The organism is Fructilactobacillus florum 8D (genome assembly GCF_000512295.1).
Classification (GTDB): Bacteria; Bacillota; Bacilli; order Lactobacillales; family Lactobacillaceae; genus Fructilactobacillus; species Fructilactobacillus florum.
The window spans coordinates 57,672-98,412 of record NZ_ALXG01000038.1; the positions used below are offsets into that span (position 1 = coordinate 57,672).

Genomic DNA, 40,741 nt, shown 5'->3' on the forward strand with positions numbered 1-40,741 from the left:
GGCGGTATCATCGGAATGGCCGGAGTTGATCGGGATCCGAAAACTAATAAAGTTACTGAAAATGATATTGGAAATATCAACACGGCGATTACGATGGGTTCCGTTGTGAAGGGGGCAACCGTGTACGGTGCGCTACGTTCAAATGTTATTACCCCAACCAGTAGCACGCTAACGGATATGCCCATTAAAAATGGTGGAACGATTAAAACATCGTGGTTTAACAAAAATGGGAATGCCAACATGCCAGTCGATGCTTCGACAGCATTGGAAGTTTCTTCCAACTCGTACATGATGCAGCTAGCGATGAAAGAAGCTAAATTTAACTATGTTCCAGGAGCCCCATTGAACATGAGTCCTGATAGTTTTAATATTCAGCGTGGTTTCTTCAATCAATTCGGACTAGGCGTCAAAACTGGAATTGATTTACCAGGCGAATCAGCTGGAATTGAGGGACCCGGTGGGTTTGCGAATATCGGGAAGGCGCTTGATGAATCATTTGGGAATTACGATGGATATACCACGTTGCAGCTAGCGCAGTACATGTCAACCATTGCAAATGGTGGTTATCGAATGAAGCCACATATTGTCCAAAATGTGCGAGCTACGAATCCTAAAAATGGGGAATTGGGTGCCGTTAAGAATACGATTATGCCCCAAACGCTCAATCAAGTACCGATGACGCCCGCGGAGAGCAACGTGATTACTCGTGGTTTTTATCAGGTTGTTCATGGAAATAATAAGTATAAAACGGGGGGCGCATTGGCAGATATTTCTCCAGAAGTTTCTGCAAAGACGGGAACAGCACAAACTTTCTATAATGGGCAGCAAACGGTTACTTTAAGCCTAGCATCTTATGCACCATCAACTAATCCGCAGGTTGTGATTGCAATTGCCATGCCAAATTTGCCTACTGACGCAGAGAGCAACAACACTAACTTGGCAAAAGATATTTACAAAGCTTACTGGAGTGATGTTCAAAATGCTCCTGGTAAATAGTGTCAAGCAAAATTGCTTAACATTAATGAAGATCGGCAGTGGTAATTAAATGGAGGTCGTGCTATACTAAAACGTGTTATTATTAACTGAAATTTTTAAAAGGATTTGGAGGTAATTAACATGCGGATTCACATCACAATGGAGTGTACTGAATGCCACGAACGCAATTACTTAACTTCTAAAAATCGTCGTAACAATCCCGATCGTTTAGAATTAGAAAAATATTGTCCTCGTGAGCGAAAAGTAACATTGCATCGAGAAACAAAATAAGCTTTCGGCTCTTAGACCGAGAGCTTTTTTGTTAGAAGGAAAGCTTATGAAAACAGTAATTCGCACCCAGGTACTAGCTCAATTGCATGAGAATCCGTTTTCAGCACAGGGGCAACGGAACTTGCTGCAAAAGGTATTGGATTCACCACAATGGCAACGGGCACAAACAATTGGAATAACACTTAGTTTTGGGGTTGAAATCCCGACTCAGTCACTAATTACAGCTGGCCAAGGATCGGGGAAACGGATGGTGATTCCTAAGACTGGACCTCAGCGGCAAATGGAGTTTGTGGTCTTATCATCGCAAACAGGATGGCAGCGAACAAAATTTGGAGTTTTAGAACCAGTTGGTGGAACCGTGATTTCTAAGTCACAAATTGATTTGATGGTGGTTCCAGGACTTGCTTTTTGTTTGGCAACGGGGCAGCGAATTGGTTATGGTGGCGGTTATTTTGATAGGTACTTGCGGGATTATCGGCAAAACACCATCGCCTTGGCCCGTCCCTTTCAGGTCTTTCCAACGCAAGAATGGCGTTCCAATCGATTTGACATCCCGGTGCACCAAATTTTCACCAGTGAGGAGTGACGACGATGCATGATTTGTTTTCGGACTGGCGGCAACAGCCATACATAAATATTACTTTGATCTTAATCATGTTTGTTATGTTTGGCCTGCTCACACTTAGCGGTGGTTCTGACAGTGCTGCGGTTTTATTACGATATGGTGCTCAGTCAAACCCACTGATTCAAGCTGGACAGTGGTGGCGGTTGGTAACCCCCATTTTTTTGCACATTGGACTTCAACATCTCTTACTTAATTGTTTGACTTTGTTCTATGTTGGCAATCTACTTGAAAAAACGGTGGGTCATTTTCGCTATCTTGTGTTGTTTTTAGGAAGTGGAATTGGTGGTAATTTGTTTAGTTTTGCTGCTGGAAATGTGATTTCAGCAGGAAGCAGTACCGCTATTTTTGGGTTACTTGGTGTATTTTTAATGCTTTCACTAGTAGTGCGAGGCAACCTTTTGATTACTGAAACCGGAATTACGTTTGCCGTATTTGTTGGGCTTAATCTACTGACCGATTTCTTTGTTCCGCAAATTGACATTTGGGGGCATCTTGGTGGTTTATTGACAGGATTTTGTTTAGCATTTGTCGTGGGGGTTCCCTCCCTAGTTAAACTAGCTAAAAAAACTAGATTTTTTTATGCAAACGTTTTATTTATTGGTATAATAGTCTTGTGCTACATTGGAATGGCTTGAAATAAAAGGGTATGTCCAAGATTTGGGATGTAATTTTTATGAAAACGTTGTATGATGTGCAACAACTTTTAAAAAAATTTGGAATTTATGTTTATGTAGGAAAACGAATTTGGGACATTGAAGTGATGGCATTGGAACTTGATCATCTGCACGAAGCGCGGGTGATTACCGATCAAGACTTTATGCAAGCTAAACTAGTTTTAAACCATGAACATCGAATTGAGGTCCAAAAAACTAACGAATAAACTGGAGGCTTTTAACATGTCCAAGAAACTAATCGGAATCGATCTAGGCGGGACCACGACTAAGATGGCGTTTCTCGATGAGAATGGCGAAGTTTTAGATAAATGGCGGATTTTAACGGACATTAGTGACGAAGGAAGTCATATTATGCCGAATGTAATTGCTTCGATTCGAAAGCATATCGAAGACGCTGGTCGAACACCAGATGACTTCATCGGCATTGGTATGGGAACTCCTGGAGCAGTTGATCGGAATAACGGCTCGGTTTCTGAGGCGTTCAACCTTAATTGGCGGACATCCCAACCAATTCGCCAAGAAATTCAAGATGAATTAGGTTTGCCGTTTGCAGTTGATAATGATGCTAATGTGGCTGCATTAGGTGAATATTGGAAGGGTGCCGGTAGTGCCGAAGAAGATGTGGTCTTTGTGACCCTAGGAACTGGTGTCGGGGGCGGCGTCATTGCCAACGGTAAACTGTTGCACGGTGTTAATGGTGGAGCTGGAGAAGTTGGACATATTGCAGTTCAACCTGATGGATATCAATGTACTTGTGGCAAACGAGGTTGTTTGGAAACGTATGCCTCGGCAACGGGCGTGGTTCGGCTAGCTGCTGATATGGCACAGTCCTTTCATGGAACGTCACGATTAGCTGAGTTGGAGCAGACCGATGAAAAGATTACTTCTAAACTAGTCTTTTATTTAGCCGATAATGGTGATATTTTAGCTAATCAGGTTGTCGATCGGGTTTGTTTTTACCTTGGTCTAGCACTTTCTTCAATCGGAAATACTTTGAATCCAGCTAGTATCATTATTGGTGGGGGAGTTTCTAGTGCTGGGAACACCTTATTACAACCGACTACTAAATACTTTCAAGACAATGCTTTCCCATCAATTAGAAATTCAACTAAGTTACGGTTAGCTGAATTAGGGAATGATGCTGGGGTAATTGGAGCCGCTTCCATGGCACTTCAATTCCGTTAAAAATAAATGGAGTGATTAATTTGATTATTGCAGCCGGTTTCTTATCATCATTGACCACCACCTTAGTAGTTATTGTGATTATTATGGCAGGCTGGTCTGGGTATCGTTATTTACAAAAGTTTTTGTTACAGCGGTATGTTAACTTTTTGTCGGAAGCAGACTTTCAAAAGGGAATTCGTACGGCCCAAGTAATTGATTTGCGAGAATCCAAGAGCTTTGCGGCAGGTCATATCCTTGGTGCACGAAACATTCCTTATGCTAGTTTTCGGACAGTCTATCACGAATTGCGTCCAGACTTACCTGTTTTTTTGTATGATCAAACAAAGACATTGAGCATCCGGGCTGCCAAGTTATTGCATAAGCAGGGTTACCAACAGATTAGTATTTTGAACGAAGGCTATCAACGGTGGGATGGCAAGATTAAAAAAGATTAATAAAAAAGAACTCTTCAGAGTTCTTTTTTATTAATCTTAACCTAAGTGAGAAGAACCGGCTTTTCGCTGAACTTTTTTTCGATTTTCTTCTTCTTTTTGGGATTGTTCTTCAATTGGTTTGACAACTCGTTTTTTAAAAGAAAATAATGCTCCAGCTGTTAAACCAACTACAGTTGCTACACCGGCAGCAAAACCTTTACCAAATTTATTCATGATAATTCCCCCTTCTGGATTCATCATCTATTATGCAATAGTTTTAAGCAGATATCCAGTTCAAAATTTCAGGCAGGAGTGATGTTTAATGACAATTAAAGTCCTAGCCATAGTAGGACCAACTGCAGTCGGAAAAAGCGATCTCGCAGTTCATTTAGCACAAAAATATCAGGGCGAAATTATTTCGGGAGATTCGATGCAGGTCTATCGCCATCTTGATGTAGGAACTGCTAAAATCCCCCCTTCGAAACGGCAGGGAGTCCCTCATCATCTTATTGATATCATTAACGTTGATCAGCAATATTCCGTTACACAATTTGTAACGGCAGCGCGTCGACTCATTACCGAGATCCATGAACGTCACCGGTTACCAATTATCGCTGGCGGGACAGGCTATTATTTGCAAGCCCTTTTGGATGGGTTAGCATTTGGTGGCGAGCAGAGCACTGATCGCCGTGTCCAGCAACAGCTGTTAGAACGGAGTCAAACCCAAGGACTACAGTCGCTATGGGATGAACTTTATCAAATTGATCCGCTGACAGCGCAAAAAATCGCACCAACCAACCAACGTCGGCTTTTTCGTGCTTTAGAAATTTGGAATACCACCCACAAACGTCCGAGTGAACAGGTAAATCATGGATCTGCTTACGATGCAGGTTTAGTTGGGCTAACTGGTGATCGGTCGAAATTGTATCAACGAATTAATCAGCGAGTTGAGGTGATGATGCAGCAGGGACTCTTAGCAGAAAATCAGTGGCTTCAGGAACAAGGGGGCAGTAGCCTACCTGCTAGTCACGGAATTGGGTATCATGAATTTGAAGCATATTTTAAGCGGCAACAATCTTTACCAGCAACGGTAGAGCAGATTAAAAAAGATACGAGGCACTATGCTAAACGTCAACTGACTTGGTACCGTAATAAAATGAATGTTCACTGGTTTCAACTTTATGAAAAACCGGAACAATTAGCAAAAATTGAATCTTTGATTACAGATTGGAGTTTTTGACGTGGAGTTTGAAAAATTACAGACCGCTATTATCAATTACTATCGCACGGTTGATACAAAACAACAACGAGCTTGGGGCACGGGACAACATCTTGCAGCGGCACTTTTTGATTTAGATCTTAACTTGGCCGATTTTGCCAAGACGAAGCGTCTAGGGGGTGGTAGCGCAAATTCTGGACGCACTGCCAAGCAGGCGTACCTGGAAGCACTGAAAACTTTTGTGTTGTTAGCAACGTTGTTGCACTGGAACCAACAAATACAGCTGTCGTCAACCGGGCTTGCTAAGATCCAGCAACTTCCAGTTGATGATAATCCCAAACAGATTACTTTATATTTAGCAATCAAAAATATGTTGTTAAAAGCCTACTATCAGCACGATCAAGATTGCTTTCAGCATGCTTGGCAATTGTTTTTGAAATGGGGCTTAGTTGATGATGGGTATCAACCAGAGGCCTTGGTTGCTGAATTATTAGCACAGGTAACTGAAAAAACGGCACAGATGGTAAATCATGAAGGGGAATAACCTCACATAAATTATTGACTTCTAGCGTAGAAATTAATATAATCAAGCTTGTTAATTTTTAATTTGTCGCAGTAGCCCAGTTGGATAGAGCAACGGTCTTCTAAACCGTGGGTCGAGCGTTCGAATCGCTCCTGCGACATCGTCAAAATAAAAAGAACTTGTTACCAAGTTCTTTTTATTTTGACGATGTGTCAGTTGTTTGTTATACTATGAGACGTTGTACTTGTGGACTTCCACAGCTACAACCGCTCAGGATGAGTTTTAAGTTCCAAGTGACACTTATTTCTGGCGAGTCTAAGCAGATTTTATTCCAAGGAGGTGCATTTGTATGTACGCAATTATTGTTACAGGTGGTAAACAGTATAAAGTTGCCGAAGGCGATTCGATTTTTGTTGAAAAATTAGAGGCACAAGCTGGTGATCAGGTTGTGTTTGATCAAGTCGTATTTGTTGGTGGTGATCATGCTCAAGTAGGAACTCCAGTTGTTTCCGGAGCTACGGTTGAGGCTACGGTTGAAAAACAGGGCAAAGACAAAAAGATTACGATTTTCCGCTACAAACCTAAAAAGGGAGCTCAGTCCAAAAAAGGACATCGGCAACCATATACTAAACTTAAGATTGAAAAGATTAACGCCTAACCGGCATGATTAAAGCCCAGATTAAAAAAACCAAGTACGGTTTGAGTGGCTTTGTGATTACTGGTCATGCTGATGCCGCTGCTTACGGGCAAGATATTGTTTGTGCAGCCGTTTCAGCGCTGACGATTACTACGGCTAACAGTTTGAGTCAAATTGCTGGATTGCATCCACAAATTGACCAAAATGAAACCCAAGGTGGTTATCTGGCCGTTCAATTATCAGCGGTTGAACAAAAGAATCAGCGAGGTCAGATTCTATTACAGAATTTACAACTTGGTTTAGCTGAAATTGCTAATGAATATCAAGACTATGTTACATTACAATCATAAATATGGAGGTGTATTCCTAATGTTAAAAATGGATCTACAATTCTTCTCTCACCATAAAACTGGTGGTTCCTCATCCAACGGACGTGATTCTGCTGGTCGGCGACTAGGAACTAAGGCAGCTGACGGATCTGCGGTAACGACTGGTTCGATTATTTATCGGCAACGCGGGACGCATATTTACCCCGGTAAAAATGTAAAACGCGGTTCAGATGATACTTTATTCGCATTAGTGGACGGCATTGTTCGTTTCGAACGTATGGGTAGAGACAAACGGCAGGTTTCTGTTTATCCAGAAGCTGAAACTGCTACTAAGTAAATAAGTTTAAATTGGACCTGCTGGCTAGTAGGTCCTTTTTACTTGTCAGTGGCAGGCTTGCCTTTTTACCGGGTAACTTGCTATGATATAGATAATTTAGGAGGCTTGACGATGGCTACGATTTCAACTGCAAAATTTAAGACAGGACTTACCATTGGTTTTGAAAATGCGATTTGGAAAATTATTGATTTTCAACATGTAAAACCCGGCAAGGGGGGCGCCTTTGTTAGAACTAAGCTTAAGAACTTGCGAACCGGTGCCGTTCAAGAAAAAACCTTCCGTTCAGGTGCTAAAGTCGACAAAGCCGAAATTGATACAAGTACAATGCAGTATTTGTATGATGATGGAAATGGATTAGTATTTATGAACGTGGAGACTTACGATCAAATTACAATTCCACGTGAGGCAGCTGAGGGAGCAATGAAATACTTGCAACCCAACATGGAAGTTCAGATCATGCAATATGAGGGTGAAACTATTGGAATTGATGTTCCAAAGACCGTCACTCTGGAGGTTGCTGAAACGGAGCCTGGAATTAAGGGTGATACGGCTTCTGGTGGCTCGAAGCCAGCCACAATGACGACCGGTCTCACTTTGCAAGTACCATTTTTTGTTAACCAGGGTGACAAGTTAGTGATTAATTCAACTGATGGAACGTATATTTCTCGGGGCAAATAAGCAGATTCCTCAAGATTCAGATGGGAGGTTACAATCATGGCAGCAGATGAACAATTTATGAAGTTAACAACGAAAGAAAATGACCTCGGTCAGATCGAGGTAGCACCTCAGGTTATTGAAGTGATTGCTGGCATTGCGGCTAACCATGTTGAGGGAGTTAATCGGATGCAAGGGACCTTTTCTGCTAGTGTGAAGGGGATTTTTGGTCGAAAAGAACGTAGTCAAGGAATTACATTGCGGTTTGACGAAGACCAGAATTTAAATGTTGATGTTTTCGTTTACTTGGATTATGGCGTTTCGGTTCCAAAGATTGCATTAAAAATCCAAGATCAAGTTCGCCAACAGCTCTTGTTTATGACTGATTTGCAGGTGGCGACTGTCAACGTACATGTAGAAGGAATTGTTCCAGAGAAAACACCGAAAGTGGATCTGGATCAATTATTTACAATTGATGGTGGTGACCGTGAAAATTAATCGTCATCAGATTCGTGAGCGAGCTTTTCAAACCTTATTTGCTCAGGAGAGCAACCCGGAACTTGATGCACAGGAGTTTTATCAACAGTTGGCAGCTGATGATAACCAAGCGATCGTGCCCCCGTATTTTCAGGAATTAGTTAAGGGGGTCCATGAACATCAGCCAGAGTTACGTCAGCAATTGCAGGAATATCTAGCTAGTGGCTGGCAGTTAGATCGGATTAGTCGTCCAGCTCTTGTCATCTTAGAGCTGGCTTTGTTTGAAATTAAATTTGTAACTGATTTACCCCCTAAGGTGGCCATTAATGAGGCGCTTGAGCTTGCCAAAAAATATAGTGATGAGCAAACGGTAAACTTTGTTAATGCCGTCTTGGATCGTAGCATTAAATAGAACCTTTCTAAGGTTCTTTTTTTGTTCTCCTATCCGCGTAATTTGATAGTATGCTAAACTAAAAATATTAGAAAAGGAGGGTGGAATTGAATGGTGGAAAGGATAGATGGACGGGTAGTAGCCCAATTGATTAATCAAGCAACCAAGCAACGGGTGGAACACCTAGCACAACAAGGACGGACCCCTGGATTAGCTGTTTTGATCGTTGGTGAAAATCCTGCCAGTGAACGATACGTTCGTATGAAAGAACGTCAGGCGCAACGGCTGGGAATCCATTCGGAATTATATCGGTTTTCTGCGACCACAACTGAAGCTGCAATAATTAAGCAAATTAACCAATTAAATGAAAATCAGAAGATTAATGCTATTTTGGTGCAGGCACCGCTGCCAGGTGAGTTGCGATTTGACCGAATAATTGCGACCATTGCTCCTCGTAAGGATGTTGATGGTTTTCATCCAGTTAACGTTGGAAAGTTATTTTTAAATCTACCGGGAAACTATCCAGTCGCTTGTACCCCCTTAGGGATTATGACCTTGCTAAATCATTACCGAATTCCATTGGCGGGAAAACAAGTGGTGGTGATTGGTCGAAGTGCAATCGTTGGCAAACCATTGCTAGCGCTTTTACTGAATGCCAATGCGAGCGTTTCAATTCTTCACCAACAAACGATTAACCTACGCACTTACACTAAGAATGCTGATGTCGTAATTGTAGCCACCGGTCACTCAGGCACCGTAACAACTGCAGACTTTAAGCAGGGAGCTTGTGTCGTTGATGTGGGTCAAAACTTAGATCAAGATCAGCATTTGATTGGTGATGTTGCTTATGATGATGAACTGTCACAAGTGGGATTTTTAACGCCGGTTCCCGGTGGCGTTGGACCCATGACGATTGCAATGTTGATGCAACAGACCGTCGCAATGTGTGAGTGGGAGGAATAGGATGGCACACGAGTATCTAACGGTGAGTGCTTTAAATCAATACATTAAACAAAAGTTTGAACAGGATCCATATCTCCATCGGGTTTACCTAATTGGAGAAATCTCTAATTGGCGAAAACGCCCTGGGCATCAATACTTTAGTTTGAAAGATAGTCAGGCAGTCATTAGTGCGGTCATGTGGAAAGGCGCTTTTAGCAAAATAAAATTTCAACCCGAAGAAGGCATGAAGGTTTTAGTCACTGGACGAGTATCGACCTTTGAACGAAGTGGTCAGTACCAAATTTATCTAGACTCCATGGAACCAGATGGGGTTGGAAATCTTTATGCAGCCTATGTACAATTAAAGCGCAAGTTAGAGCAAGCGGGATTATTTGCACAATCTCATAAGCAACCATTACCAGCTTATCCAAAACGCATTGCGGTGGTTACCTCAGAAAGTGGGGCCGTGATTCGTGATATTATCGATGCCGTTCGCAAGCGTGATCCGTTGATTCAAGTGGTGTTATTTCCAGCAGCTGTGCAAGGAGATCAGGCCGCAGCAACTATCGCTAAACAAATTGAACGGGTGAATCAAGCTGGTACTTTTGATACGTTGATTATTGGTCGGGGTGGGGGCTCGATCGAAGATTTATGGCCTTTCAATGAGGAAGTGGTAGCCCAAGCAATTTTTGCAAGCCGGGTTCCAGTGATTTCTTCTGTTGGGCACCAAACGGATAATACAATTGCTGATTTAGTTGCGGATGTGCGCGCTTCAACCCCAACTCAGGCAGGAGTATTGGCTTCACCAGTCTTGTTGGATGTGTTAGCCCAAATTAGAACCAAGCGACAACAGCTTGATAATTTGATTAATAGTGTAGTGCAACTCCACCAGCAACGGTTGGAACAAGTTAAAAAATCTTATGTGCTACAGCATCCCGAGCGGTTGTATGAAGGGTATGTTCAGCAACGGGATTTGTTGTTGGAAAAGCTATCACAAAGTTTTCAAACTGATTTTTCCAAACGAGTGGATTCGTTAAATCAGTTAGTAAATAACCTAAGGTCGGTTTCCCCCGAACCGGCGTGTCAGATGCAAGCCGAGCACCTAGATAATTTACAGCAGAATCTCACTCAAGGAATTATTCGACAGGTAGAACGCTCTGAGGTGAGATTAAATAACCAGCAACGAGCACTGCATCACCTGAGTCCGCTTAAAGTGATGCAACGTGGCTATAGTCTGGTTCGTGATCAACAACAACGATTGGTTAAATCAGTGAAGCAGTTAGAGCCCGGAGCTCCTTTGCAAATTAACTTTAGTGATGGAACTGTTTCGGCAGTTGTAAAGGAAATTAATTCAAAAAAGGTGGATTAGTATGGTAGCAGAAGAAGCTTCATTTGAAGCAAACATGCAAAATTTGGAAAAGATCGTTGAAGAATTGCAAACTGGTGATATTCCGCTGGAAAAAGCATTGACGGAATATCAAAAGGGCGTTGAGTTAAGTAATAAACTTGAAAAAACCCTAACCAATGCGAAACAAACTTTGGCAAAAATGGAAACAAGTTCTGGTGAAGAAGTTCCCTTTAAGCGTGATCGGGGATATGACCAGGCAGCCGATAATAGCAACGGTCACGATGACCAGACCGATGATGAGGCGGATCCGTTCTAATGACAACTTCAGGAACAAATCTACACCAGTTTGAACAAACATATCGGCCAAAAATTGAACAGGCTTTGCAAGCCGAACTAACTAATAACGCTGCTAATCAACGGCTGGAAGCTGCGATGCGCTATTCTGTTTTTGCCGGCGGGAAACGGCTACGTCCGCTATTAACGTTGGCAGTTATCGCAGCTTATCAGCATCCAATTACCGAGGAGGTCGTGCAGGCGGCAAGTGCCGTTGAATTATTACACACCTATTCGCTAATTCATGATGATCTGCCTGAAATGGACGATAGTGATATGCGACGTGGGCGACTTGCCAACCATAAGCAATTTGACCAAGCAACTGCCGTTTTGGCGGGCGACGGTCTTTTAACCCTGTCGTTTGGTTGGTTAGCATCACTATCATTGAAACCCAAGTTGGCCATTGCCTTGGTGCGTCAGCTAGCTCTTGCGGCTGGACCACTCGGGATGGTAGCGGGACAGGTAACCGATGTGACAGCAACTCAGCCACTAAATGCGGATGAACTGGCTCAACTGGATCGACAAAAAACGGGAGAGTTGTTTCATTATTGTGTGATAGCGGGTGCGCTCCTAGTTGGGGTTAGTAAAACTGAGCACCAGGCTCTAGCAATTTTCGCTGAGCAATTTGGTCTGGCTTTTCAGATTTATGATGATATTAAAGATAGTGAAAACGGTGACGAAGATGCCGGTAAAAATACTTACATGAATCGGTTGGGAAGTAGCCAAGCCGTTGCAAGCCTAAAACAAGCCATCACTGCTGGACAGACGGCCTTAGCATCGCTTAAGGATTGTCCTCACCCAGAATTACTGCAAGCATTCTTCTCATATTTTAAAATATAGGTAAAAATTAATGGCAAATGAAAAAGAACGAGTTGATCTGCTGGCCGTCCAGCAAGGGTTGTTTCCTAGCAGGGAACAAGCTAAACGGGCAATCATGGCCGGCGAGGTGTTGGGAAAAAATGAAGAACGCTTGGATAAGCCCGGCGTTAAGATTTCCAGAGATATTTCTTTACATTTGAAGGGAACGGCACTGCCCTATGTTAGTCGCGGTGGTCTGAAACTAGCTAAGGCTTTTCAGGTTTTTCCACTTTCGGTTAAGAATCAGGTGGTTTTGGATATCGGATCTTCAACGGGCGGCTTTACGGATGTCATGCTTCAACAAGGAGCGATTAAAAGCTATGCACTTGATGTTGGAACTAATCAGTTGGTCTGGAAACTGCGGACGGATCCTCGTGTGATTGTTATGGAGAACACTAATTTTCGCTATAGCAAGCGGGCTGATTTTACGGAAGGGGTACCTAGTTTTGCCTCAATCGATGTGTCCTTTATTTCACTAGAGTTAATTTTTCCACCCCTTAAGCAGATTTTGCAACCTCATGGTGAAGTGGTCGCCCTAGTTAAGCCACAGTTTGAGGCTGGGAAAAGTAAGGTTGGAAAACGCGGAATTGTAAAAGATCCGGCGACACATCAAGCCGTGTTGGAACATGTGATGGAACTGGCAGTGGCTGCTGGCTTTACAGTTTTGGATTTAGATTTCTCACCAGTTACAGGTGGTCATGGGAATATTGAATTTTTATTACATCTACAATCAAGTTCACAACCAGAAAATCGTAGCCAGCATACAATTAAAGCGGTGCAACAACGGGCTTATCAGACGCTTCGAACAGTTGGCTCATCTTTTTGAGGGGGTGATGATTTGTTACAGGAAATTTCAATTACTGATTTCGCAATTATCGAAAAATTACACGTTGATTTCAGCACTGGGATGACGGTTTTAACGGGGGAAACGGGAGCCGGAAAATCCATTATCATCGATGCGGTGGGACTCTTAGCCGGTGGTCGTGGATCACAACATTTTATTCGAACCGGAGCCAACAAAGCCATCCTACAGGGACTTTTTCAGGTTGATTCAGCGGGCTTAACTGCACAAAAACTTGATCAGTTTGGGATCAATCACGATGATGACAGTGTGATTTTACAGCGGGAATTATATCGAAATGGTCGCAATATTTGTCGTATTAATGGGATGCTGGTTAATACCAATACGTTAAAACAGGTTGGGGAAACTTTAGTTGATATTTATGGACAAAATGAACACCAAGCCTTGATGCACAGCGAACAGCACTTGCCTTTGTTAGATGAATATCTAGGCTCACAGCTGAAGCCACTGTTAACAAAGTACCAGCAACAATACCAGCAGTATCTTAAGTTACGACGCCAGCAGCAGCACAAGCAGGCGAATGAAAAAGAGTGGGCTCAGCGCTTAGACATGCTCAAATATCAAGCCCACGAAATTGAACAGGCAGATTTACATGAACACGAGGAAACCGAGTTACTAGCTGAACGAGAGCGGTTGACTAACTTTCAAACAATCAACGAGAATCTTAGCCAAGGGCTCGCTGATTTGGAAGGCGATGATAATTTTGCTCCGTTAGATATGATTGGAAATGCTGTTAGTGCCGTTAGTAACATTGAAACGCTGGATCCAGCTTTCAAAAAGATTTCTGAAAATATTCAGGGAGCCTATTATATGTTACAAGATGCGGAGAGCGAGCTTTCGAATCAGTTAGATTCTCTAGAATACGATCCGGAACGTCTAAATGTGGTTGAAGCCCGTCTAAACATTATTTTTGAATTGAAACATAAATATGGGGACTCCGTTCAACAGATTTTGGATTATCACACTAAAATAACTGGTGAGTTGGCTGATATGCAATCTAGTGCGAGTTCTGATCAAGATCTCGAGCAGTTGGTAGCAAAAAAACGCCAGGATTTAGTTAACCAAGCACAGCAATTGACTAAGTTGCGGGCCCAAGGAGCACGGCAATTAGAAGCAGCTGTGCACCATCAATTAAGGGATCTGTATATGGAAAAAACAGAATTCTCGGTGGTACAACACTCGCTTGCTCAAGGACAATTAAATGAGCGAGGTGCGGACCAAATTGAATTTTATTTACGGACTAATCCTGGTGAAGCAAAGTTACCTCTAAATAAGATTGCATCCGGGGGCGAGCTATCTCGTATCATGCTGGCTTTAAAAACCATTTTCTCTAAAATTCAGGGTGTGACTTCAATTATTTTTGATGAAGTTGATACGGGGGTTTCTGGGCGAGTTGCTCAAGCGATTGCGGATAAAATTCACCGCATTAGCCAGCAATCACAGGCTCTCTGTATCACCCATTTACCTCAAGTGGCAGCGATGGCGGATCATCAATATTACATTGCTAAGCACGTTGATCACCATAATCGCACAGAAACAACGATTCAGGGATTGACGGGTCAAGAGCGGGTGCAGGAGTTGGCTCGGATGTTGGCGGGAACAACGGTTACCAAGCTTACCCTCGAGCACGCCCAAGAATTACTAAATTTAGCTGATCAAGCCAAAAAAGCACTTTAATTTGAGTTGCAGCCGTTTTTAAAAAGCGGGATAATAAGCATTAATTAGCAAAAATAAAGGAGCAAGCTATTGGCAAAACGAGGGATGTTGATCGTACTTTCTGGTCCATCGGGCGTGGGAAAGGGAACCGTTCGTAAGGCTTTATTTGAAGATCCACAGGTTGATTTTAATTATTCAATCTCCATGACCACTAGAACGCCTCGTTCTGGAGAACAAAATGGAGTCGATTATTATTTTGTTAGTAAGCAAGCGTTTGAAGAGCACATTAAAAATGGGGAAATGTTAGAGTATGCGAAGTACGTTGACAATTACTATGGCACCCCATTAAAATATGTGAACCAGCAGTTAGATGCGGGGCATGATGTTTTCTTGGAAATTGAAGTCAATGGGGCTTTACAGGTCCGAGCAAACTGTCCTGACGGAGTCTATATCTTTTTAACTCCTCCAGATATTAAGGAATTGCGGAGTCGATTGCTGCACCGGGGAACCGATGACCTGACGGTTATTAATAAGCGGATTCAAACTGCTTCAAAGGAAATCCGAATGATGCAAAATTATGATTATGCGGTTGTTAATGATAAAATTAGTAATGCAGTTGCAGAAATTAAAAACATCGTTAAAAGTGAACGTTTAAAAGTTAATCGGGTTATGCCTGATTATTTAACTAGTTTAGGAGATGAGATTTAATGCTATATCCATCGATTGATGAATTATTAAAAATTGTTGATTCCCGTTACTCCCTGGTGATGTTGGCTAGTAAGCGAGCAGAAGAGTTAGATCAGGGAGCAGCTCCATTGCTGGCTCAGTACAAAAACAGTAAATCAGTCGGCAAAGCTTTAGAAGAAATTGCAGCAGGAGTACTCAAAATTGAGGCTAACTTGCGTTAACATTTAAGAAATTGATGGTCAGTACGCAGCTTTTGACTGTGTAATGGCCTTTTTTAATATTATGCAGATTGATACGTTATAATTAAGCAGGTTAAGAGGGGGAAATGTGAATGCACGGGAAAAAAATTGTGTTATACGTTACTGGCAGTGTCGCCAGTTACAAAGCAATTAGTTTACTACGCCGTTTGCAAGCAGCAGGAGCAACGGTGCGGGTAGTGCTGACCCCCTTTGCAGAACGCTTTGTTACCAAAGAACTATTTCAAGCAGTGGCGCCGGCCGCTGTCTATGACGATGATGACTACTTTCGGGCTACTTCAGGGATTGAACATGTTGAGTTAGCCCAATGGGCTGATTTAGCGGTAGTAGTACCTGCTTCTGCTGATTTTATCGCTAAAGCAGCGCATGGTATTGCTGATAATTTTGCACTGACGACGTGGTTAGCAACGACCGGATTAAAACTCATGGTACCAGCGATGAATGATGTGATGTGGCAGAATGCAGCGACCCAAGCCAATGTAGCAACATTGAAAAATCAGCAGGTTGATATGGTTGGCCCCGTAACAGGGATGTTGGCAGAGGGCTATGCCGCGCCAGGTCGCATGAGTGACCAAAAGGCAATCATGACTGTAATCGCAGCCAAACTTGTCGAAACGAAGCAACTAACCGATTGGAAAAAATTAAACTTAGTAGTTACAGCTGGAGCAACTCGGGAGCCCTTAGATCCAATTCGGTTTATTTCAAACCGATCCTCTGGAAAGATGGGATTTGCAGTAGCCGCTGCGGCACGTGAACGTGGGGCGCAGGTGACGCTGATTGCCGCGAATACGCAGTTAGCTGCCCCCGCAGGAGTTAAGGTGGTTCCTGTAACGACGACGGAGCAATTAGCTACAGCGGTGCAGCAACATTTTGCAACTGCTAATTTATTGGTGATGGCGGCAGCAGTTAGCGACTTTAAACCTCTGCAACCAGCCACAAAGAAAATCAAACGACGGCAGCATGATCAATTAGCAGTAACGCTAGTTCACACACCGGATATTTTAGAACAAGTAGCACGCAAAAAACGACCTGATCAATTGGTTTGCGGATTTGCAGCTGAAACCGACGATGTGATTGCTGCCGGTCGGCGTGAATTACAACAAAAACATTTAGATTTGATTGCTATAAATGACGTATCAAATCCAGAGATCGGTTTTGATAGTGATAAAAATCAGGTCACGATCCTGACAGCGGCTGGTCTAGAAGTAACGACCCCGATTGAGTCAAAATTGCAAGTAGCCCAAAAATTACTAGAAGTCGCCGTTAAATTATTTGACGATTAATCACAAGGAGGTTGCTGATGAAGGTTGCTGAGGTGATTGTAGATGTTCCAACCCTACAAACTAATACGCCATATTCATACTTGTTGCCAGCTGATTTGTGTGACCATGCAGCCCCAGGAATGCGGGTGGTAGTACCATTTGGAAAGGGAGACCGGCTGGTAGAGGGGTTTATTATCAAGGTTGAAGTGACCAGCACGGCTCAACCTGCTTTGAAAATGGTCAGTGGCTACTTAGACGAAGAACCGGTGTTGACGCCAGAATTATTAAAACTAGCTAACTGGATGGCAAAAACGACCTTTTCATTTCAAATTAGCTGCCTTTTAACGATGCTCCCCAATGTAATGAAAGCCAAATATCAGACCATTGCGACAGCTAATCAGGTGTTAACTGATGAAAAACTGCGGTCGAAATTACCACTGCAAGTTCCAGTCGAACTAACTAAAGTGGATTTTTCGCCAGCAGAACGGAGAAAAATTCAAAAATTACGACAACAAGGTGCACTTACGATTAAGTATCATGTTCATAACCAGGCCCGTGCCAAACTCATTACGGTTTTGGAAAACCAAATTACTGATTTTACAACAGTAGCATCGCAGTTGCGAGCTAACGCTACGGAACAGCAAAAGCTGTTAGCTTACTTGAAACAACATCAACAAACAAGGTTTGTGCAGCAAAACTTGGTACAAACAGCTGGATTATCTCGGAGTGCGGTGCAAAGCTTTGTTAAACGGGGCTGGTTAAAAAAAATGATGGTTGAGCAGCGTCGGGCTCCTGAACTTCAGCAATACGTCCGAGATGCGGCTAAAAAGTTGACGAGTGATCAGCAACGAGCAGTGACCGCAATTCAAGCAGCGATTACAGCTGAAGTAAGTCGTCCGTTTTTACTAGAAGGGGTAACTGGTTCTGGAAAAACAGAAGTATATTTGCAGACCATCCAACGAGCGCTGGAGTTAGGAAAACAGGCCTTGATGCTAGTTCCAGAGATTGCATTAACACCACAGATGGTGCGGCGCGTCAAACAGCGGTTTGGGACGCAGGTCGCAATTATTCATAGCGGATTAGCTAATGGTGAAAAGTACGATGAATGGCGAAGGATCCGTAATGGAGCAGCACAGGTAGTTGTGGGAGCCCGTTCCGCTGTTTTTGCCCCCTTACAACGACTAGGGATTATTATTTTAGATGAAGAACATGATGCTAGCTATAAACAAGAAGATAATCCTCGCTACCAAACTCGCTCGGTAGCTTTTTGGCGGGCACGGTATCATCATTGTCCCGTAGTTTTAGGTAGTGCAACCCCGTCGTTAGAATCACGAGCACGCGCTGAAAAGGGGCGCTACCAATTATTACGGTTGCCAACTAGAATTAATCAACAAAAATTACCACAGACTCAGGTTGTTGATATGACGAAACAAGCAGCAGCTCCAACTGAGTTGTTTTCAGAACCGTTGCTAACAGCCATTAAAGAAAAGCTTGCCAGCCACGAGCAAATTGTGTTGTTATTGAATCGACGGGGATTTTCGTCGTTCATGCTGTGTCGGGATTGTGGGTATGTTTTGCAATGTCCCAACTGCGATATTTCGCTAACCATGCACTTAGACACTAAAACCATGAAGTGTCATTACTGTGGATATGAAACTCAGATTCCTAAGACTTGTCCGAACTGCCATAGTCACCAGATTCGTTATTTTGGAACCGGGACTGAAAAAGCAGTTCAGCAGTTAGCAACACTTGTCCCTCAAGCACGAATAGCTCGGATGGATGTCGATACGACTAAAAAGAAGGGTTCCTTGGCGGAAATCCTACGAAAATTTGGTCAGCAGCAAACAGACATTTTATTAGGCACGCAGATGATTGCTAAGGGATTGGATTTTCCCAACGTGACGTTAGTGGGAGTTTTAAATGCTGATACAGGATTAGAGTTACCTGATTTTCGAGCGAGTGAGCGGACGTTTGAGTTGCTGACCCAGGTCGCTGGACGAGCTGGACGAGCCGAAAAACCGGGACAAGTTATTATTCAAACCTATAATCCAGATCACTATGCGATTCGGTATGCACAACAACATGACTATGAGAGTTTTTTTCGTCACGAAATGCGATTACGACATTTGTCTGGTTATCCGCCCTATTACTTCACAGTTAAATTGACAGTTAACGCACCTCAGGCTCGGGAAGCCGCTCAATTAGCATTTCAACTCCAAGAAGAATTGCAAGCACAGCTTGCTAAAACCACTATCTTACTAGGACCGACCCCTCGTCCAATTGCTCGAATTAACAAGCGGTATTACTATCAGTTAATTATTAAATACAAACAGGATCCCAAGTTGCATGCTAGTTTGGAACACATCCAGCAACATGCGCAACAAATTAGTCGTACTGGTGTTCAGATTGCAATTGATCCGGATCCAATTAGTTTTATGTAGGAGGTAACATGGCGAAACGAATTGTTTTTATGGGAACCCCAAGCTTTAGTGTTCCAATTTTACAGGCGCTGGCCGACCAGTATCAGATCTTGGGGGTAGTAACGCAACCAGATCGACCCGTTGGAAGAAAAAGACAACTAGCTGCTTCTCCAGTTAAACAGGCAGCAGAAAAGCTTGGGTTGCCGGTTTTACAACCAGAAAAGTTAACGCAAAGTTCCGCAATGGATCAGATAATTGCTTGGCAGCCAGATTTTATTATCACGGCAGCCTATGGGCAGTTTTTACCAGAAAAATTACTTCAAGCTGCTCGTATCGGAGCCATCAATGTCCACGGCTCTCTGTTGCCAAAATACCGTGGGGGAGCTCCGGTTCAATATGCGTTACTTAATGGTGATGCTGAGACAGGGATTACGATTATGTACATGGTGAAAGCAATGGATGCTGGTGAGATGCTAGCTCAAGCTAGTATCCCGATTACACAAAATGATGATACGGGGACTTTGTTTCAGAAACTAAGTCAGGTCGGGTGCGATTTGTTACTAGCGACGCTTCCCAAATTAATTAATCAGACGATTACTCCAGTTGCTCAAGATGAAAGCCAAGTAGTTCTAGCTCCGACGTTAAAACGAGAAGATGAACAACTTGATTTGACGCAACCAGCGATGGTGGTAGATCGAAAAATTCGGGCTTTACGACCACATCCAGGAGCTTATCTGCTCGTAAAGGGACAACGGTTGAAGATCTGGCAGGCAGTTCCGTTGCAAGAAAAAACCACGGCAACACCAGGAACCATTGTCAGTCGTAGTAAGCATGCGCTTTGTGTAGCTGCGGGGCAGGGAACCATTTTGAGTTTGAAAACAGTACAACCAGCTGGGAAACCACAACAAGATATTAGTGCTTATCTGAATGGGCATCAAGAGTTGGTGTCGGGAGGAGAATTGCTTGACAAATAATCAAAAAAATCCTCGTTTCTTAGCGGTCACGACCCTGGAACGAGTGGTTCAAGGAGCCTATTCAAACGTTCAGGTTGACCATGTTATTAAAGAATCAGAACTTAGTGACAAAGATGTTCGACTATATACGAGAATTGTGTATGGCGTTTTACAACACCAGCTAACACTAGATTATTACATTAATCAACTTGTTGCGCGTCCGAGCGAACTTCCAACCTGGGTTCGGGAGTTGTTGGCAACCGCCCTGTATCAGATGACGTACCTGGATAAAGTTCCGAATCGAGCGATCTTCGACGAGTCGATTAAAATTGCAAAACAACGTGGTCATGATGGGATTCGTCGCTTAGTTACAGGTGTTTTACATCACGTTCAGCGGACCGGGGTGCCGCCAATCAAAGCTACGCAGGACTCAGTTACGTATCTGTCGATAACGGCCAGTGTTCCTGAGTGGATTATTAAACGGCTAGTGGCAGAAGTGGGGATAACTAAAACGAAGCGTATTTTAGCAGTTATCAATCAGCCGGCGCGACAAAGTATCCGCGTTAATTCTAAAGTTAGTTCCATGGAGCAAGTTACAACTGAGCTTGAGAAGAGAGGCTTTCAGGTAGCACCGAGTCGAGTCGCTGATCATGCCCTAGTGGTTAGTAACCAAGCAGCAGTTAAGACCGATTTATTTAGCAGCGGAGCGTATACGATTCAAGATGAGAGTGCGATGTTACCGGTACAAGCACTTGCCGTTAGAACGGATGATAATGTTTTAGATACCTGTGCCGCTCCGGGTGGGAAAACGACCCAGATTGCTGAATCGCTAACAACGGGACGGGTGCTGGCCTTGGACCTGCATGCTAAAAAATTACAAAAAATCAAACAAAATGCCAATCGACTTGGAGTGGATAATCAGGTCGAGGTTGCTACTGCTGACGCACGCCAGTTGTCCTCGTTATTAGGTGACAAAACCTTTCAAAGGATTTTGGTTGATGCACCTTGTTCTGGATTAGGTTTATTACGCCGTAAACCAGAAATAAGATATGCAAAGCACCCTGCCGATGTTACAAAGTTAGCGCAAGTGCAACAACAAATTTTAGCGAGTGCTAGTCAGTTTTTACAACCTGGCGGCATTCTAATCTATAGCACCTGTACAATTTTTAAACAAGAAAATCAGGAAATTATTGCTCAGTTTCTAGAGCAACATCCAAATTTCTATGAGGAACGGGTGCCTACGACTTTTAATTTGCTACCGGATCGTGACCAAGCCGCGCTGAGCATTTATCCGGATGACTTTGGTTCAGATGGATTTTTTGTGGCGCGATTAAGAAGGAAAACTCATGAATGAAGTTAAAACTGGTAAAATTCAGCAATCATTAAGTGGTTTTTATGATGTGTTGGTAGGGGATAAGTTATATCGAACTAGAGCCCGTGGTAATTTTCGCAAGCGTGACGTGAAACCACTCGTTGGGGATCTGGTTGAGTTTAGTTCAAATGGTGAAAAAGACGGCTATATTCGATCGATACTTCCTCGTAGAAATGAATTAGTTCGTCCTCCAATTGCAAATACTGATCAGGCAATTGTCGTGACTTCCATTGTTGAACCAGAATTTTCCGATATTTTATTGGATAAAGAGTTAGTTGCACTTGAAAAAGAACACATTTCACCACTGCTCTTTTTTTCAAAGCTTGATTTGGTAGCTCCTGAAACCCGGGCGCACTTTCTCACTAAAATTAACCAGTATCAGACGCTGATTGGTTATCCAGTTTTTTTAGCTGATGCAGACGATGTTTTAGCGCAGCTGCGGGCGCGATTAACCAAAAAACAAACCGTTGTTTTGGGTCAGACTGGAGCGGGGAAATCAACGCTGCTAAACCAATTGGAGCCCGACCTGCGCTTAGCTACTGGTGAAATATCCCAAGTTTTAGGACGAGGGAAGCATACGACTAGAAAAGTTTCTTTGCAGAAGATTAATCATGGTTTAATCGCTGACACACCCGGATTTTCTTCATTTGATACTTTGAATATTTCTGTCAAAGTACTAAAAAATTATTTTCCAGAGTTTGTAAGAGTTGCGCCCCAATGTAAATATCGAGAGTGCCAGCACATAAATGAGCCACAATGCGCTGTTAAGGCAGGGGTTAAAAATGGTACAATTTTACAGAGTCGGTATAAAAATTACGTACAAGAATACCAAACGTTGCAACAACAAAAACCGGTATATCGCAGGAAGAAAGGGAGTCAGTCATGATTAAAGTAGCCCCATCAATTTTAAGTGCTGATTATATTAATTTACAGCAATCAATTGAAACAGTTGATCAAGCGGGAGCAGAAGTACTGCATATTGACGTGATGGATGGAATGTTTGTTCCAGCGATTTCATATGGTCCCAATTGGGTTAGTGCAATCCGCCCAATTACAAACATGGAACTTGATTGTCATTTAATGATTGAAAATCCCGAACGCTATGTTGAAACTTTTGCAAAAGCTGGAGCGGACTTGATTGGTGTACATGTCGAAGCGACGCCACATATTCATCGGGCGCTCCAATTAATTAAAGCCGCTGGAATTAAAGCCGAAGTTGTACTAAATCCTGGGACGCCGGTCAGTATGATTGAACCAGTCCTCTATTTAGTTGATCAAGTCTTGGTGATGACGGTTAATCCAGGTTTTGGGGGACAAAAATTTTTGCCAGAGATGGTTACCAAAATAGCCGAATTAGATCGTTTGCGAGCTGAAAATGATGCCTACCATTATCAAATTGAGATTGATGGCGGAATTAATGATCAGACGGTTCAGCCTGCCTATGACGCAGGAGCTGACGTTGCTGTTGCTGGTTCATATGTATTCAATGCCAGTAAGCCAGCTGCCAAAATTGCCGCACTTAAATCAGCCACTAACCACTAGGTTTCGAAATGAAAATAGTCAATTTATTAAGTGGGGGGCCTGCAGCTAATTGGCCCACAGATATCGCCAGTCAGTTTCAGCAGGGAGTAGCTGTTGGCATTGATCGGGGCGCCCTGTCGCTACTAAAGATGGGAATCTCGCCTCGTGCCGCCGTTGGTGATTTTGACTCGGTCTCTGCCTCAGAATTTCAACAGTTGCAAAATCAAATCAAAACAATTTTTCGCTCAGAACCAATCAAAGATGAAACTGATACAGAACTGGCTCTTCAGTTTGCAGCTCAAACCTACCAACCGGATCGATTTAGACTTTTTGGCTTTTCTGGAGGGCGGTTGGATCAGCTCCTAACGAATCTTTTGATGGTGTATAAACCAGCAATTCGACCATTAGCAAATCGCTTGGAGTTGATCGACCGCCAAAATTGGGGACGTTTTTATCTGCCGGGCACCCATCAAATTACCAAAGTCCCCGGAATGAAATACCTGGATTTTGTCGCCTTAGAACCATTAGTATTGTCATTGCCAGATGAAAAATATCAGTTGGATAGCTTTTCGGTGAAACATCCGACGTCTTTTTCGTCAAATGAATTTTTAACAAATCAGGCTAGTTTTACTTTTGATCGGGGAATCATGCTGGTATTACAAAGTTGTGATTAAAAAAAGAATGGAACTGCATCATGCAGTTCCATTCTTTTTTAATGTTATTAAGATTAAACTCGTTTGAATTTTCCAGAACGTAAGGTTCTAGCACTCAACCAAACGCGCTTTGGTTTGCCGTCTACTAAGATACGGACTTTTTGCAAATTGGGCTTCCAGCTCCGACGCGATGCGTTTAATGCGTGTGAGCGTCGGTTCCCAAAGTGGGTTCGTTTGCCAGTTAAATGATCTTTAGCCAATGTAATCCCTCCCTTGCTGAAATAAAGCGTATCAAGCTATATTGTAAATTTACCACAGCTCTGCTTGAAATGCAAAGATTGTTTCAAGCAATATTACTTGACAGTTATGGAGTGGGAACTTTTTGGCTTATCGGTTATAATATGTTAAGATTGAGTATCGTAATTATAGGCATAATAAAGGAGTTGCATGTGATGACTGTAAAGATGAACACTCAGTACGGATTGATCAGCATCAATAATGATGTAATTGCAACCGTCGTTGGTGGAGCCGCGACTGATAATTATGGAGTCGTTGGCATGGCCAGCAAAAACCAGTTAAAAGATAATATGAATGAAATTTTGCGACGTGATGCCTATTCGCGTGGCGTTGTTGTACGACAAATTGAAGACCAAATTCAAGTTGATGTTAATATCATTGTCAGTTATGGCACCAAAATTTCTGAAGTTTGTCGTACGGTTCAAGATAAAGTTAAGTACAATTTGGATTCGATGCTGGGCATCACTGTTGATGCAGTTAACGTGATTGTTCAAGGTGTTCGAGTTTTAAACGACTAATGGTGCTTGAATTATAAAGGGAGATTAGATAATAGTGTCAGTAACTAAGATTACTACTAAAGAGTTCGACCAAATGGTTCAAGCGGCAGCGGTCGTGCTAAAAAATAATGCGGAGTTTATTAACTCACTAAATGTTTTTCCAGTGCCAGACGGTGATACTGGAACCAATATGAATTTATCCTTTGCAAGCGGAGCTAAGTACGTCGCTGCTTCCTCTACCACAAAGATTGGTGAACAGGCTCAAGCATTAGCAAAGGGCCTCTTGATGGGTGCTCGTGGCAATTCTGGTGTTATTTTATCTCAGATTTTTCGCGGTTTTTCCAAGGATGTGGCTGACAAGACAACGCTCTCAACCGTTGATTTTGCTGAAGCGATCACGGCAGGCGCCAAAACAGCCTATCAATCAGTGATGAAGCCAACGGAAGGGACGATTTTAACTGTTATTCGATATGCCGCCAATGCGGGACAGCGGACTGCTGAGAAAACTGATAATCTTTCCGAAGTTGCTGATGAAATTGCGAAAGCAGCAGATTTAGCGCTACAGAAAACGCCAGATTTATTACCAGTGCTAAAGCAAGTTGGAGTGGTAGATTCAGGCGGACAGGGTCTGGTATTTGTGCTACAAGCGTTTGCTGATGTGCTTAACCAGCGACAGCCTTCTAATGATGTTCGGGCTAAGTTTAATGTTGAATCTAATAAAATGGATCAACTAGTTAATCAAGACCATCATGAAAGTGCGCAGGGACAACTAAATCCTGCCGACATTGTTTATGGATACTGTACGCAGATGACAGTACGTTTTGGTAAGGGCAAGGCGGCTGATAAAAAATTTGATTATGACATCTTCTATAATTATTTGGCACCGTTAGGGGATTCCTTATTGGTAATTAATGATGATGAAGTGGCAAAGGTTCATGTGCATACTGAACAACCAGGGAAGGTTTTAGCTTGGGGACAGCAGTTTGGTGATCTTGTAAACATTAAGATTGATAACATGAGAGATCAGCAAGCGACGATTATGGAAACGGATGCTACTGATCAGCCAAAGCAACAACCTGAAAAAAGTGAACAACCTCGTGATCTAGCTATAATTGCAATTGTAACTGGTCAAGGAATGGAAAAATTGTTCCGCAGTGTGGGAGTAACCTCCATTATCAGCGGGGGACAAACTATGAATCCTAGCACCGAGGACATTGTTAAAGCTGTTAATCAATCACATGCCAAACAGGCATTGGTATTACCAAACAATAAGAATATTTTTTTGGCAGCCGAACAAGCGGAAAAGTTAACTGATATTCCAATGAAGGTTGTTCATACTAAAACGATTCCACAAGGACTGACAGCCATGTTTTCGCTTAATCCCGAGGCTAGTTTAGTTACTAACCAAAAAAACATGGATAGTTCTTTGGAGATGGTCAAAAGTGGTCAATTGACGGCAGCGGTACGTGATACGCAAATTAATGGTTTTGATATCAAAAAAGGTCAGTACATGGGCATTATTGATGGTGAAATCCAAGTTATCTCTGATGAGCTCGATGTTGCCGCTACTAAAACAGTTAAAAAGATGTTGGATGCTGATAGTGAGAATGTAACCATCATCTACGGGCAAGGGGCTAGCGAACAAGATGCTAAGCAGATTGAAGAATTTGCCCTGAAGCAGGATTCGGAGCTTGAAGTTGAAATCCATCAAGGAGACCAGCCAGTTTATCCGTTGATTGTTGCAGTGGAATAACCAGTCAGCTAGTTTTATTTAAAAAAAGCGGCTAATTCCCTTGAATTAGCCGCTTTTTTAGTGACAGGGGGTGAAGGAATGCAATCAATCGATGATCCAGTTGCAGCTCTCAAGGGCGTAGGACCCAAACGAAGCATGGCTTTGCGCGATTTGGGGATTATGACCGTTTTTGATTTATTAACATACTATCCCTTTCGATATGATGATTTTAAAATTCAAAATCTTCACCAGCTACATGACCAGCAATCCGTTACTTTGAAAGGTACCATTGCGAACTCTCCGACGGTTAATTATTTTGGAAAACGACGAAATCGGTTATTATTTCGTTTGCAAGTTGGAAAAGATATCATTCCGGTTAGTTTTTTTAATCAAGCGTGGTTAAAAAAACAGTTACAGCCAGGCGCTGAGGTATTAGTTTATGGGAAAATTAATACTGCCCGCATGACAATGACGGGGATGAAAATCATTCAACCACAGCAGCAAACAGGTCTTCAAGGGATCTATCCGGTGAATCGACAAATCACCCAAAAACAACTGCGAGATTTGATTCAGACCACATATTCTGAATATCGGAATGTGATTGTGGACTTTGTTCCGACTAAAATTAGGGAAAAGTATCGTTTGGAACCGTTGGCGACGGTCATCAAGTACTTGCATTTTCCAAAAAATGAAATTGAAATCCAAACTGCTCGTAGAACCGCTAAATTTGATGAATTTTTTCTGTTTCAGATGCGACTGCAAACGGCAAAACATCATCGAAAACAAACCCCTAAAGCCCAAATTATGACTGATAAATTAACCCTCCAACCATTTTTAAACCAGCTTCCGTACCAGTTAACAGCTGCGCAACAGCGTGTGGTCTCAGAAATTGTTGCTGACTTACACCGCCCATTTCCAATGAACCGTCTGTTGCAAGGAGATGTAGGAAGTGGCAAGACGATTGTTGCAGCGATTGCGATTTTAGCAACCGTCCTGGCTCATAAACAGGCGGTCTTATTGGCTCCAACTGAGATTTTAGCAGAGCAGCATGCGAATGGCTTGGCGCAATTGTTTGCCAATCAGCCGGTTAGAATAGCATTGTTAACTGGTGATACGGCTAGAACTGCTCGCAATCAGTTATTACCACGAATTAAGAGTGGTGAAATCAATGTCATCGTGGGGACTCACGCGCTCTTTCAACCAACCGTCAAATATCATGAACTTGGCTTAGCGGTAATTGATGAACAGCATCGATTTGGTGTAAACCAGCGTCGCGAGATGCGGGAAAAGGGACCTGCAACTAATGTTTTATCGATGACTGCTACGCCGATTCCACGGACGCTGTCGATTACTGCTTATGGAGAAATGGATATTTCGGTGATTGACGAGCTCCCGGGGGGACGGAAACCCATTAAAACGACTTGGATTCGAAGCAACCAACTGGATTCCATGCTGCGATTTGTTAAAAAGAAACTGCAACAAAATCAGCAAATCTATGTAGTTGTGCCATTGATTGCTGAGTCAGAAGCGGTAGACATGCGAAACGTCCAAGATACATATGAAACCTTTCAGCGGGCGTTTGCAGATGAATATCGCGTAGGACTATTGCACGGACAGCTAAAAGATGCAGAAAAAAATCAGGTGATGGCTGATTTTAAAAATAATCAGCTACAAATTTTGGTGTCAACAACGGTAATTGAAGTTGGAGTGGATGTTTCCAATGCCAGTGTTATGGTGATTTTTGATGCTGATCATTTTGGTTTGGCGCAACTCCATCAGCTTCGAGGACGAGTCGGACGCGGAAGTCAGCAGTCGTATTGCATTCTGATTGCTGACCCTAAAAACAAGGTTGGAACGGAACGTATGAATGTTATTAGTGCGTCAAATGACGGTTTCTTTATTGCACAAAAAGATTTAGAATTAAGGGGTCCTGGGGATCTTTTAGGGAAACAACAATCAGGGTTGCCAACTTTTCAAGTTGGTGATCCGATTGCAGATGTTAAAATTCTGAGTGTCGCCCAAACCGTTGCCGCACAGATTACAGATGATCAACAATGGACGCGCCAACCTGAAAATCAGCATTTAGCTACACGACTTTCAACTTTAAACAACAATACTGCATTTGATTAAGGAGTTTTTTATGATTAGATTGGCTGTTGATGCCATGGGTGGCGATCACGCCCCCGAGGCAATGGTAGCAGGAGCCGAACTGGCTCGCGATCAGCACCAAGACCTAGAAATTTTATTGTTTGGTGACGAACAGCAGTTGCAAGCGCAACTGAAGGATTCAACTCGGATTAAAATCAAACCGACGACAGAGATGATCACCATGGAAGACGAACCGGTTCGAGCTGTAAAGGGCAAACGCGATTCTAGTATCGTGCAAGCAGCGCTGGCAGTGAAAAATGGCGCGGCGGATGCCCTTGTTTCGGCTGGAAGTACTGGAGCACTGATGGTGGTGGGGCTATTAATGATTGGACGAATTAAGGGAATTGATCGTCCTGGTTTAACCGTTACGATGCCAGTGATCGATAATGAAATCGGATTTACGATGATTGATGCTGGTGCAAATGCTGATGCAAAGTTAGATAATATTCGTCAGTATGCAACACTCGGTACCTTTTATGCTGAGAATGTACGCAAAGTAAAACATCCGCGGGTTGGCTTGATTAATAATGGAAGTGAGGCCGACAAGGGTGATATCGCTCATCAAAAAATGCATGACATGTTAGTACAGATGGGTGAAAATGGTGAAATTAATTTCATTGGAAATATTGAATCGCGGTACCTGTTGAATGGGGTGGCTGATGTGGTCGTGACCGATGGCTTTTCTGGAAACGTTGCCTTAAAAGCTACCGAAGGCAGTGCTTTGGCAGTGATTAATATGCTTAAAACAGGTATTAAAACTAGTGGATTACGTGGTAAACTTGGAGCACTCTTGCTAAAACGACCATTGCAAGCAATTGCCAAAAAAATGGACTATACGCGCTATGGCGGTGCCGTCCTGTTAGGATTACAATCACCGGTGATTAAGGGTCACGGTAACAGTACTGCTAAGATGTTTAAAAATTGCTTAGATCATGCTTATGAGATTGCTTCCTCTGGGTATACTGAGGCGGTTAAAGAATATCTACTTAAAAGTGCTGTGACAAAGCAGGCAACAGAAAAATAGGAGGCCAATTATGGACGAAGCACAGGTTTTTCCAAAAGTGGCGAATTTAATTAGTCTAGATTTTAATATTCAAAAAGATCAAGTACAAGGCACCACCAAATTTAGGCAGGATTTGGGAGCCGATTTTGTCGACTTAGCTCGGTTTATCGTTGAAATTGAAGATGAGTTTGGTGACGTAGTTCCAAATGATAGTGCTGAAAAGATTCAAACGGTCCATGATTTAGTGACATTAATTGTTACAAATACTGCTACTAAGCCAAAGAAAAAATAAAGAAAACTCCATCGCAACTGATGGGGTTTTTAATTTAATGCTATACTATGCATTAAATATGCATGAAGGAGAGGTTGCGTTGTGCAAAAGGAATTTGATGATATGTTGGCTCAACAATATGGAATTAAATTTAATGATGAAAAATTATTAGATGAAGCCTTTACCCAAGCTTCATATGTGAATGAACATCCCGATCAGGGACTCAAGTTTTATGAACGATTAGAATTTCTAGGTGATGCAGTTTACCAACTGGTAGTTTCAGATTATATTTTTGAACGGTATCCGGAGATGCCTCAAGGTCGATTGACTCGGTTGCGAGCAGCAATGGTTAACCGGCATAGTTTTAGTCGCTTTGCGCGCGAATGTAATTTTGAAAAATATATTCGATTAGGTAAAGGTGAAGAAAAAGCCGGAGCCAGAAATCGTGACTCACTTTTATGTGATATTTTTGAATCATTTATTGGGGCAGTCTATCTTGATCAAGGTCTCGCCACGGTCCAGCACTTCTGTCAACTAGTAATTTTCCCGAAACTGGATGAAGGCTGGTTTGACGAATTTTTCGACCATAAAACTGAACTACAAGAAGCTATTCAAATTAACGGCCCGGTAGCCATTGACTATCAATTGCTAGATGAGGATGGTCCGGATAATGATCGCCAGTTCAAAGTGGTCGTAGTCATTAATCAGGAATCATTGGGGACAGGTGAGGGACACTCGAAAAAAGCTGCCGAGCAAGCTGCTGCCAAGGCAGCCCTTGATAAATTAGGAATTCAGGATCAAAAATTGCAGTAAGTTGCGGGGAATTTATTTTGAAATTAAAATCAATTCAAATTGCCGGATTTAAGTCCTTTGCGGACCCAACCACCATTAATTTTGAGGCAGGACTGACGGGGGTTGTAGGTCCAAATGGTAGTGGTAAGAGCAATATCATTGAAGCAGTTCGTTGGGCACTAGGCGAACAGTCGGTTAAAAGCATGCGTAGTAATCGGATGAAGGATGTCATTTTTTCTGGTTCAAAAAATCGTCATCCCTTGAATCGAGCTGAGGTCAGCTTGCTGTTTGATAACTCTACTCACTGGTTGCAATCAGATTTTTCCGAAGTAAAAATTACTAGAAAATATTATCGTAGTGGGGAAAGTATTTATTTACTTAATAATCGCGAGTGTTTGCTCCGCGAAATTAACCAACTGCTGTTAGATACTGGTCTGGGAGAGGGCTCTCTTTCAATTATTTCACAGGGAAATGTCGATGCAATTTTAGATGAGAACTTGAATCAGCGCCGGGCGGTAATTGAGACGGCTGCTGGTGTTTATCGATATAAAAAACAAAAACAAGAATCTAAAAATCGACTAGCAGAAACCCAGGCGAACGTGGATCGCATTACAGATATTGTGAATGAGCTACAAAAACAATTGGGTCCTCTTGAAAAGCAACAGGCGACGGCAGCAATATATCTGCAACAACAACACGAGTTGCGAAAACTGCAATATCAGCAATTACAAGTTGCTACTTCGGCGGTAGAACAACAGCAACGACAGTTACAAGCACAGACAAAGATGACCGAGCACCAGCAAAATCAACTTGTTGCTGACGTAAAAAAGCTTCAGCTACAAAAACAAACGCTATCCGAACAAGCCAGCGACCACCAACAGCATTTGGATGATTTACATCAACAACAGTTGGCAGAAACCAAGTTAGTTGAAGAAGCACAAAGTCAGCAACGCTTACGCCACCAACGGCGTCAATTTTTATCAAAACAACAAGCCGAGTTACAAGATGCAGTAGCAACTAGTAAGCAACAGTTGGAGCAGGTTCAAGCAGTGCGACAGCAACAACAGGTACAATCTCAGCAGCAACAGCAGGAGCTAGAGCATTTGAAGGGCAAGGTGACTGCGCAGCAACAACAGCTCCAACCGCAACAGATTAAGCACTTGGAACAAAAATTAGCAGATACTCAGCAAGCTTACATTGTAATCATGCAAACGCTGACCAAGAAGGAAAATGAGTTACAAAGTCTAGATAAAGCAGCACAGCAGGATGCTGCAAACCACAAAGCTCAGACCCAGAAGCTTGCTTTAGTTAAAGAAAAACTGCAGCAGGCGCACAGTAACTATCAGGATAAAGTACAGGCGCACAGTAAACTACGTCAGCAACTACAAACTGAAGAAACTCAGCTTGCAGAACTAGAGACACAACGTGATTCATGGGTACATGAACAACAACGGTTAGAACAACAGCTTCTGGCTAAGCAGCAGGAGTTTCAACAACAGCGGGCTCAGTCACAAAATTTACAATCAATTGTTACTGGTCATAAGAATCTTTATCGAGGAACTAGGAGTCTGTTAGCACATCGGACTCAGCTGCCCGGGGTTTTAGGCATTGTAACTGATTTTCTCAAGGTCCCCAAGCAGTACGTTACAGCAATGGAAACGGCACTTGGAAGTGCCCTGCAGCAAGTAATTGTTGCCGATGTTGCAGCTGCCCAAGCTGCCATTCGGTTTCTAAATCGAGAACATCAAGGACGAGCAACCGTATTACCTAAAAATGCACTGCGAGTTCGTTTATTAGCTCCTACTGTTGCTCGTAAATTACAGAAACAGCCGGGGTTTGTCGGAGTAGCAAGCGATCTAGTCGACATGCCAGCAGATTTAAACCAAGTAAAGCAACATTTACTTGGGAACGTAATTATTGCAACGGACTTGGCCCAAGCCACCAGTATCAGCAAAGCAATTGAACACCGCTATCGCGTGGTTAGTTTGAACGGTGATGTTGTTAATGCGGGGGGCTCAATTACTGGTGGAAAAAATCAGCAAAAAACAACGGGTTTATTGCAGCAACGGGAACAACTCCAGCAATTGCAGCAGCAGACGCAAACATTACAAACGGCAGTTCGCCAAGCTGAAACTGACCTAACAGCATTTCAAACTCGCCAGCAACAATGGCAAGAAACTCGAGAAGCCAAATTCCAAGCGGCTGTCAAATTACGGTCGGAGGTTGAGATTGCCAAAGCTGCCGTGGTTCAGCAGCAACAGTTAGTTCAGCAACAAAAGCGCGACTATCAAGCGGTAAAATTGTTATTACAGAATCAAACAACAACGGACCAGGCAACCAGCCAACGCGCTCAGCTGGTTTTAGAAATCAATGATTTAAAGGAGCAGCAGCTAAAACAGCAGTCCTTGACTAAAGAACAACAGCAGCAGTTGAGTACCAAGCGGACGGCGTTAGCTGAACAACAAGCTCAATTAAATACAACTAAACAACAGCTGATGCTAGCCCAGGAGCGTTTCCGTCAGTTGGAGCACGACCAACAACAACGAACTCAGCAACAACAAGCGCAGCAACAACAGCAACATAATTTACAACGTCGCTTACAGGATTTGACGAAGGAGCTCGAACAAATTAGAGCAACGCCAGATCCCCAAATTGCTAAACTTCAGCAGGTGATTACTGACCTTGGAGTGCAACTTAAGCAGGGAAAAGCTACCATCGAAATGCTACAAGCACAAGAACATGATTTAGAGAAAACGATCGATCAACAACAGCAGCTTCTGTTACAGACCGGGGAACAAAGACAACAACAGACGCAGCAATTGAAAGAAACCAAGCAGCGACTTCAAGCTCTCCACGAACAGCAAACAGAGTTATCGCAGAAAATGGACGAATTGCCAACCAAACAGGTTGATTCAACACAACTGACCACTAAAATTAAGCAATTGAAAACTCGCCTGACGGAGCTTGAACCAGTTAACCTAGGGGCAATCCAAGCTTTTCGTGAAACTAAAAAACGGATGGATTTTATGCAGTCCCAGCTTGATGATTTGTTAGTTGCTCGACAAAAATTACTGTCAGTTATGAATAAGATGGATCAAACCGTTAAGGAAAAATTCAAAGCAACCTTTATTGCGGTGGCACAGGAGTTTAGTCAGGTTTTTCGTGAGATGTTTGGGGGCGGAGAGGCCCGATTAGTATTAGAAAACCCAACTGAAATGTTAACCACTGGCATTGATATTAAGGTTCAACCTCCGGGGAAACGTTTTCGGAGTCTTAATTTATTGTCGGGTGGTGAAAAATCGCTCACAGCACTGGCACTATTATTTGCGATTATCCGAGTTCGAGCTGTACCGTTTGTAATTCTGGACGAGGCAGAATCGGCACTCGATCCAGCTAATGTTGATCGGTTTGCGCGCTATATGAAACAACTTAAAGCCCGCACACAATTTATTGTAATTACTCATCGGAAAGAAACGATGATTTATGCTGACCAGTTGTATGGAGTTACAATGCAGGATTCAGGAGTTTCCAAACTAGTAGCGGTTGATCTGAAGGGTAGTAACTAAATAAGGAGCAATGATAATGGGATTGTTTGATATTTTTAAGAAAAAAAATAGCACGGTCACACAGCAAGAACAGCCAGTTGAAGCTGATTCCAAGAGCCAGGGCACACCAGTATCATCAGAAAGTGAAGCTGACAGTGTCAGTACGACAAAATCAACGAGTACTGAAGTTACAGCTCCTGCAGAATCTGATTCTAAGACCGCAGCTCAATCTAGTGAAAAGCTTAGTTCGGCGACTAGCCAAAGTACTTTCGGATCACAGAGTAGCCAAACTACCAGTCAAAGTACTAGCGAAAGTTCTAGCGTAGTTGAGAGTCAAAGTGAAAGTAAACCGAAAACAACAGAAAAAACCTATGAGCACGGTCTTTCAAAATCGCGGTCTGCTTTTGGTCAACAGCTAAATCGGTTGTTTGCCAGTTTTCGCTCAGTTGATGAGTCATTTTTTGATGACTTAGAAGATACCCTGATTCAAGCAGATGTTGGCGTAAAGATGTCAACTCAAATTAGCGATGAATTACGTGACGCTGTTAAGTTAAACAATCTTAAGCAACCGGCAGCGGTTCAAAACTTTATCGTTGAGAAGCTAATTGAAATGTATGACGATTCTACCGCCAGACAGCAGGAATTAACGTTAAATCCTGATGGTCCAACAGTGATTTTGTTGATTGGGGTGAATGGTGCTGGCAAGACGACGACAATCGGGAAATTGGCAAATCAATATCGCGTAGCTGGTAAAAAAGTACTAGTCGCAGCGGCTGACACCTTTCGAGCGGGAGCAATTGAACAATTGGATGAATGGGCTCGTCGTGACCAAGTTGATATTGTGAAAAAGCCTGAGGGAAGTGATCCAGCTTCTGTGGTGTATGATGCAGTGGAACGGGCTAAACGCGAACACTATGACATTTTGTTTGTTGATACGGCTGGTCGGTTGCAAAACAAGGTTAACCTGATGAACGAATTGGCTAAAATGAATAAGATTATTCAACGTGAGATTCCTACGGCTCCACAAGAAGTTTTACTGGTAATTGATGCCACTATTGGGCAAAATGCATTATCACAGGCCGAACAATTTCAAGGAGTTGCAAAAATTACTGGAATTGTGCTGACTAAGCTTGACGGGACGGCTCGCGGTGGGATTATCTTAGCCATTAAGAGCGAACTAGGAATTCCCGTTAAATACGTTGGGCTTGGAGAAGGAGTTTCAGACCTGCAACCTTTTGATCCCCAGGAATTTGTTGATGGTTTGTTTAAAGGATTATTAAAGGAACCAACCCATGAATAGTGAACAATTTGATGTTAAGTTAGCCAAAGATAATCGGATTAATGCACTATATGAATTTTACGGACCACTATTAACAGCAAAACAAGCTGCCTATGTGAGCCAATATTATGCTGATGATTTGTCGCTTGGAGAAATTTCTGAAAATTTTGCGGTTAGCCGGCAGGCAGTTTATGATAATCTGCGACGAACCGAACAAACGTTAGAAGACTATGAGACTAAAATGCATTTGTATGCTAAATTTCAGGCACGTAGCCAGATTCTAGACCAGTTACAACGGGAAATCGACGTAGATTCAACTGTGAGTTCCCGGGTGATTCCATTGATTAAACAATTAGAAAAAATTGATGAGGAGTAGGAGACAACCATGGCATTCGAAGGATTAAGCGAGCGATTACAAACCGCCTTTAGGAATCTACGCGGCAAGGGTAAAATTAGCGAAGCAGATTTGCGAAGTACGATGCGGGAAGTCCGTCTAGCATTGCTTGATGCTGATGTAAACTTTGCGGTGGTTCGAAAATTTGTAAAACAGGTTGAAGAGCAGGCCAACGGAGAAAATGTTTTAGAGGGATTAAACCCCGGACAACAAATCATTAAAATTGTCGATGAACAATTGACGGAAATGATGGGGGGAGCGACCACTGAATTGACCACGGCACCCAAGATTCCAACCATTGTGATGATGGCTGGATTGCAAGGAGCCGGTAAAACGACCACCGTTGGGAAATTAGCGCGAAAACTAAAACAAGAAAAGCAAGCACGACCATTACTGATTGCAGCCGATGTTTATCGACCCGCTGCCATCGAGCAACTGCAACAAGTGGGAGCGCAAATTGATGTTCCCGTTTTTGCTGAGGGGACGGATGTTGATCCGGTTCAGATTGCTATTGATGGGGTTAAAGCAGCTCAGGCTAATCACAATGACTACGTTTTTATTGATACCGCGGGTCGGTTACAAATTGATGATTCATTGATGGATGAATTGAAAAAGATTAAAGCAGCTGTTCACCCAACGGATACCTTACTGGTCGTTGATGCAATGACTGGACAAAATGCGGTTCAGACAGCAGAAGGTTTTAACGACGCGCTCGATATTACGGGGGTAATTTTAACTAAATTAGATGGTGATACCCGTGGTGGTGCAGCACTTTCAATCAAAGCGGTCACAGGCAAACCAATTTTATATACCGGACAGGGAGAAAAGTTAGCTGATTTGGATGTTTTCCATCCTGACCGAATGGCTTCACGAATTTTAGGAATGGGTGATGTGCTTTCGTTAGTCGAAAAGACGCAGCAGACGATTGACGAAAAGAAAGCCCGCCAGCTAAATGAAAAAATCAAAGAGAATTCTTTTGATTTTGATGACTTTGTCGATCAACTTGAACAGTTGCAGCGCATGGGATCGATTAAAGACCTGATCGGGATGATTCCAGGAATGGCAAATAATCCCGCCTTGAAAAATGTTGACATGGATCCGCATGAGCTTGACAAAATCAAGGCAATTATCTATTCGATGACTAACCAGGAACGTGAGAATCCTGATCTCTTGAACCCGTCTCGGCGTCGTCGAATTGCTCGCGGTTCGGCGCAACCAATTCAAACCGTTAACCGGCTGATCAAGCAGTTCAATGAAATGAAAAAAATGATGAACCAGGTTTCAAATGGAAACATGGGTGGCATGGAACAAATGATGAATGCAACTGGGATGAGTAAGGGGATGGGAAAACTTTCCAATTTAGCGATGAAACGCATGAGTCGAAAAATCAAAAAAAACAAGCGCAAACGAACTAAGAAACGCAAAAAATAACCTGTAAAGAAAAAACCTTTACATTGGGGTAAAAGCCTGTTAAAATTATGAGCGTGAAGAAATTTGATAGGAGGTGGCAAGAATGTCAGTAAAAATTCGTTTAAAACGTATGGGATCAAAGAAAAACCCATTTTATCGAATCGTGGTAGCCGATTCACGGAGTCCTCGTGATGGTCGTTTTATTGAAAATGTTGGGACTTACAACCCACTAAAAGAGACCGAACAGGTTACTTTGAAGGCTGATTCGATTATGGATTGGTTACAAAAGGGTGCGCAACCATCCGATACGGTGCGTAACATTTTATCGAAAGCGGGAATCATGAAACAACTTCATGAGGCTAAACTCGCAAGCAAGAAATAATTAATCATGATAAATTTTGATAATTTAATAATGACAATCGTTAAACCATTGGTTAAATTTCCTGACGAAGTTAACATTCGCCATCGGGAATCACCTGAGTTTCACGAATTTATTCTGTCAACCAATCCTAAGGATGTCGGCCGAGTAATCGGGAAACATGGGCGAGTCGCACAAACGGTACGAGCACTGGTTTATAGTGTTCACGTACAAGATGATAAGCGCGTAAAATTAATCATTAATGATGGTAAATAGCAAAAACTCTCACATAAACCTAGGTTTTAGTGGGAGTTTTTTGAGATAGGTGAACAAATGAAATATCTTGAAATTGGCGAAATCGTAAATACACAGGGTTTACGCGGCGAAGTTCGAGTCCAAGTAATTACGGATTTTGTTGCACAACGGTTTCAAATTGGGGCCGAAGTGACAGCTTTTCCTAAACAGGGCAAACCGGTAGTACTGCAAATTGATGGAATGCGTCGGCATAAGCAGCTTGTAATCCTCCATTTTTCTGGGTATGATTCCATCAATGATGTTGAGTTTTTAAAGCCAGCACTCTTAAAGATCCGTATGGATCAGCAGGCCAACGACGAATTAGAGCCAGGGGCTTATTACTATCATCAAATTATTGGATTACCAGTCTATGATTTAAATAATCGGAAGCTGGGGCAGGTCAAAGAAATTTTGGATCTAGGTCCCAATGATGTCTGGGTTGTAGAACGCCCTGATCAATCAGACTTGCTGTTACCAAAAATTGATCAGGTAATTAAACAGGTCGATTTGGAGCAAAGTCGGATTGTGGTTGATTTATTAGAAGGATTAGAATAATGAAAATCGATATTTTAAGCCTTTTTCCAGAGATGTTAAACGGTCCTCTGCATGATTCCATCTTAGGTAAGGCGCTAGATCGTGATTTACTACGGGTGGCAATCACTAATTTTCGTGATTTCTCGACTAATAAACACCATAATGTTGATGATACGCCTTACGGAGGTGGAGCTGGCATGCTTTTACAACCGCAACCAATTTGTGATGCGGTGGTCAGCACGCAGGAGACAGCTGAGCATGAAGGCTATTCAACCGGCCGGGTAATTTTAACGGATCCTGGTGGAAAACGCTTTGATCAGCAGGCGGCAGCAGAGTTAGCCCAAGAAGACCATTTAACCTTCTTGTGTGGTCATTACGAAGGATACGATGAGCGCATTAAGCAAGTTGTCACTGATGAATATTCAATTGGTGATTATGTTTTAACGGGTGGTGAGTTGCCAACTCTGGTAATGATTGATGCCATCTGTCGATTGTTGCCGGGAGTTTTGGGGAATGAACAGTCGGCGGCTGATGATTCATTTTCACAATCATTGTTGGAGGCACCACAATATACTAGACCAGCAGTTTTCCGTGGGCAGGAGGTTCCAGCAGTATTACGAAGCGGTGATCATCAGAAAATTGCCGCTTGGCGACTTAAAGAATCTATCCGAAAAACCTACTTGAAGCGTCCAGATCTAATCCACGAACAACAGTTGTCTGAACAAGCAAAACGATTTTTAGCAGAAATTAGAGCAGAAAATTTGTAAGATCTTTGCGTTTAGATTTTTAATATGATATTATTGTGTTTAGTTGTAAAACTAAAATCAACAGTATTCCGCTGTCGTGAAGATAAGAATGCTAGTTAGGAGAAGAGAATATGCGCCAGAATCAATTAATCGAAAAGATTAACCAAGCACAGCTTCGTTCTGATATTCCTGATTTTCGAGCTGGAGATACTGTAACGGTTTCCGTTAAAGTGGTCGAAGGTGACAATGAACGGTTACAGGATTTCACGGGGGTTGTAATCAAACGTCGTGGGGCCGGTATCCAAGCTACCTATACGGTTCGTAAGATCAGTAATGGGATTGGAGTTGAGCGGATTTTTCCTGTTAACTCACCACGAGTTGATAAAGTCGAGGTTATTCGCCACGGTAAGGTTCGTCGTTCGAAACTTTACTACCTGCGCGACCGGCAAGGAAAAGCTGCTCGGATCAAACAATCATTCAAAAAACGTTAAAGAGTACTTTTGTATCAATATTTGTAAAACGTCCTATCTATACGATAAGACGTTTTTTTGTATAAAAAAAGACTAGCACTTTGCTAATCTTTGGTAAGCTTTAAAATTCTTCGTAGCTAGCAGGATCCTGTTGGTGAGTGCGTCCATCTGGTTTGCTAAGTTGATTAATCCGCTCCATGTCGTCTGGGGTAAGCGTAAAACTAAAAATGTCCAGATTAGTTAGTTGTCTGCTTGAATGGATTGCCTTGGGAATCGGAAGCACCCCTAGCTGTAGATCCCAGCGTAGTATTATTTGCGCCACGCTAACTTTATATTTATCAGCGATTTGGTTTAAGACCGGGTCTTGTAACATAACACTGGCTCGTCCCAGCGGACTCCAGGCCTGGGTGAGAATTTGATGCTGTTCATCATAAGCACGTTGCGGAGCCTGGTTAAAATAAGGATGAAGTTCAATTTGGTTGATTTGGGGGAGCACGCCAGTTGCTTGTTGGAGCCGGTCAAGATGTTCTGGCAGGAAGTTACAGACTCCAACGGCACGGACTAGTCCAAATTTTTGGGCATCCAGCAGGGCTTGCCATGCTTCGACGTACTGATCTCTCTTAGGATTGGGCCAGTGTAGCAGGTATAAGTCAAAATAATCCAGCCGGCTACGGTAGAGTGATTCTTGAATAGCAGTGATAGCTTGGTCACGGTGATAATACCGTCCAGGGAGTTTGGAAGTAATGGTAAGCTGGGAGCGTGCTATATCAGCATTTTGAAGCGCTACGCCGAGGGCTCCCTCATTTTCATAGTTGTAAGCACTATCTATGAGTCGATAACCGTTGTTAATCGCGGTTGTAATCGCCCGAGCTCCGTTAGTCCCAGTTAATTTATAGGTTCCAAATCCAATTTTTGGTAGTTGCATGCCATTTTGTAATTGATAGTATTCCATGATGAAACCTCCCTGTTTTTATTATAGAAGTTTACGGCGTAGTAAAAAATAAGATTCAATTTGCTATAGGTTAATTATATAATAGAATTATCGAAAATAACCGTTATTGGATAATTAAGAGGTCTAAAATAATGAAGACAGACAGACAGACAGACAGACAGACAG

Annotated in this window: 48 protein-coding genes, 1 tRNA gene and 1 other annotated feature (1 of these 50 running past the window's edge); of the genes, 46 read left to right on the top strand and 3 right to left on the bottom strand. The window is 42.6% G+C overall.

What is annotated here, in order from left to right; translation table 11 throughout:
• The 7 genes from B808_RS04685 to B808_RS04710 all read left to right on the top strand — a co-directional run.
• Positions 1-996 carry the end of a peptidoglycan D,D-transpeptidase FtsI family protein gene (locus B808_RS04685; protein ID WP_035422219.1) on the top strand. Its footprint begins 1,068 nt before the window's first position, so 996 of the gene's 2,064 nt are visible here — the last part of the coding sequence; the start codon falls outside the window, past its left edge; its stop codon occupies positions 994-996.
• Positions 997-1,116: 120 nt separating this feature from the next.
• Positions 1,117-1,266, top strand: a complete 150-nt coding sequence (gene rpmG, locus B808_RS06490) for a 50S ribosomal protein L33 (RefSeq protein WP_081579356.1) — start codon at positions 1,117-1,119, stop codon at positions 1,264-1,266.
• A 46-nt stretch (positions 1,267-1,312) separates the two neighbouring features.
• Complete coding sequence (locus B808_RS04690) at positions 1,313-1,852, top strand: 5-formyltetrahydrofolate cyclo-ligase (RefSeq protein ID WP_035422221.1); 540 nt, start codon at positions 1,313-1,315, stop codon at positions 1,850-1,852.
• Between the two features lie 5 nt (positions 1,853-1,857).
• Complete coding sequence (locus B808_RS04695) at positions 1,858-2,526, top strand: rhomboid family intramembrane serine protease (protein WP_035422222.1); 669 nt, start codon at positions 1,858-1,860, stop codon at positions 2,524-2,526.
• 38 nt (positions 2,527-2,564) lie between these two features.
• Positions 2,565-2,771: a YqgQ family protein gene (locus B808_RS04700; protein ID WP_009166778.1), complete on the top strand. Its 207-nt coding sequence runs from the start codon at positions 2,565-2,567 to the stop codon at positions 2,769-2,771.
• Positions 2,772-2,787: 16 nt separating this feature from the next.
• Complete coding sequence (locus tag B808_RS04705; protein ID WP_009166779.1) at positions 2,788-3,750, top strand: ROK family glucokinase; 963 nt, start codon at positions 2,788-2,790, stop codon at positions 3,748-3,750.
• Positions 3,751-3,770: 20 nt separating this feature from the next.
• Positions 3,771-4,184: a rhodanese-like domain-containing protein gene (locus B808_RS04710; protein WP_009166780.1), complete on the top strand. Its 414-nt coding sequence runs from the start codon at positions 3,771-3,773 to the stop codon at positions 4,182-4,184.
• Between the two features lie 36 nt (positions 4,185-4,220).
• On the opposite strand, the gene B808_RS06495 is transcribed toward B808_RS04710, so the two are convergent.
• Positions 4,221-4,397: a DUF3042 family protein gene (locus B808_RS06495; protein ID WP_009166781.1), complete on the bottom strand. Its 177-nt coding sequence runs from the start codon at positions 4,395-4,397 to the stop codon at positions 4,221-4,223.
• 88 nt (positions 4,398-4,485) lie between these two features.
• Here B808_RS06495 and miaA point away from each other — a divergent pair, with 88 nt between their 5' ends.
• The 24 genes from miaA (at position 4,486) to B808_RS04830 (ending at position 23,875) form a co-directional block, all read left to right on the top strand.
• The gene (gene miaA / locus B808_RS04715; RefSeq protein ID WP_035422227.1) at positions 4,486-5,403 is read left to right on the top strand and encodes a tRNA (adenosine(37)-N6)-dimethylallyltransferase MiaA; all 918 of its coding nucleotides are present in this window, start codon (positions 4,486-4,488) and stop codon (positions 5,401-5,403) included.
• Position 5,404: 1 nt separating this feature from the next.
• Entirely contained in the window at positions 5,405-5,926 is a 522-nt protein-coding gene (locus B808_RS06385) for a hypothetical protein (protein WP_051393811.1), read from the top strand.
• 65 nt (positions 5,927-5,991) lie between these two features.
• Positions 5,992-6,065 (top strand) — tRNA-Arg (locus B808_RS04725).
• Between the two features lie 94 nt (positions 6,066-6,159).
• Positions 6,160-6,232, top strand: a sequence feature (ribosomal protein L21 leader region).
• Positions 6,233-6,254: 22 nt separating this feature from the next.
• Positions 6,255-6,563 (top strand): 50S ribosomal protein L21, encoded by a 309-nt coding sequence (gene rplU / locus B808_RS04730; protein WP_009166784.1) that lies wholly within the window; start codon positions 6,255-6,257, stop codon positions 6,561-6,563.
• Positions 6,564-6,568: 5 nt separating this feature from the next.
• Positions 6,569-6,892 (top strand): ribosomal-processing cysteine protease Prp, encoded by a 324-nt coding sequence (locus tag B808_RS04735; RefSeq protein WP_009166785.1) that lies wholly within the window; start codon positions 6,569-6,571, stop codon positions 6,890-6,892.
• Between the two features lie 19 nt (positions 6,893-6,911).
• Positions 6,912-7,208, top strand: a complete 297-nt coding sequence (rpmA, locus tag B808_RS04740; protein ID WP_009166786.1) for a 50S ribosomal protein L27 — start codon at positions 6,912-6,914, stop codon at positions 7,206-7,208.
• Between the two features lie 111 nt (positions 7,209-7,319).
• Positions 7,320-7,886, top strand: coding sequence for an elongation factor P (gene efp, locus B808_RS04745; RefSeq protein ID WP_009166787.1), 567 nt, complete (start codon positions 7,320-7,322; stop codon positions 7,884-7,886).
• A gap of 36 nt (positions 7,887-7,922) precedes the next feature.
• The gene (locus B808_RS04750; RefSeq protein ID WP_009166788.1) at positions 7,923-8,360 is read left to right on the top strand and encodes an Asp23/Gls24 family envelope stress response protein; all 438 of its coding nucleotides are present in this window, start codon (positions 7,923-7,925) and stop codon (positions 8,358-8,360) included.
• Positions 8,350-8,751 carry a transcription antitermination factor NusB gene (gene nusB / locus B808_RS04755; RefSeq protein WP_009166789.1) on the top strand — a complete coding sequence of 134 codons (402 nt, stop codon included), beginning with the start codon at positions 8,350-8,352 and terminating at the stop codon, positions 8,749-8,751. The genes B808_RS04750 and nusB overlap by 11 nt, the downstream gene beginning before the upstream one ends.
• 90 nt (positions 8,752-8,841) lie before the next feature.
• A complete protein-coding gene (locus B808_RS04760) occupies positions 8,842-9,693 on the top strand; it encodes a bifunctional methylenetetrahydrofolate dehydrogenase/methenyltetrahydrofolate cyclohydrolase (protein ID WP_009166790.1) in 852 nt (283 codons plus the stop codon).
• 1 nt (position 9,694) lies between these two features.
• Positions 9,695-11,041 (top strand): exodeoxyribonuclease VII large subunit, encoded by a 1,347-nt coding sequence (gene xseA / locus B808_RS04765; protein ID WP_009166791.1) that lies wholly within the window; start codon positions 9,695-9,697, stop codon positions 11,039-11,041.
• 1 nt (position 11,042) lies between these two features.
• Positions 11,043-11,336 (top strand): exodeoxyribonuclease VII small subunit, encoded by a 294-nt coding sequence (locus B808_RS04770; RefSeq protein ID WP_009166792.1) that lies wholly within the window; start codon positions 11,043-11,045, stop codon positions 11,334-11,336.
• Positions 11,336-12,193: a polyprenyl synthetase family protein gene (locus B808_RS04775; RefSeq protein ID WP_035422229.1), complete on the top strand. Its 858-nt coding sequence runs from the start codon at positions 11,336-11,338 to the stop codon at positions 12,191-12,193. Before B808_RS04770 ends, B808_RS04775 begins: the two co-directional genes overlap by 1 nt.
• 10 nt (positions 12,194-12,203) lie before the next feature.
• Positions 12,204-13,037, top strand: a complete 834-nt coding sequence (locus tag B808_RS04780; RefSeq protein ID WP_035422232.1) for a TlyA family RNA methyltransferase — start codon at positions 12,204-12,206, stop codon at positions 13,035-13,037.
• Positions 13,038-13,049: 12 nt separating this feature from the next.
• Positions 13,050-14,750, top strand: a complete 1,701-nt coding sequence (gene recN, locus B808_RS04785) for a DNA repair protein RecN (RefSeq protein ID WP_009166795.1) — start codon at positions 13,050-13,052, stop codon at positions 14,748-14,750.
• Between the two features lie 69 nt (positions 14,751-14,819).
• Positions 14,820-15,437 carry a guanylate kinase gene (gene gmk, locus B808_RS04790; protein WP_009166796.1) on the top strand — a complete coding sequence of 206 codons (618 nt, stop codon included), beginning with the start codon at positions 14,820-14,822 and terminating at the stop codon, positions 15,435-15,437.
• The gene (rpoZ, locus tag B808_RS04795) at positions 15,437-15,637 is read left to right on the top strand and encodes a DNA-directed RNA polymerase subunit omega (RefSeq protein ID WP_009166797.1); all 201 of its coding nucleotides are present in this window, start codon (positions 15,437-15,439) and stop codon (positions 15,635-15,637) included. Before gmk ends, rpoZ begins: the two co-directional genes overlap by 1 nt.
• Before the next feature lie 110 nt (positions 15,638-15,747).
• Positions 15,748-16,956 (top strand): bifunctional phosphopantothenoylcysteine decarboxylase/phosphopantothenate--cysteine ligase CoaBC, encoded by a 1,209-nt coding sequence (gene coaBC / locus B808_RS04800; RefSeq protein ID WP_035422234.1) that lies wholly within the window; start codon positions 15,748-15,750, stop codon positions 16,954-16,956.
• 14 nt (positions 16,957-16,970) lie between these two features.
• The gene (gene priA, locus B808_RS04805; protein ID WP_035422284.1) at positions 16,971-19,376 is read left to right on the top strand and encodes a primosomal protein N'; all 2,406 of its coding nucleotides are present in this window, start codon (positions 16,971-16,973) and stop codon (positions 19,374-19,376) included.
• 8 nt (positions 19,377-19,384) lie between these two features.
• Positions 19,385-20,329: a methionyl-tRNA formyltransferase gene (gene fmt, locus B808_RS04810; protein WP_035422237.1), complete on the top strand. Its 945-nt coding sequence runs from the start codon at positions 19,385-19,387 to the stop codon at positions 20,327-20,329.
• Positions 20,319-21,662, top strand: a complete 1,344-nt coding sequence (gene rsmB, locus B808_RS04815) for a 16S rRNA (cytosine(967)-C(5))-methyltransferase RsmB (RefSeq protein WP_035422240.1) — start codon at positions 20,319-20,321, stop codon at positions 21,660-21,662. The genes fmt and rsmB overlap by 11 nt, the downstream gene beginning before the upstream one ends.
• Positions 21,655-22,566, top strand: coding sequence for a ribosome small subunit-dependent GTPase A (gene rsgA / locus B808_RS04820; protein WP_035422242.1), 912 nt, complete (start codon positions 21,655-21,657; stop codon positions 22,564-22,566). The genes rsmB and rsgA overlap by 8 nt, the downstream gene beginning before the upstream one ends.
• Complete coding sequence (gene rpe, locus B808_RS04825) at positions 22,563-23,222, top strand: ribulose-phosphate 3-epimerase (protein ID WP_035422245.1); 660 nt, start codon at positions 22,563-22,565, stop codon at positions 23,220-23,222. Before rsgA ends, rpe begins: the two co-directional genes overlap by 4 nt.
• Positions 23,223-23,230: 8 nt before the next feature.
• Positions 23,231-23,875, top strand: a complete 645-nt coding sequence (locus B808_RS04830; protein ID WP_035422248.1) for a thiamine diphosphokinase — start codon at positions 23,231-23,233, stop codon at positions 23,873-23,875.
• Positions 23,876-23,928: 53 nt separating this feature from the next.
• Here B808_RS04830 and rpmB read toward each other — a convergent pair whose 3' ends face one another.
• The gene (gene rpmB, locus B808_RS04835; protein ID WP_009166625.1) at positions 23,929-24,114 is read right to left on the bottom strand and encodes a 50S ribosomal protein L28; all 186 of its coding nucleotides are present in this window, start codon (positions 24,112-24,114) and stop codon (positions 23,929-23,931) included.
• Between the two features lie 192 nt (positions 24,115-24,306).
• Here rpmB and B808_RS04840 point away from each other — a divergent pair, with 192 nt between their 5' ends.
• From B808_RS04840 to rplS, 15 genes are all read left to right on the top strand, one after another.
• Positions 24,307-24,669, top strand: a complete 363-nt coding sequence (locus B808_RS04840) for an Asp23/Gls24 family envelope stress response protein (protein ID WP_009166626.1) — start codon at positions 24,307-24,309, stop codon at positions 24,667-24,669.
• 34 nt (positions 24,670-24,703) lie between these two features.
• Positions 24,704-26,401, top strand: coding sequence for a DAK2 domain-containing protein (locus B808_RS04845; protein WP_035422250.1), 1,698 nt, complete (start codon positions 24,704-24,706; stop codon positions 26,399-26,401).
• A 78-nt stretch (positions 26,402-26,479) separates the two neighbouring features.
• A complete protein-coding gene (gene recG / locus B808_RS04850) occupies positions 26,480-28,510 on the top strand; it encodes an ATP-dependent DNA helicase RecG (protein WP_035422251.1) in 2,031 nt (676 codons plus the stop codon).
• A gap of 10 nt (positions 28,511-28,520) precedes the next feature.
• Positions 28,521-29,552 carry a phosphate acyltransferase PlsX gene (gene plsX, locus B808_RS04855; protein WP_035422254.1) on the top strand — a complete coding sequence of 344 codons (1,032 nt, stop codon included), beginning with the start codon at positions 28,521-28,523 and terminating at the stop codon, positions 29,550-29,552.
• 10 nt (positions 29,553-29,562) lie between these two features.
• Positions 29,563-29,823: an acyl carrier protein gene (locus B808_RS04860; protein WP_009166630.1), complete on the top strand. Its 261-nt coding sequence runs from the start codon at positions 29,563-29,565 to the stop codon at positions 29,821-29,823.
• 81 nt (positions 29,824-29,904) lie between these two features.
• Positions 29,905-30,615, top strand: a complete 711-nt coding sequence (gene rnc, locus B808_RS04865) for a ribonuclease III (protein ID WP_009166631.1) — start codon at positions 29,905-29,907, stop codon at positions 30,613-30,615.
• A gap of 17 nt (positions 30,616-30,632) precedes the next feature.
• Positions 30,633-34,160, top strand: coding sequence for a chromosome segregation protein SMC (gene smc, locus B808_RS04870; protein ID WP_035422256.1), 3,528 nt, complete (start codon positions 30,633-30,635; stop codon positions 34,158-34,160).
• 16 nt (positions 34,161-34,176) lie between these two features.
• Positions 34,177-35,439 carry a signal recognition particle-docking protein FtsY gene (ftsY, locus tag B808_RS04875; RefSeq protein WP_009166633.1) on the top strand — a complete coding sequence of 421 codons (1,263 nt, stop codon included), beginning with the start codon at positions 34,177-34,179 and terminating at the stop codon, positions 35,437-35,439.
• Positions 35,432-35,794: a putative DNA-binding protein gene (locus B808_RS04880; protein WP_009166634.1), complete on the top strand. Its 363-nt coding sequence runs from the start codon at positions 35,432-35,434 to the stop codon at positions 35,792-35,794. The genes ftsY and B808_RS04880 overlap by 8 nt, the downstream gene beginning before the upstream one ends.
• Positions 35,795-35,803: 9 nt before the next feature.
• On the top strand, positions 35,804-37,243 hold the full coding sequence (gene ffh, locus B808_RS04885; RefSeq protein WP_009166635.1) for a signal recognition particle protein: 1,440 nt from the start codon (positions 35,804-35,806) through the stop codon (positions 37,241-37,243).
• Between the two features lie 82 nt (positions 37,244-37,325).
• Positions 37,326-37,604: a 30S ribosomal protein S16 gene (rpsP, locus tag B808_RS04890; RefSeq protein ID WP_009166636.1), complete on the top strand. Its 279-nt coding sequence runs from the start codon at positions 37,326-37,328 to the stop codon at positions 37,602-37,604.
• Positions 37,605-37,610: 6 nt separating this feature from the next.
• The gene (locus B808_RS04895) at positions 37,611-37,856 is read left to right on the top strand and encodes a KH domain-containing protein (RefSeq protein WP_009166637.1); all 246 of its coding nucleotides are present in this window, start codon (positions 37,611-37,613) and stop codon (positions 37,854-37,856) included.
• Between the two features lie 57 nt (positions 37,857-37,913).
• Positions 37,914-38,429 (top strand): ribosome maturation factor RimM, encoded by a 516-nt coding sequence (gene rimM / locus B808_RS04900; protein ID WP_009166638.1) that lies wholly within the window; start codon positions 37,914-37,916, stop codon positions 38,427-38,429.
• On the top strand, positions 38,429-39,175 hold the full coding sequence (trmD, locus tag B808_RS04905) for a tRNA (guanosine(37)-N1)-methyltransferase TrmD (protein WP_035422259.1): 747 nt from the start codon (positions 38,429-38,431) through the stop codon (positions 39,173-39,175). Before rimM ends, trmD begins: the two co-directional genes overlap by 1 nt.
• 110 nt (positions 39,176-39,285) lie before the next feature.
• Positions 39,286-39,645 carry a 50S ribosomal protein L19 gene (gene rplS, locus B808_RS04910; RefSeq protein ID WP_009166640.1) on the top strand — a complete coding sequence of 120 codons (360 nt, stop codon included), beginning with the start codon at positions 39,286-39,288 and terminating at the stop codon, positions 39,643-39,645.
• Between the two features lie 100 nt (positions 39,646-39,745).
• Here rplS and B808_RS04915 read toward each other — a convergent pair whose 3' ends face one another.
• A complete protein-coding gene (locus tag B808_RS04915; protein WP_035422261.1) occupies positions 39,746-40,576 on the bottom strand; it encodes an aldo/keto reductase in 831 nt (276 codons plus the stop codon).
• Between the last annotated feature and the right edge of the window lie 165 nt (positions 40,577-40,741).

Coding starts and splice junctions, on each gene's coding strand:
- rpmG (WP_081579356.1), top strand. CDS start 1,117: ATGCGGATTCACATCACAATGGAGTGTACTGAATGCCACGAACGCAAT.
- B808_RS04690 (WP_035422221.1), top strand. CDS start 1,313: ATGAAAACAGTAATTCGCACCCAGGTACTAGCTCAATTGCATGAGAAT.
- B808_RS04695 (WP_035422222.1), top strand. CDS start 1,858: ATGCATGATTTGTTTTCGGACTGGCGGCAACAGCCATACATAAATATT.
- B808_RS04700 (WP_009166778.1), top strand. CDS start 2,565: ATGAAAACGTTGTATGATGTGCAACAACTTTTAAAAAAATTTGGAATT.
- B808_RS04705 (WP_009166779.1), top strand. CDS start 2,788: ATGTCCAAGAAACTAATCGGAATCGATCTAGGCGGGACCACGACTAAG.
- B808_RS06495 (WP_009166781.1), bottom strand. CDS start 4,397: ATGAATAAATTTGGTAAAGGTTTTGCTGCCGGTGTAGCAACTGTAGTT.
- miaA (WP_035422227.1), top strand. CDS start 4,486: ATGACAATTAAAGTCCTAGCCATAGTAGGACCAACTGCAGTCGGAAAA.
- rplU (WP_009166784.1), top strand. CDS start 6,255: ATGTACGCAATTATTGTTACAGGTGGTAAACAGTATAAAGTTGCCGAA.
- B808_RS04735 (WP_009166785.1), top strand. CDS start 6,569: ATGATTAAAGCCCAGATTAAAAAAACCAAGTACGGTTTGAGTGGCTTT.
- rpmA (WP_009166786.1), top strand. CDS start 6,912: ATGTTAAAAATGGATCTACAATTCTTCTCTCACCATAAAACTGGTGGT.
- efp (WP_009166787.1), top strand. CDS start 7,320: ATGGCTACGATTTCAACTGCAAAATTTAAGACAGGACTTACCATTGGT.
- B808_RS04750 (WP_009166788.1), top strand. CDS start 7,923: ATGGCAGCAGATGAACAATTTATGAAGTTAACAACGAAAGAAAATGAC.
- B808_RS04760 (WP_009166790.1), top strand. CDS start 8,842: ATGGTGGAAAGGATAGATGGACGGGTAGTAGCCCAATTGATTAATCAA.
- xseA (WP_009166791.1), top strand. CDS start 9,695: ATGGCACACGAGTATCTAACGGTGAGTGCTTTAAATCAATACATTAAA.
- B808_RS04770 (WP_009166792.1), top strand. CDS start 11,043: ATGGTAGCAGAAGAAGCTTCATTTGAAGCAAACATGCAAAATTTGGAA.
- B808_RS04775 (WP_035422229.1), top strand. CDS start 11,336: ATGACAACTTCAGGAACAAATCTACACCAGTTTGAACAAACATATCGG.
- B808_RS04780 (WP_035422232.1), top strand. CDS start 12,204: ATGGCAAATGAAAAAGAACGAGTTGATCTGCTGGCCGTCCAGCAAGGG.
- rpoZ (WP_009166797.1), top strand. CDS start 15,437: ATGCTATATCCATCGATTGATGAATTATTAAAAATTGTTGATTCCCGT.
- coaBC (WP_035422234.1), top strand. CDS start 15,748: ATGCACGGGAAAAAAATTGTGTTATACGTTACTGGCAGTGTCGCCAGT.
- fmt (WP_035422237.1), top strand. CDS start 19,385: ATGGCGAAACGAATTGTTTTTATGGGAACCCCAAGCTTTAGTGTTCCA.
- rsgA (WP_035422242.1), top strand. CDS start 21,655: ATGAATGAAGTTAAAACTGGTAAAATTCAGCAATCATTAAGTGGTTTT.
- rpe (WP_035422245.1), top strand. CDS start 22,563: ATGATTAAAGTAGCCCCATCAATTTTAAGTGCTGATTATATTAATTTA.
- B808_RS04830 (WP_035422248.1), top strand. CDS start 23,231: ATGAAAATAGTCAATTTATTAAGTGGGGGGCCTGCAGCTAATTGGCCC.
- B808_RS04840 (WP_009166626.1), top strand. CDS start 24,307: ATGACTGTAAAGATGAACACTCAGTACGGATTGATCAGCATCAATAAT.
- recG (WP_035422251.1), top strand. CDS start 26,480: ATGCAATCAATCGATGATCCAGTTGCAGCTCTCAAGGGCGTAGGACCC.
- plsX (WP_035422254.1), top strand. CDS start 28,521: ATGATTAGATTGGCTGTTGATGCCATGGGTGGCGATCACGCCCCCGAG.
- B808_RS04860 (WP_009166630.1), top strand. CDS start 29,563: ATGGACGAAGCACAGGTTTTTCCAAAAGTGGCGAATTTAATTAGTCTA.
- ftsY (WP_009166633.1), top strand. CDS start 34,177: ATGGGATTGTTTGATATTTTTAAGAAAAAAAATAGCACGGTCACACAG.
- B808_RS04880 (WP_009166634.1), top strand. CDS start 35,432: ATGAATAGTGAACAATTTGATGTTAAGTTAGCCAAAGATAATCGGATT.
- ffh (WP_009166635.1), top strand. CDS start 35,804: ATGGCATTCGAAGGATTAAGCGAGCGATTACAAACCGCCTTTAGGAAT.
- rpsP (WP_009166636.1), top strand. CDS start 37,326: ATGTCAGTAAAAATTCGTTTAAAACGTATGGGATCAAAGAAAAACCCA.
- B808_RS04895 (WP_009166637.1), top strand. CDS start 37,611: ATGATAAATTTTGATAATTTAATAATGACAATCGTTAAACCATTGGTT.
- rimM (WP_009166638.1), top strand. CDS start 37,914: ATGAAATATCTTGAAATTGGCGAAATCGTAAATACACAGGGTTTACGC.
- trmD (WP_035422259.1), top strand. CDS start 38,429: ATGAAAATCGATATTTTAAGCCTTTTTCCAGAGATGTTAAACGGTCCT.
- rplS (WP_009166640.1), top strand. CDS start 39,286: ATGCGCCAGAATCAATTAATCGAAAAGATTAACCAAGCACAGCTTCGT.
- B808_RS04915 (WP_035422261.1), bottom strand. CDS start 40,576: ATGGAATACTATCAATTACAAAATGGCATGCAACTACCAAAAATTGGA.